The organism is Chelatococcus caeni (genome assembly GCF_014196925.1).
Taxonomy (GTDB): Bacteria; Pseudomonadota; Alphaproteobacteria; order Rhizobiales; family Beijerinckiaceae; genus Chelatococcus_A; species Chelatococcus_A caeni.
This window is the reverse complement of the sequence record NZ_JACIEN010000011.1, coordinates 1-54582: the sequence shown is the minus strand read 5'-3', so window position 1 is coordinate 54582 and position 54582 is coordinate 1. Positions and strand designations below refer to the sequence as shown.

At 65.4% G+C, this 54582-nt stretch carries 62 protein-coding genes, 1 tRNA gene and 1 pseudogene (1 of these 64 only partly in view); 21 read left to right on the top strand and 43 right to left on the bottom strand.

Going from position 1 to position 54582, the window contains the following annotated elements; all coding sequences use genetic code 11:
• The 3 genes from GGR16_RS25285 to GGR16_RS25275 all read right to left on the bottom strand — a co-directional run.
• On the bottom strand, positions 1–26 hold the 5' end (the start) of the coding sequence (locus GGR16_RS25285) for a LysE family translocator (RefSeq protein WP_019401062.1). The gene continues 625 nt to the left of window position 1, outside the view; only the first 26 of its 651 coding nucleotides appear in the window; its start codon is at positions 24–26; its stop codon lies beyond the left edge, outside the window.
• A gap of 408 nt (positions 27–434) precedes the next feature.
• Positions 435–971: an inorganic diphosphatase gene (gene ppa, locus GGR16_RS25280; RefSeq protein ID WP_019401061.1), complete on the bottom strand. Its 537-nt coding sequence runs from the start codon at positions 969–971 to the stop codon at positions 435–437.
• Between the two features lie 125 nt (positions 972–1096).
• Positions 1097–1603 (bottom strand): GNAT family N-acetyltransferase, encoded by a 507-nt coding sequence (locus tag GGR16_RS25275; protein ID WP_019401060.1) that lies wholly within the window; start codon positions 1601–1603, stop codon positions 1097–1099.
• A 197-nt stretch (positions 1604–1800) separates the two neighbouring features.
• On the opposite strand from GGR16_RS25275, the gene GGR16_RS25270 reads away from it, so the two are divergent.
• Positions 1801–2523, top strand: coding sequence for a protein tyrosine phosphatase family protein (locus tag GGR16_RS25270; RefSeq protein WP_019401059.1), 723 nt, complete (start codon positions 1801–1803; stop codon positions 2521–2523).
• Between the two features lie 11 nt (positions 2524–2534).
• Here the strand turns inward: GGR16_RS25270 and GGR16_RS25265 are convergent, their stop codons facing one another.
• The 17 genes from GGR16_RS25265 to GGR16_RS25185 all read right to left on the bottom strand — a co-directional run bounded on the left by GGR16_RS25265 (position 2535) and on the right by GGR16_RS25185 (position 18033).
• Positions 2535–4319 carry an ABC transporter ATP-binding protein gene (locus GGR16_RS25265; protein ID WP_183318888.1) on the bottom strand — a complete coding sequence of 595 codons (1785 nt, stop codon included), beginning with the start codon at positions 4317–4319 and terminating at the stop codon, positions 2535–2537.
• Between the two features lie 64 nt (positions 4320–4383).
• Positions 4384–5049: a phosphatase PAP2 family protein gene (locus GGR16_RS25260; protein WP_019401057.1), complete on the bottom strand. Its 666-nt coding sequence runs from the start codon at positions 5047–5049 to the stop codon at positions 4384–4386.
• Between the two features lie 18 nt (positions 5050–5067).
• The gene (locus GGR16_RS25255; RefSeq protein WP_019401056.1) at positions 5068–5586 is read right to left on the bottom strand and encodes an RNA pyrophosphohydrolase; all 519 of its coding nucleotides are present in this window, start codon (positions 5584–5586) and stop codon (positions 5068–5070) included.
• A 2-nt stretch (positions 5587–5588) separates the two neighbouring features.
• A complete protein-coding gene (locus tag GGR16_RS25250) occupies positions 5589–6662 on the bottom strand; it encodes a divergent polysaccharide deacetylase family protein (protein WP_019401055.1) in 1074 nt (357 codons plus the stop codon).
• 130 nt (positions 6663–6792) lie between these two features.
• Positions 6793–8112: a S41 family peptidase gene (locus GGR16_RS25245; protein WP_026014938.1), complete on the bottom strand. Its 1320-nt coding sequence runs from the start codon at positions 8110–8112 to the stop codon at positions 6793–6795.
• Entirely contained in the window at positions 8112–9536 is a 1425-nt protein-coding gene (locus tag GGR16_RS25240; RefSeq protein ID WP_183318886.1) for a murein hydrolase activator EnvC family protein, read from the bottom strand. Before GGR16_RS25240 ends, GGR16_RS25245 begins: the two co-directional genes overlap by 1 nt.
• Positions 9537–9554: 18 nt before the next feature.
• A complete protein-coding gene (rlmH, locus tag GGR16_RS25235; RefSeq protein WP_019401052.1) occupies positions 9555–10034 on the bottom strand; it encodes a 23S rRNA (pseudouridine(1915)-N(3))-methyltransferase RlmH in 480 nt (159 codons plus the stop codon).
• A gap of 7 nt (positions 10035–10041) precedes the next feature.
• Positions 10042–10461, bottom strand: coding sequence for a ribosome silencing factor (gene rsfS, locus GGR16_RS25230; protein WP_082312502.1), 420 nt, complete (start codon positions 10459–10461; stop codon positions 10042–10044).
• An 82-nt stretch (positions 10462–10543) separates the two neighbouring features.
• A complete protein-coding gene (locus GGR16_RS25225) occupies positions 10544–11191 on the bottom strand; it encodes a nicotinate-nucleotide adenylyltransferase (RefSeq protein WP_019401050.1) in 648 nt (215 codons plus the stop codon).
• The gene (locus GGR16_RS25220) at positions 11191–12483 is read right to left on the bottom strand and encodes a glutamate-5-semialdehyde dehydrogenase (protein ID WP_183318884.1); all 1293 of its coding nucleotides are present in this window, start codon (positions 12481–12483) and stop codon (positions 11191–11193) included. The genes GGR16_RS25225 and GGR16_RS25220 overlap by 1 nt, the downstream gene beginning before the upstream one ends.
• Before the next feature lie 118 nt (positions 12484–12601).
• Positions 12602–13765, bottom strand: coding sequence for a glutamate 5-kinase (gene proB, locus GGR16_RS25215; RefSeq protein ID WP_019401048.1), 1164 nt, complete (start codon positions 13763–13765; stop codon positions 12602–12604).
• On the bottom strand, positions 13753–14823 hold the full coding sequence (gene obgE, locus GGR16_RS25210) for a GTPase ObgE (RefSeq protein ID WP_183318881.1): 1071 nt from the start codon (positions 14821–14823) through the stop codon (positions 13753–13755). The genes proB and obgE overlap by 13 nt, the downstream gene beginning before the upstream one ends.
• A gap of 122 nt (positions 14824–14945) precedes the next feature.
• Positions 14946–15485, bottom strand: coding sequence for a GNAT family N-acetyltransferase (locus GGR16_RS25205; RefSeq protein ID WP_157672216.1), 540 nt, complete (start codon positions 15483–15485; stop codon positions 14946–14948).
• Positions 15485–16165 (bottom strand): GNAT family N-acetyltransferase, encoded by a 681-nt coding sequence (locus tag GGR16_RS25200; RefSeq protein WP_183318879.1) that lies wholly within the window; start codon positions 16163–16165, stop codon positions 15485–15487. The genes GGR16_RS25205 and GGR16_RS25200 overlap by 1 nt, the downstream gene beginning before the upstream one ends.
• Positions 16166–16340: 175 nt before the next feature.
• On the bottom strand, positions 16341–16607 hold the full coding sequence (gene rpmA, locus GGR16_RS25195) for a 50S ribosomal protein L27 (RefSeq protein WP_019401044.1): 267 nt from the start codon (positions 16605–16607) through the stop codon (positions 16341–16343).
• Positions 16608–16659: 52 nt separating this feature from the next.
• Positions 16660–17313: a 50S ribosomal protein L21 gene (locus GGR16_RS25190; protein WP_019401043.1), complete on the bottom strand. Its 654-nt coding sequence runs from the start codon at positions 17311–17313 to the stop codon at positions 16660–16662.
• Positions 17314–17571: 258 nt separating this feature from the next.
• Positions 17572–18033 (bottom strand): GNAT family N-acetyltransferase, encoded by a 462-nt coding sequence (locus GGR16_RS25185; protein WP_183318878.1) that lies wholly within the window; start codon positions 18031–18033, stop codon positions 17572–17574.
• 160 nt (positions 18034–18193) lie between these two features.
• On the opposite strand from GGR16_RS25185, the gene GGR16_RS25180 reads away from it, so the two are divergent.
• A tRNA-Ser gene (locus GGR16_RS25180) sits at positions 18194–18283 on the top strand.
• A gap of 228 nt (positions 18284–18511) precedes the next feature.
• Positions 18512–19027 (top strand): hypothetical protein, encoded by a 516-nt coding sequence (locus tag GGR16_RS25175; protein ID WP_183318876.1) that lies wholly within the window; start codon positions 18512–18514, stop codon positions 19025–19027.
• Positions 19028–19203: 176 nt separating this feature from the next.
• Here the strand turns inward: GGR16_RS25175 and GGR16_RS25170 are convergent, their stop codons facing one another.
• Genes GGR16_RS25170 through GGR16_RS25155 form a run of 4 tightly spaced genes read right to left on the bottom strand, consistent with a single transcriptional unit; the run spans position 19204 to position 20631 of the window.
• Positions 19204–19458: a hypothetical protein gene (locus GGR16_RS25170; RefSeq protein ID WP_183318874.1), complete on the bottom strand. Its 255-nt coding sequence runs from the start codon at positions 19456–19458 to the stop codon at positions 19204–19206.
• On the bottom strand, positions 19455–20147 hold the full coding sequence (locus GGR16_RS25165; RefSeq protein ID WP_183318873.1) for a hypothetical protein: 693 nt from the start codon (positions 20145–20147) through the stop codon (positions 19455–19457). Before GGR16_RS25165 ends, GGR16_RS25170 begins: the two co-directional genes overlap by 4 nt.
• Positions 20144–20377 (bottom strand): hypothetical protein, encoded by a 234-nt coding sequence (locus tag GGR16_RS25160; RefSeq protein ID WP_183318871.1) that lies wholly within the window; start codon positions 20375–20377, stop codon positions 20144–20146. Before GGR16_RS25160 ends, GGR16_RS25165 begins: the two co-directional genes overlap by 4 nt.
• A 5-nt stretch (positions 20378–20382) precedes the next feature.
• Positions 20383–20631 (bottom strand): hypothetical protein, encoded by a 249-nt coding sequence (locus tag GGR16_RS25155; protein WP_183318869.1) that lies wholly within the window; start codon positions 20629–20631, stop codon positions 20383–20385.
• A 244-nt stretch (positions 20632–20875) separates the two neighbouring features.
• On the opposite strand from GGR16_RS25155, the gene GGR16_RS25150 reads away from it, so the two are divergent.
• The gene (locus GGR16_RS25150) at positions 20876–21451 is read left to right on the top strand and encodes a hypothetical protein (protein WP_183318867.1); all 576 of its coding nucleotides are present in this window, start codon (positions 20876–20878) and stop codon (positions 21449–21451) included.
• A gap of 234 nt (positions 21452–21685) precedes the next feature.
• Here GGR16_RS25150 and GGR16_RS25145 read toward each other — a convergent pair whose 3' ends face one another.
• The 11 genes from GGR16_RS25145 to traA all read right to left on the bottom strand — a co-directional run bounded on the left by GGR16_RS25145 (position 21686) and on the right by traA (position 32066).
• On the bottom strand, positions 21686–22333 hold the full coding sequence (locus tag GGR16_RS25145) for a hypothetical protein (RefSeq protein WP_183318865.1): 648 nt from the start codon (positions 22331–22333) through the stop codon (positions 21686–21688).
• Between the two features lie 133 nt (positions 22334–22466).
• Positions 22467–23882, bottom strand: coding sequence for an AAA family ATPase (locus tag GGR16_RS25140; RefSeq protein WP_183318863.1), 1416 nt, complete (start codon positions 23880–23882; stop codon positions 22467–22469).
• A 103-nt stretch (positions 23883–23985) separates the two neighbouring features.
• On the bottom strand, positions 23986–24225 hold the full coding sequence (locus tag GGR16_RS25135; protein ID WP_183318861.1) for a helix-turn-helix transcriptional regulator: 240 nt from the start codon (positions 24223–24225) through the stop codon (positions 23986–23988).
• 89 nt (positions 24226–24314) lie between these two features.
• The gene (locus GGR16_RS25130) at positions 24315–24755 is read right to left on the bottom strand and encodes a hypothetical protein (protein ID WP_183318859.1); all 441 of its coding nucleotides are present in this window, start codon (positions 24753–24755) and stop codon (positions 24315–24317) included.
• Entirely contained in the window at positions 24755–26029 is a 1275-nt protein-coding gene (locus GGR16_RS25125) for a tyrosine-type recombinase/integrase (protein WP_183318857.1), read from the bottom strand. The genes GGR16_RS25130 and GGR16_RS25125 overlap by 1 nt, the downstream gene beginning before the upstream one ends.
• Positions 26030–26112: 83 nt before the next feature.
• A complete protein-coding gene (locus tag GGR16_RS25120; protein ID WP_183318855.1) occupies positions 26113–27792 on the bottom strand; it encodes a recombinase family protein in 1680 nt (559 codons plus the stop codon).
• Positions 27789–28250 (bottom strand): type II toxin-antitoxin system VapC family toxin, encoded by a 462-nt coding sequence (locus GGR16_RS25115; protein WP_183318853.1) that lies wholly within the window; start codon positions 28248–28250, stop codon positions 27789–27791. The genes GGR16_RS25120 and GGR16_RS25115 overlap by 4 nt, the downstream gene beginning before the upstream one ends.
• A complete protein-coding gene (locus GGR16_RS25110) occupies positions 28247–28495 on the bottom strand; it encodes a type II toxin-antitoxin system Phd/YefM family antitoxin (RefSeq protein WP_054308812.1) in 249 nt (82 codons plus the stop codon). Before GGR16_RS25110 ends, GGR16_RS25115 begins: the two co-directional genes overlap by 4 nt.
• A gap of 86 nt (positions 28496–28581) precedes the next feature.
• On the bottom strand, positions 28582–28827 hold the full coding sequence (locus GGR16_RS25105; RefSeq protein ID WP_183318911.1) for a hypothetical protein: 246 nt from the start codon (positions 28825–28827) through the stop codon (positions 28582–28584).
• Complete coding sequence (locus tag GGR16_RS25100; protein ID WP_159602163.1) at positions 28817–29035, bottom strand: helix-turn-helix transcriptional regulator; 219 nt, start codon at positions 29033–29035, stop codon at positions 28817–28819. Before GGR16_RS25100 ends, GGR16_RS25105 begins: the two co-directional genes overlap by 11 nt.
• A gap of 130 nt (positions 29036–29165) precedes the next feature.
• Entirely contained in the window at positions 29166–32066 is a 2901-nt protein-coding gene (traA, locus tag GGR16_RS25095) for a Ti-type conjugative transfer relaxase TraA (RefSeq protein WP_183318851.1), read from the bottom strand.
• Positions 32067–32236: 170 nt separating this feature from the next.
• Between traA and GGR16_RS25090 the strand changes: the two genes are divergently transcribed.
• The 7 genes and pseudogenes from GGR16_RS25090 (at position 32237) to GGR16_RS26620 (ending at position 37742) form a co-directional block, all read left to right on the top strand.
• Positions 32237–32563, top strand: coding sequence for a conjugal transfer protein TraD (locus GGR16_RS25090; RefSeq protein ID WP_210289713.1), 327 nt, complete (start codon positions 32237–32239; stop codon positions 32561–32563).
• 1 nt (position 32564) lies between these two features.
• Positions 32565–32810 carry a conjugal transfer protein TraD gene (locus GGR16_RS25085; protein ID WP_183318849.1) on the top strand — a complete coding sequence of 82 codons (246 nt, stop codon included), beginning with the start codon at positions 32565–32567 and terminating at the stop codon, positions 32808–32810.
• A gap of 295 nt (positions 32811–33105) precedes the next feature.
• Positions 33106–33303 (top strand): annotated as a pseudogene (locus GGR16_RS25080) (IS481 family transposase); the annotation flags it as partial.
• Positions 33295–34365, top strand: a complete 1071-nt coding sequence (locus GGR16_RS25075) for an AI-2E family transporter (protein WP_183318905.1) — start codon at positions 33295–33297, stop codon at positions 34363–34365. The pseudogene GGR16_RS25080 and the gene GGR16_RS25075, both read left to right, overlap by 9 nt.
• Before the next feature lie 13 nt (positions 34366–34378).
• Positions 34379–34513, top strand: a complete 135-nt coding sequence (locus GGR16_RS26470) for a hypothetical protein (protein ID WP_281380670.1) — start codon at positions 34379–34381, stop codon at positions 34511–34513.
• An 83-nt stretch (positions 34514–34596) separates the two neighbouring features.
• Positions 34597–37407: a cation-translocating P-type ATPase gene (locus GGR16_RS25070; RefSeq protein WP_183318902.1), complete on the top strand. Its 2811-nt coding sequence runs from the start codon at positions 34597–34599 to the stop codon at positions 37405–37407.
• 74 nt (positions 37408–37481) lie between these two features.
• A complete protein-coding gene (locus GGR16_RS26620; protein ID WP_183318848.1) occupies positions 37482–37742 on the top strand; it encodes a transposase in 261 nt (86 codons plus the stop codon).
• A 234-nt stretch (positions 37743–37976) separates the two neighbouring features.
• On the opposite strand, the gene GGR16_RS25060 is transcribed toward GGR16_RS26620, so the two are convergent.
• On the bottom strand, positions 37977–38306 hold the full coding sequence (locus GGR16_RS25060) for a phasin family protein (protein ID WP_183318846.1): 330 nt from the start codon (positions 38304–38306) through the stop codon (positions 37977–37979).
• A 153-nt stretch (positions 38307–38459) separates the two neighbouring features.
• Between GGR16_RS25060 and GGR16_RS25055 the strand changes: the two genes are divergently transcribed.
• The 5 genes from GGR16_RS25055 (at position 38460) to GGR16_RS25040 (ending at position 44691) form a co-directional block, all read left to right on the top strand.
• Positions 38460–39068 (top strand): TetR/AcrR family transcriptional regulator, encoded by a 609-nt coding sequence (locus tag GGR16_RS25055; protein WP_183318844.1) that lies wholly within the window; start codon positions 38460–38462, stop codon positions 39066–39068.
• The gene (locus tag GGR16_RS25050; protein ID WP_183318842.1) at positions 39065–40864 is read left to right on the top strand and encodes a PHA/PHB synthase family protein; all 1800 of its coding nucleotides are present in this window, start codon (positions 39065–39067) and stop codon (positions 40862–40864) included. The genes GGR16_RS25055 and GGR16_RS25050 overlap by 4 nt, the downstream gene beginning before the upstream one ends.
• Positions 40864–40992 (top strand): hypothetical protein, encoded by a 129-nt coding sequence (locus tag GGR16_RS26465; RefSeq protein ID WP_281380669.1) that lies wholly within the window; start codon positions 40864–40866, stop codon positions 40990–40992. Before GGR16_RS25050 ends, GGR16_RS26465 begins: the two co-directional genes overlap by 1 nt.
• Before the next feature lie 102 nt (positions 40993–41094).
• A complete protein-coding gene (phaZ, locus tag GGR16_RS25045) occupies positions 41095–42231 on the top strand; it encodes a polyhydroxyalkanoate depolymerase (protein WP_343059957.1) in 1137 nt (378 codons plus the stop codon).
• A gap of 183 nt (positions 42232–42414) precedes the next feature.
• Positions 42415–44691, top strand: a complete 2277-nt coding sequence (locus GGR16_RS25040; RefSeq protein WP_343059955.1) for an FAD-dependent oxidoreductase — start codon at positions 42415–42417, stop codon at positions 44689–44691.
• 67 nt (positions 44692–44758) lie between these two features.
• On the opposite strand, the gene GGR16_RS25035 is transcribed toward GGR16_RS25040, so the two are convergent.
• Both GGR16_RS25035 and GGR16_RS25030 read right to left on the bottom strand, forming a co-directional pair.
• Complete coding sequence (locus tag GGR16_RS25035) at positions 44759–44941, bottom strand: PadR family transcriptional regulator (RefSeq protein WP_210289712.1); 183 nt, start codon at positions 44939–44941, stop codon at positions 44759–44761.
• Between the two features lie 279 nt (positions 44942–45220).
• A complete protein-coding gene (locus tag GGR16_RS25030; RefSeq protein ID WP_183318838.1) occupies positions 45221–45667 on the bottom strand; it encodes a universal stress protein in 447 nt (148 codons plus the stop codon).
• Between the two features lie 131 nt (positions 45668–45798).
• On the opposite strand from GGR16_RS25030, the gene GGR16_RS25025 reads away from it, so the two are divergent.
• The 3 genes from GGR16_RS25025 to GGR16_RS25015 are packed head-to-tail and all read left to right on the top strand — an operon-like array spanning position 45799 to position 49099.
• The gene (locus GGR16_RS25025; RefSeq protein ID WP_210289711.1) at positions 45799–46281 is read left to right on the top strand and encodes a MarR family transcriptional regulator; all 483 of its coding nucleotides are present in this window, start codon (positions 45799–45801) and stop codon (positions 46279–46281) included.
• 3 nt (positions 46282–46284) lie between these two features.
• Positions 46285–47475, top strand: coding sequence for an HlyD family secretion protein (locus GGR16_RS25020; RefSeq protein WP_183318836.1), 1191 nt, complete (start codon positions 46285–46287; stop codon positions 47473–47475).
• On the top strand, positions 47468–49099 hold the full coding sequence (locus GGR16_RS25015; protein WP_183318834.1) for a DHA2 family efflux MFS transporter permease subunit: 1632 nt from the start codon (positions 47468–47470) through the stop codon (positions 49097–49099). The genes GGR16_RS25020 and GGR16_RS25015 overlap by 8 nt, the downstream gene beginning before the upstream one ends.
• A 234-nt stretch (positions 49100–49333) precedes the next feature.
• On the opposite strand, the gene GGR16_RS25010 is transcribed toward GGR16_RS25015, so the two are convergent.
• Positions 49334–49732 carry a DUF1801 domain-containing protein gene (locus GGR16_RS25010; RefSeq protein ID WP_183318831.1) on the bottom strand — a complete coding sequence of 133 codons (399 nt, stop codon included), beginning with the start codon at positions 49730–49732 and terminating at the stop codon, positions 49334–49336.
• Positions 49733–49959: 227 nt separating this feature from the next.
• On the opposite strand from GGR16_RS25010, the gene GGR16_RS25005 reads away from it, so the two are divergent.
• Together GGR16_RS25005 and GGR16_RS25000 are read left to right on the top strand one after the other, a co-directional pair.
• Positions 49960–50322 (top strand): ArsR/SmtB family transcription factor, encoded by a 363-nt coding sequence (locus GGR16_RS25005; protein WP_246373319.1) that lies wholly within the window; start codon positions 49960–49962, stop codon positions 50320–50322.
• A complete protein-coding gene (locus tag GGR16_RS25000; RefSeq protein WP_026014934.1) occupies positions 50319–50810 on the top strand; it encodes an SRPBCC family protein in 492 nt (163 codons plus the stop codon). The genes GGR16_RS25005 and GGR16_RS25000 overlap by 4 nt, the downstream gene beginning before the upstream one ends.
• 60 nt (positions 50811–50870) lie before the next feature.
• Here the strand turns inward: GGR16_RS25000 and GGR16_RS24995 are convergent, their stop codons facing one another.
• The 4 genes from GGR16_RS24995 to GGR16_RS24980 all read right to left on the bottom strand — a co-directional run.
• Complete coding sequence (locus tag GGR16_RS24995; protein WP_183318830.1) at positions 50871–51506, bottom strand: DUF1326 domain-containing protein; 636 nt, start codon at positions 51504–51506, stop codon at positions 50871–50873.
• 152 nt (positions 51507–51658) lie between these two features.
• Positions 51659–52426, bottom strand: a complete 768-nt coding sequence (locus GGR16_RS24990; protein ID WP_019401037.1) for a slipin family protein — start codon at positions 52424–52426, stop codon at positions 51659–51661.
• Complete coding sequence (locus tag GGR16_RS24985; protein ID WP_425486604.1) at positions 52423–53793, bottom strand: NfeD family protein; 1371 nt, start codon at positions 53791–53793, stop codon at positions 52423–52425. The genes GGR16_RS24990 and GGR16_RS24985 overlap by 4 nt, the downstream gene beginning before the upstream one ends.
• 435 nt (positions 53794–54228) lie before the next feature.
• Positions 54229–54582, bottom strand: a 354-nt coding sequence (locus GGR16_RS24980) for a DNA translocase FtsK (RefSeq protein ID WP_281380668.1), incomplete at its 5' end; no start/stop codon positions are given.

Below are 54582 nucleotides of genomic sequence, written 5' to 3'. Positions count from 1 at the left end.
GCGGCGCCGGGGATGACGATGTCCATTCCGCACGTCCTCGTGAAGGATTTTCGTCATCAAGCCCGCGGCGGGGCGAAGCTGTCAATCGGGTTTTGTGGGTTTCAGATGGTGTGCCAGGGCCCCTCACCCTGACCCTCTCCCCGCTTGCGGGAAGAGGGAACATCGCGCGCTTCAAGGCGACCTTGAGCCGAGGACGGCAGCCTCTGCCGGGAGCCTCCCTCTCCCTGCCTGTGGGGAAGAGGGGTGGAGTGAGGGGCTAAGAAGAACGCGGGTAAACAAGATCGGGCAGGCGGCCAGGATCACCCCTGCTCACAATGCCGGCGATAAGCGGGCATGACGGCTGGGAAGCGCATCCCGCCGTCATGGCCGGGCTTGTCCCGGCCATCCACGTCCCGCAACCGGGTGCCCCCGCACAGCGTGGATCTACCAGGGCCTCAGCCCTTGGCGCCCTTGGCGCGGTCGATGCCTTCCTGGATGAGGCGGCGGGCTTCCTCGGCGTCCCCCCAGCGCACCACCTTCACCCACTTGCCGGGCTCGAGGTCCTTGTAGTGCTCGAAGAAGTGCTCGATCTGCTTGAGCGTGATCTCGGGCAGGTCCGTGTAGCTCTCGCAGCGGTCGTAGCGCTTGGTGAGCTTGTGCGAGGGCACGGCGATGATCTTCTCGTCCTGGCCCGCCTCGTCCTCCATGATGAGGACGCCGACCGGGCGGCACGACATCACGGCGCCGGGAATGATGGCGCGCGTGTTGGCGATGAGCACGTCGCAGGGGTCGCCGTCGTCGGAGAGCGTGTGGGGAATGAAGCCGTAGTTCCCCGGGTAGCGCATGGCGGTGTAGAGGAAGCGGTCGACGACCAGCGTGCCGGCCTCCTTGTCGAGCTCGTACTTGATCGGCTCGCCGCCGATCGGCACCTCGATGACGACATTGACGTCGTGGGGCGGATTCTTGCCGATCGCAATCGCGTCGAGACGCATCGGTATGTCACTCCTGAGGGCAGAATGGTGCGCCGCACCCTTGCGGCCGCCCCTCTAGTAAGCGCCCGAGCCCGGCTTCGCAAGCCGGGCGTGCTCGTGCGAGGACGTGTCAGCAGGAACGAGGATCAGGCGAAGGTGTAGGCCACCTTGGCGCAGGGCCGCCCACCGAAGAGGGCCTTGGCCTCCGCCGCGACGCGCCCGCCGAGGCGCTCGTAGAAGCGGCAGGCACGCTCGTTGTCGCTGAGCGCCCAGACGACGAGGCCGCGGCGGCCCTCCGCCGCCAGCTCCTGCCGGGCCGCGGCGAACAGGCGTGTGCCGAGGCCGATGCCCTGCATCACGGGGTCGATATAGAGCTCGTCGATCTCGCCGCCCTGCGGCAGGTTGAGGCTGCGCGTCGGCCCGTAGATGGCATAGCCCGCCAGCTTGCCGCCGAAATCGACGACGCTGATGCGGCGCGGCCGCGTCACCGCATTGCGCCACCAGCGCGGCCCGCGGCGGGCAACCATCTGCTCGAGGACGACGCCGGGCAGGACGCCCCGGTAAGCTTCCTTCCAGGCCGCATCATGCACGGCCGCCAGTTCCACCGCATCGGTGGGGCGTGCCGGTCGCAGGCTGATGACGAGCTCGCTCATGACAACCAAAATACGCGCGCTTCGCCCCCCCTTACAAGGCCCACACGCCTTGTTGAACAGGCTTTGTGTATCTACATCGGTGAGATTGCAGGCCTCGACCGGGGCTGCTATGCCCCCGCGGGATGTAAAGCCTGCGCGCCCAAGGCAGGCCCATGGCGGGCAGGGCCGCAGGCCGCGTGCATGTGTCGAGAGGACGCTTGATCAACCGTTTCCGAAAGCCGGAGGAGCGCTATCGGCGCCGCATGGCGCGCATCGCCCGCTGGGACCGGCCCGTCGCCGACGGGCTCGACCGCTGGCGCGCCTGGGTCAACATGGTCTTCGTCGACCACGGCATCTTCCGCCTCGCCTATCTCAACAGCCATCGCGTGACCGAGCGCTTCTGGCGCGCCGCCCAGCCGGCGCCGCACCAGATCCGGGCGGCAGCGCGGGCCGGCGTGCGCACCATCGTCAATCTGCGCGGCGGGCGCGAATACGGCTCCTGGCCGCTCGAGCGCGAGGCCTGCGAACAGCTCGGCATCCGGCTCACCGATTTCGTCGTGCGCTCACGCGGCGCGCCCGACCGTGCCACGATTCTCGCGGCCAAGGACTTCTTCGAGACGCTGGACTATCCGGTGCTGGTGCATTGCAAGTCGGGCGCCGACCGGGCCGGCTTCATGGCGGCGCTCTACCTCATCATCCACGAGAAGCGGCCGGTGGCGGAGGCGATGCGGCAGCTCTCGCTGCGCTTCGGCCATTTCCGCTTCGCCAAGACCGGCATTCTCGACGCTTTCTTCGAGACCTACCGGCGCGAGGGCGAGCCCAGGGGGCAGGATTTCCTGACCTGGGTTGCCGAGAGCTACGATCCCGAGCGGCTGGAGCGCGAGTTCAAGCCCGGCTTCTTCTCCGACATCGTCGTCGACCGCATCATGCGGCGCGAGTGAGATAACCTGGGCTATTTGGCCGCCTGCACGGGCGTGACGTCGTCGGCGAGCTGCAGGCGGTAGAGCTTGGCATAGATGCCGTCGCGGGCGACGAGCTCGTCGTGCCGCCCGGTCTCGGCGACGCGCCCCCCGTCCATCACCACGATGAGATCGGCGTCGCGCACCGTCGACAGGCGATGGGCGATGACGATGGTGGTGCGCCCGCGCATGAGCCGGGCGAGCGCCTCCTGCACGGCCTTCTCCGACTCGGTGTCGAGCGCGCTCGTCGCTTCGTCGAGGAGGAGGATGGGCGCATCCTTCAGGATGGCGCGGGCAAGGGCGATGCGCTGACGCTCGCCGCCCGACAAACGCGCGCCGGCGCTGCCGACGCGCGTCTCGTAGCCTTCCGGCAGCCGGGCGATGAAGTCGTGCGCGGCCGCCGCCTTCGCCGCCGCCTCGATGGCCGCGTCGTCGGCGCCGGGGCGGCCGAAGGCGATGTTGGCGCGCACGGTGTCGTCGAACAGCACCACCTCCTGGCTGACGACGGCGATGTTGGTGCGCAGGCTGGCGAGCGTCGCCGCGCGCACGTCCATGCCGTCGATGGTGACGCGCCCCTGCGTGACGTCATAGAGGCGCGGCACCAGCGACATCAGGGTCGACTTGCCCGAGCCGGAGCGGCCGACGAGGGCTGTCGTGCGGCCGGCCGGCAGGGCAAGGTCGACGCCCTCGAGCGCCGGCACGTCCGAGCGGTAGTGGAAGTGCACGTTCTCGAAACGCACGAGGCCGGAGGAGACGGCGAGCGGCCGGGCGCCGGGCCGGTCGAGGATGGTCGGCTTCTCGTCCATCACCGCGAAATAGCGCTTCAGCGCCGCCATGGCCTCTTGGACGATGGCGTTGAGATTGCCGATGGCGCGGATGGGTTGCGCCGCCATCAGCAAGGCGGCGACAAAGCCGGTGAAGTCGCCGACCGTGCTCTCGCCGCGCATGATGCGCCAGCCGATCAGCACCAGCACCCCCGCCACGGCGACGCCGCCGCCGATCTCGAGCAGCGGGTCGAGCTTGGCGCGGGCGTTGGCCGCCTTCATCTTGAGCGCGCGCACGGTTTCGAAGGCGTCCGCCGCGCGCTGCTTCAGATAGCCCTCGAGCGAGAAGACCTTGGCGACGCGCACGCCGGCGAGGCTCTCCGAGACGTGGCTCGCCATGGCGCCGATCTCTTCCTGCGTCGAGGTGGCGACGCGGCGCAGCTTGCGGCCGATGCGCGAGATCGGCAGCGAGGCGAAGGGCGCGACCACGGCGGCGGCGAGCGTCAGCCACGGGTCGATCCACAGCATGGAGATGACGAGGGCGATCACCATGCCGAGGTCGCTGAGGAAGACGGTGAAGACGCGCGTCAGCGCCTCCTTGATGAAGGCGAAGTCGGTGGTGAAGCGCTGGGTCAGTGCCGCCGGGCTCTCGCGCCCGAGCTGGGCGATGTCGGCATCGATGAGATGGGCATAGAGCGCGCTCTGCATGTCGGCCTCGACGCGCGTCACCACCTTGTTGGTGAGCACCGCGCGCGCCCACAACGCGCCGCCGCGGATCGCCGTCAGCACGATGACGAGGATGGGCCCGAAGAGAAGGGCCTCCTCGTTCTTCTGCTCGAAGGCGTTGAAGGCCTCCTTGATGAGCAGCGGATAGGCCCCGGTCGCCGCCGAGACGACAGCGATGAGGAGGAGGACGAGCGCGAGCGTTCCCCAGTGCGGCCGCACCCATTCGCACCACAGGCGCATGAGGGTGGGCAGGGTGTCTCTCGTCACGAGGGGTGGGCGCTTGCGCATGGGCTGGCTCATGGCCTGAGCCGCTAGCACGGGGCGCAGCCCCGCACAACGGGTGGCAGACCGGTCAGGCCGTCGCGGGCCGGGGACCGAGGAACCTGAGGCAGGTGAGCGCCCAGGCGATGCCGGCGCTCCAGCCCGCCAGCACGTCCGAGGGCCAGTGCACGCCGAGGAAGACCCGGCTGAGCCCGACCACGACGATCATGGTGACCGCCGCGGCAAGCACGAAGCGGCGCGCCGCGGGGCTTGACTGGCCGGCCGCCGCCAGCGCCCCGATGACGAGGAAGAGCGTCGCCGTCAGCATGGCATGCGCGCTGGGGAAGCTCGGTGTGTAGACCGTCACCTCGTGATTGACGAGGTCCGGCCTGGCCCGGGCGATGACGTGCTTGAGGGCGGTGTTGAGGATGACGCCGCCGACGAAGGCGACGGCGATCACCCCCGCCTCCCGGCGGGCCCCGTCCGCGATGCAGTAGGCGATGGCGGTGAGGGCGAGGAGCACCAGCACCGTGATGCTGCCGAGCGCCGTCGCATCGCGCGCCGCGACGATGAGCCACCACGGCCCGACGGGATTGCCCTCGCCATCGCGCAGGGCGAGCAGGATGCTGCGGTCGAAGGCCCCGACTGTCCCGGCGCCGAGGCTCACGGCGAGCAGGACGAAGGGCAGGGCGGCAAGGCAGATCGCGGGCCAGCCCGCCCGCCACGGAAGAGCACCGGATGCGTGCGTGTACGCCATGGGAACGCCGGCCACCGTCTATCCCGCCAGTTTGGCGGCAACCGGGCCGAAGGCTGATACCACCTGCTCGTAGACGCCCCGTTTGAAGGGGATGACGAGGTCGGGCAGCCGCTCCAGGCGCTCCCAGCGCCAGCTGTCGAACTCGGCCTTGTGGCCGCCGCCGGGATTGGCGACGTTGATCTCGCTTTCGTCCCCGTCGAAGCGGAAGGCGAACCAGCGCTGCTTCTGGCCGCGGTAGCGGCCCTTCCAGGCTTTGCCCATGAAGGCGCCGGGCAGGTCGTAGGTGAACCAGTCGGGTGCCTCGGCCATAAGCGAGATCGAGCGGATGTTGGTCTCCTCGTAGAGCTCGCGCATGGCCGCCTCCTGCGGCGCTTCACCGTCGTCGATCCCGCCCTGGGGCATCTGCCAGGCATGGTCGGGGCTCACCTTCTCGGTGTTGCCGTTGACCGGCCGCCGGCCGATGAAGACGAGACCCTGCGCATTGAACAGCGTGATGCCGACGCAGGGGCGATAGGGCAGATGTTCGAAACCCGACATGCTCAGCCTTTGGGATTTGCGATGAGGGAGGTCGCCGGCACGAGGAGGACGCCACGGCGCTCGAGGCTCGCCGTCCAGCGCGCCAGCTGGCGCAGGAGGGAAGGAGATCCCTCGGCGAGGATGATGGCCCGGCCGTTGCGCTGCGCCAGCCGCTCGGCACGCGCGAAGGCCTGCTCGACCGCCTCGGCCGCCATCGTCTGCGTCAGCGTGACGTCAGCTCCGCCTGCCGAGGCCAGCATGAGGAGGCCGCGCTGCTCGGCTTCGTGCGCGAGCGGGCCGAGCCGGTCCGCACCGGCCGCGGTGAGGATGCCGGCATAGCCGGCAAAGCGCGCCATAGCGGCGGTCAGCTCGGCGCCCGGGATCTCCGCGGGAAGCGACAGGAGCACTTCGTGCCCGTTCTGCCGCGCGGCGGCTGCGGCCTCCGGCAGCGCGGTGCCGGAGGCGACGAGTGCCAGCGTCACGTCGGCGGGCAGCGTCTCGATGGCCTGCTGGGTCGTCGCCGCGGAAAGCCCGAGCCCGTCGACCACGACGGCGATGCGGGCCGGCGCCATGGCGGCATGCGGGGGTGCCGGCCGCGCATAGACCTCGGCCGCCCGGCTGCCGTCGTCGCCGATGCGCGGCAAGGGGCCGGCCGGTGTCTCGACGGTGACGCGCGGATCGGGCGCAGGCGCAAGGCCGGGCTCGCTGCCGTCGGGCACGGTAATGATGATGGCGCCGGGCACGTTGCCGGCCGGCCGGACGACGGCGACGCCGGCGTTCTGCTCGACCTCGGACGCCGCGGTGCGGTTGCCGGCGGGCGGGCCGGGATCGCTCGGCGTCGGCTCGGCTGCCTCCCGCGGCGCCACGTGGGCCGGTGCGGCGGGCGCTGTCGCAACCGGCGTCTCGGCGGGGCGGAAGGGAGAGCGCGAGATCAGCGTCTCAGTCAGGAAATGCCCGCCGAACAGCAGGACGGCGGCAATCGCGACACCCCAGACGAGGCCGAAGCGCAGCAGGCGATCCCGGCCCGATGGTGCCGGTGGACGGCCGCCGTCGCATCCGAGCGGCTTGTCGAGATCCTTCAGCGTGGCCTGGGGCAAGATCGGCGTCTCCGACCGGGAGGTCCCGCGCGGGGCCTTCGACAGGGCTACGAATCAGACGGCCCACACCGCATTCTTTCAAGAATACGGGTGGGCCGTCGAGATGGCGCGGCCGGCAGGGCCGCGTCTGTCAGTTCGGGACGGCGGACTTCTCGGCGGTGGTCGCCGCGTCCTTGCGCGCACCCTTCAGCAGCTCGAGCGCCGCCTTGAGCTGCGTATCCTTCTCCGGGTCGGTCGGGACATAGGCCGACGAGCCGGAGGCTTCCTCCTCGCCGTTCTTCAGGTGGCCGCGCAGGCCCGCCTCGCCCTTGGTCTCGTCCTTGCCCTTGAGATCATCGGGCACGTCCTGCAGCACCTCGCGGTCCGGCTCGATGCCCTTGGCCTGGATCGAGCGGCCGGACGGCGTGTAGTAGCGCGCCGTGGTCAGGCGCAGGGCGCCGTTGCCGCCGAGCGGGATGATGGTCTGCACGGAGCCCTTGCCGAAGGACCGGGTGCCGAGCACCGTCGCACGCTTGTGGTCCTGCAGCGCGCCCGCGACGATCTCCGATGCCGAGGCCGAGCCGCCGTTGATGAGCACGACCACGGGCTTGCCCTTGGTCAGGTCGCCGGCCTTGGCGTTGAAGCGTTGCGTCTCATCGCTGTTGCGGCCGCGGGTGGAGACGATCTCGCCCCGGTCGAGGAAGGCGTCGGAGACGAGGATGGCCTGGTCGAGCAGGCCGCCCGGGTTGTTGCGCAGGTCGAGCACGTAGCCCTTGAGCTTGTCCCCCGGCAGATCCGTCGCGATCTTCTCGACGGCGGTCTTGAGGTTGTCGAAGGTCTGCTCGTTGAACTGCGTGACCCGGATGTAGCCGATGTCGTCCTCGGTCCGCGAGCGGACGGCGCGGATGCGGATGGTGTCGCGCGTCAGCGAGACCTCCACCGGGTCGTTCTGTCCCTTGCGCCGGATGGTCAGCTTCACGCTGGTGTTGACCGGGCCGCGCATCTTGTCGACGGCCTGGTTGAGGGTGAGGCCCTGCACCTGCTCGCCGTCGATATGCGTGATGAGGTCGTTGGCGAGGACGCCAGCCCGCGCGGCCGGCGTTTCGTCGATGGGGCTGACGACCTTCACGAGGCCGTCCTCCATCGTCACCTCGATGCCGAGGCCGCCGAACTCGCCGCGCGTCTGCACCTGCATGTCGCGGTAGCTCTTGGCGTCCATGTAGCTCGAGTGAGGATCGAGCGACGTCAGCATGCCGTTGATGGCCGACTCGACGAGCTTCGATTCGTCCGGCACGTCGACATAGTCGCCGCGGATCTTCTCGAACACGTCGCCGAACAGGTTGAGCTGGCGGTAGGTTTCGGCCGAAGCCGCCACCGCGCGGGTCGTCGTGAACAGGGGCGACTGGGTGACGACGACCGCCGCACCCGCCCCCATGAGGGCGCCCACCATCAGAAGAGAAATCTTACGCATCATCCGCGAACCTTTTCGCCCTGCGATTTCGCCCACCAGGGACCTGGGTCGATCGACCCGCCATCTTTCCGGAATTCCACGTAGAGCACGGGACCGTTCGTACCGGCAAATGCCGTCGAGAGTGGAGTCGCCGTCTCGCCCATGGCGGCGACCGGCTCTCCGGCGAGCACGAACTGTCCGAGCGCCACGGTGATCCGCTCCATGCCCGCCAGCAAGATATAGTACCCGCCGCCGGCGTTGATGATCAAGAGTTGGCCGAAGGATCGGAACGGGCCGGCAAATGCCACCCAGCCGTCCGAGGGGGCAGACACGACGGCGCCGTTGCGCGTCGCGATCGACATGCCCTTCGTGGTGCCGCCGAAGCCGTCCGGCGCGCCGAAACGGCGCAATGTGCTGCCGTTGACCGGCATCGGCAGCAGTCCTCTGGCTTCTGCGAAGGGAATTTTGGGTGCAAGACGCGCCGGATCGCCAAAGGGCGCGGCGGCGAGACGCTCCCGCATTTCCCGCGCCTGGGCCTCCGCGGCCTGCCTTGCTTCCTCGGCTGCACGCTGGGCGGCGGCGATCTCGCTCTCCATTTTTTGAATGAGATCGCCCAACGATTGCGCCCGCGCGGCGAGCTCGCTGGTCTTCCGGCTCTCGTCGGCCTCGGTTCGCTCCGCCTTCGCGAGGTCCTCCTGCCGGGCGGCGACGAGCGCGGCGAGGCGCTCGCGCTCGCCGGCGAGGGTGGCGAGGTCGCGCACCAGTGCCTCGCGGTCGCTGGCGATCGCGTCCTTCAGCCGCACGAGTTCGCCGAGATCGGTGGCGAGCGCCTCCGTCTCACCGCGCAGCTCGGGCAGGACGGCACCGAGAAGGATGGAGGAGCGCACCGCCTCGAGCATGTCGTCCGGGCTCGCCAGCACCGCCGGCGGCGGCCGGCGCCCCATGCGCTGCAGCGCCGCCAGCACCTCGACGATGACCTCGCGGCGGTTCTCCAGCGACTTGCGGATCGCCGATTCGCTGGCATTGAGCGTGGCGAGCCGCTGCTCGATGGCGCTCGCGCGCGCTTCCGCCGCCTGGGTGCGCTCGGTCGTCTCGATCAGCGCGGCGTTGAGCTTGGCGCGGTCGGCGCGCAGCGCCTCCACTTCCTCACGGATCCGGTTGCGTGCTTCCTCGCTCAGGCGCAGCTGTTCCTGCAGCTTTTCAAGCTCCTGCTCCCGCACCGTCCGCTGCTCTTCGGTCTGCGCGGCCCGATCGAGCGCGCGCTGCGCCTCAGGCGGGATCTGCGGCGCCTGTGCAGAAGGCTGCTGCGTGCCTTGCTGCGCGCCCTGCGGCGCATCTTGCGCGAGGAGCGGCGCCGCGAGGCCCGGCAGCAGCGCCAGCGCAGCCGCGATTCGGGCCGCACCTGATGCTGTCCGGCTCAGTCGTCTCGATGGGCGCAGCGGCATCCTTCCTCCGGCAGCCGGTCATTCACGATGATAGGGATGACCGGCAAGGATGGTCATAGCGCGGTAGAGCTGTTCTGCAACAAGCACGCGTACCAACTGGTGCGGCAGGGTCATGGCGCCGAAGGAGAGGACGAGGCGCGCCCGCTCCCGCACCTCGGGCGCGAGGCCGTCAGCGCCCCCGATCACGAAGGCGAGAGACGCCGCGCCCTCGTCGCGCCAGCCGGCGAGCGTCCGCGCGAAACCCTGGCTGTCGAGGGTCTTGCCGCGCTCGTCGAAGGCGACGGCCATGCTGTCGCCGATGCGCTGCAGCAGCGCAACGCCTTCCTCCCGGCGCCGGTCCTCCTCGCGGCGGGCGCGGCTTTCCGGCACTTCGGCCACGTCGAGCGCAGAAAAGCCGAGCGCACGCGCGCCCGCTGCGATGCGCTCCTGGTAGCGCTCGATCAGCGCCCGCTCCGGCCCGGCCTTCAGACGGCCGACGGCCGCGATCGCGAGACGCATGGGACGCTCAGCCGGCGATACGCTCGTGCGGCCGGTCGGCGCCCCACATCTTCTCGAGGTTGTAGAAGCCGCGCACCTCGGGCCTGAACACGTGAACGATCAGATCGCCGGCGTCGATCAGCACCCAGTCGCAAGCCGGCACGCCCTCGACCCGCAAGGGGCCGGTGCCTGCCGCCTTCAGGGCCTCCTGCAGCCTGTCGGCGATGGCGCCGACATGGCGATGCGAGCGGCCGGAGGTGATGATCATCGTATCGGCGATCGAGGTTTTGCCGGCGAGGTCGATTTCGACCGTCTCCTCGGCTTTCATTTCCTCGAGACAATGACGGGCGAGCGCCACGAGGTCGCCGTCGTGCCTTTCCGCGGCAGTTGGGGCCGATGAGCCGACCGCCGGGGGAGGGGAAGTATGTTCCGCCTCACCATGGGGCATGAGATTCAGTGCCTGATCCTCTTCAATGAATGGCGCAAACCGGGCGCCACGTTTCTTAAGATAATCGTCATTGGCTCGCGCTTCAACGCCGCTGCGCAGCCGCCGGCCCGGTGCGGCCCGTCTGCGCGCGCAAGAAGGTCGAGGACAGCGGCGAGCGCGGCCCGTGCAGGAAGACCCAGGCGGGGGGCTCGCGCTGCATAAGCGCGGCCGCCCTGTGCTCGGGCAGGCGGAAGGGCGCGAGCGCCATCGCCGCCCGCGCGCGGCAGGCCTTCAGCGTCGCGCCCGGCCGGTCCACCACTGCGATGGGGACGAGCGCCGCGATGTCGCGCCAGTGCTGCCAGCGATGGAAGCCGGCGAGATTGTCCGCCCCCATCAGCCAGACGAAGCGGGTGCCGGGGCAGCGGCGCACCAGATAGGCAAGGGTGTCGTAGGTGTAGCGCGTGCCGATGCCCGCCTCGAAGCCGGTGACATCGATGCGCGGGTGGTCGGCGATGCGGCGCGCCGCCGCGATGCGCTCGGCGAGCGGCGGCAGGGCGGCGTTGTCCTTCAGCGGATTGCCGGGCGTGACGATCCACCACACCCGGTCGAGGCCGAGCCGCTTGAGCGCCGTCAGGCTCGCCAGCCGGTGTCCTGCATGCGGCGGGTTGAACGTGCCGCCGAAGAGGCCGATGCGCATGCCCGGCCCGTGACGGGGCAGCGGGGGCGGCCCGGCGAAGCGCTGGTCGGGCATCAAGGCCGGGTCTGTCCGCTGCCGTGCACGCGATAGTTGAAGGAGGTCAGCTGCTCGACGCCGACGGGGCCGCGGGCATGCATGCGCCCGGTGGCGATGCCGATCTCGGCGCCGAAGCCGAATTCGCCGCCGTCGGCGAATTGCGTCGAGGCATTGTGCATGACGATGGCGGAATCGACCTCGGCGAGGAAGCGCGCGGCAGCCGCCGCATCCTCGGTGAGGATCGATTCCGTGTGATGCGAGCCATAGGTGTCGATATGGGCCATGGCGTCGTCGAGCCCGTCCACCACGCGCACGGCGATGATGGCGTCGAGATATTCCGTGCGCCAGTCCTCCTCGCTCGCGGGCGTGACGCGCGCATCGACCGCCTGCGTCGCCGCGTCGCCCCGCACGGCGCAGCCGGCGTCGAGGAGCATGGTGACGAGGGGCGCGAGATGCGTCGCCGCGCAGGCGCGGTCGACGAGCAGCGTCTCGGCCGCCCCGCAGATGCCGGTGCGCCGCATCTTGGCATTGAGCACGATGGTCTTCGCCATGGCGAGGTCGGCCGCGGCATGGACATAGACGTGGCAGATGCCGTCGAGATGGGCGAAGACCGGCACGCGCGCCTCGGCCTGCACGCGCGCGACGAGGCTCTTGCCGCCGCGCGGCACGATAACGTCGATATTGCCGCCGAGGCCGCCGAGCATGAGGCCCACGGCCTCGCGCTCGCGCGTCGGCACGAGCTGCACGGCCTCCGCCGGCAGGCCGGCCGCGGCGATGCCGCGGGCCATGGCGGCGGCGATGGCCGAGGCCGAGCGGAAGCTGTCGGAGCCGGTGCGCAGGATCGCGGCATTGCCCGCCTTGAGGCACAGCGCCCCGGCATCGGCGGTCACATTCGGCCGGCTCTCGAAGATGACGCCGACGACGCCGAGGGGCGTCGCCACACGCTCGATGACGAGGCCGTTCGGCCGCGTGAAGGTGGCGAGCGTGCGCCCGACCGGGTCGGGCAGGGCGGCCACGGCCTCCACCGCCGCGGCGATGGCCTCGACACGGCCTTCGTCCAGGGCGAGCCTGTCGATGTAGGAGGCCGCCTGGCCGTTGCGGCGCGCCTCCGCCACGTCCTCGGCATTGGCGGCGAGGATCGCGGCCTTGTCGGCGCGCAGGGCCGCTGCGGCCTCGTTGAGGGCGCGGGTCTTCGTCTCCTCTGGGGCGATGGCGAGGGCACGGGCCGCTATGCGCGCCCGGCGTCCGATGTCGTGCATGAGTGCGGCGATATCGTCGCTGCCGCTGATCACCTTGAGGCTCTCGCTCATCGTCCCCATTCCCGTTCGCCGGCCATCATAGCGGCCGGCCGTCGGCCAAACACCCGAAACCTGCGCCCCTCATTCCCTCCCTCTTGCGGAGGAGGGCAGGGCGCAGCTTTCGTCCATCTCATCCGCCCGCCAGCGTCATGTCGTCCCGGTGCACCATCTCGGCCCGGCCCGGATGGCCGAGGATCTGTTCGATGTCGCGCGAGGCGCGCCCGGCGATGCGCTGGGCGTCCTCCACGTCATAGGCCACGAGCCCGCGGCCGATCTCGCCGCCGGCCTCGTCGCGGATGATGACGGCATCGCCGCGCGCGAAATGGCCCTCGACGCGCCGGACGCCGGCCGGCAGCAGGCTGGCGCCGGAGCGCAGTGCCCGCGCCGCACCTTCGTCGACGACGAGCGCGCCCTTGGCCTCCAGCGTGCCGGCAATCCACTTCTTGCGCGCCGTGACCGGGTTCGACGGCGTCAGGAACCAGGTGCAGCGCGCGCCCTCGGCGATGGCGCGCAGCGGGTTCTTCACCCGTCCGTCGGCGATCACCATGTGCGTGCCGCCGGCGGTGGCGATCTTGCCCGCCTCGACCTTGGTGCGCATGCCGCCGCGCGACAGTTCCGAGGCGGCGCCACCGGCCATCGCCTCGATGTCGCGCGTGATGCGCGCGACGACCGGGATGAGCTTCGCGTCGGGGTCGCTCCCCGGCGGGGCGGTATAGAGCCCGTCGATGTCCGAGAGGAGCACGAGCAGGTCGGCGCCGGCCATGGTGGCGACGCGCGCGGCCAGCCGGTCGTTGTCGCCGTAGCGGATCTCGCTCGTCGCCACGGTGTCGTTCTCGTTGATGACGGGCACGGCCCGCATCTCGAGGAGCCGCGCCGTCGTGGCGCGGGCGTTGAGATAGCGCCGCCGCTCCTCGGTGTCGGCGAGGGTGACGAGGATCTGCCCGGCGGTGATGCCGTGATGGGCGAGCACCTCGGCCCAGGTGCGCGACAGGGCGATCTGGCCCACGGCCGCCGCCGCCTGGCTTTCCTCGAGCTTCAGCGGGCCCGACGGCAGGCCGAGCACCGTGCGCCCGAGCGCGATGGCACCCGAGGAGACGACGAGCACGTCGGCGCCGCGCCCGTGCAGTTCGGCGATGTCCTCGGCAAGCGCCGCGAGCCAGGCGTGCTTCAGCCGCCCGCGCGCCCTGTCGACGAGGAGGGACGAACCCACCTTGACCACGACGCGGCGGAACCTGTCGATCGTCGGGACGGCGGCCGCCGTGGCGGCCTCGGCGGTGGTGCTCAGGGATGCCAAGAGCTCTCTCCCTCGCCGGCCCCTTCCCTGTTTGTCGCCGCCTCGCGGCCGTCGTCCTTCTCCTCGTCGCGCGCGGCGTCGATCTCGGCGAGCAGCGCCCGCAGCGCCGTCTCCACCCCTTCGCCCGAGGCGGCGGAGAGCACGAGCGGCGTGCGGCCCGCCGCGCGCTTGAGGCGGGCGAGCTGCTGCTTGCGCGTCTCGGGATCAAGCGCGTCCGCCTTCGACAGCACTACGATCTCCGGCTTCTCGGCCAGGCCGTGGCCATAGGCCTCGAGCTCCCGGCGCACGACCTTGTAGGCCTTGCCGGCGTGCTCGCTGGTGCCCTCGACGAGGTGCAGCAGCACGCGGCAGCGCTCGACATGGCCGAGGAAGCGGTCACCGAGGCCGTGGCCTTCGTGCGCCCCCTCGATGAGGCCGGGAATGTCGGCGAGCACGAATTCGCGCGCGTCGACGCGCACGACGCCGAGCCCCGGGTGGAGGGTGGTGAAGGGGTAGTCGGCGATCTTCGGCTTCGCCGCGCTTACCGTGGCAAGGAAGGTCGACTTGCCGGCGTTCGGCAGGCCGACGAGCCCGGCATCGGCGATGAGCTTCAGCCTCAGCCAGATCCACATCTCGGCGCCTTCCTGGCCCGGATTGGCCCGGCGCGGCGCCTGGTTGGTGGAGGTCTTGAAATAGGCGTTGCCGAAGCCGCCGTTGCCGCCGCGCGCCAGCACGACGCGCTGGCCGATCTCGGTGAGGTCAGCGATCAGCGTCTCGTTGTCCTCGGCGAAGATCTGCGTGCCCTGCGGCACCTTCAGCACCACGTCGGTGCCCTTGGCGCCGGTGCGGTTCTTGCCCATGCCGTGCACGCCGGGCCGGGCCTTGAAATGCTGCTGGTAGCGGTAGTCGATGAGCGTGTTGAGCCCTTCGACGCATTCGACGATAACGTCGCCGCCGCGCCCGCCGTCACCCCCGTCCGGGCCGCCGAACTCGATGAATTTCTCGCGGCGGAAGGAGACGCACCCCGCGCCCCCGTCGCCCGAGCGGACGTAGATCTTGGCCTGGTCGAGAAATTTCATGGCACCACACGGCTCCCGCATCCATGGCGGGGAGCGGTTTTCCTACAGGAGACGAACGCCCGCGGCAACGCATGCGCGTCGCCGCGGGCAGGCATCGATGGGTGAAGCCGCGTCTTTCGCGCTCACGCCGCCATCTGCTGACCGGTCCAGCGGGCCCGGCCGAGGATGGTGTCGTAGTGCGGCAGCATCCGGCCGTGCGCCCTGGCGGGCATCAGCCCTTCGCCGACGACGACGAAGCCGAGCTTCTGCTGCACCTTGAGCGAGGCCTCGTTGCCGGCGAACAGGCCGGAGGAGATGTGCACCGCCCGGCTGTCGGCGAAATAGGCGTCCACCACGGCGCCCGCCGCTTCCGGCATCAGGCCCTGGCCCCAATGCTCCTCCCCCAGCCAGTAGCCGAGGTTCATGGCGCCGTTGCGCGGGGCGATGCCGACGAGCCCGATCGGCTCGTCCGCCTTCGTCACCGTGTAGAGCGCGGCGCGGCCGGCGGCCCGGTCCTCGGCGCTCTTTTCGATGTGGGCGGCGATGTCGTCCGCAGACACCGGCCATGGCACCTGCGACAGCCAGCGCACGACCGGCCAGGTCATCTGCCGGTGCAGGGCCGGCACGTCTTCGCGGCGCGGGACCCGCAGGGACAGGCGTTCGGTACTGAGCGTATCCGGCATCATGGCTCTCCTCCGGACAGGGCGGGGGAAGGTTCTGCACCTGACACGAGGCAGGCTGCATCAGCTGTGCGCTCGCGCACAGCAAGGCCGACGAAAAGCGGGTTGGTCCAGCCCTTGAGGCTCTCCCAGATGCGCCGCTCGAGCCTGAGGTGGTCGACCGGGAACACGCCGCCGCGCGCGGGGAACGGCAGCAGGCCCGCCCCGTCGGCGTGGAAGCCGCACTTCTCGAGGACCCGCCGCGAGGCCGGGTTGACGACGCGCACGCTCGCGACGATGGCGCGTGCCTCGCTGTGCGTGAAGGCCGTGTCGACGAGCGCCCTGACCGCCTCCGTGGCGAAGCCGCAGCCCCAGAAGGGCGTGCCCAGCCAGTAGCCGATTTCCGGCTCGCCGGCAGCCGACCGGCGCAGGCTGATGGCGCCCATCAGCTCGCATCTCCTGCCGCGCGGCGCGAGGGCGAGCGTCAGCGCCTTGCCGTCGGCATTGGCGCGACGGGCCTCGTAGATGAAGCCTTCGGCCGTGCCGGGCGGATAGGGATGGGGGATTTGCGCCGTCATCTCCGCGACGGCTTTGTCACCCGCGAGGCGCTCGACAGCTCGGGCGTCGGCGAGACGCGGCCAGCGCAGCTCGAGCCGGGCGGTCTCGATCACGAAGGCGTCGTCGATGATCTCGCGGGTAAACATAGTCTCGCTCCGATCCTTGTGGCCCGTGCCGCCTCCCGCGGCCGGTGCCAGAAACGACGAAGGGGAGATGGCATCCCATCTCCCCTGTCGCATGGATCGGAAGCATTCATCTGGAGCTTCGATCCGCCGGTTCGTGGGATGCCGGCGGTAGCTCCTTCGTCTCAGCTGCCGCCGTTTACTCTGCCGCCTCGATGGCGGGTACAACCGACACGTAAGCTCGGCCGAGTTTCGTGCCGAAAGCCACGCGACCTTCCGTGAGCGCAAAGAGGGTATGGTCCTTGCCCATGCCGACGTTCACGCCCGGGTGGACGCGCGTGCCGCGTTGGCGCACGATGATGTTGCCGGCAACGACGGACTGACCGCCGAACTTCTTCACGCCGAGACGGCGGCCGTCGGAATCGCGGCCGTTACGCGAAGAGCCGCCTGCCTTTTTGTGTGCCATGTTCGTTACTCCCGAATACTGTCAGAGGGTGGCAGCGTTGCCGCGCCGCGCCTCAGAGATCCTCACCCGACTTCAGCTCGGCCTGATCGACCTTGGCGCGCGGGGGCTTGCCGGCGAGGAGCTCCTTCGCCTGCTCGATCCACTCGTCGCGCGCGATGCGGCCGCGCAGGTTGAGCTCTTCGTCGTACTTCGCGACGTCCGCCTCGCTCCAGGCGGCGATCTGCTCCCAGGAGGTGACGCCGGCGGCGCGCAGCTTCTTCTCGATCGTCGGGCCGACGCCCGCGATCAGCGAGAGGTTGCTGCTGTCGCGCGCCTCGGCGGCGGCCGGGGCAGCGGTTTCCTTGGCGGCCTTCGCCGGCTTGGCGGCGGCCTTCTTGCCCGACGGCTTGGCGCCGCCGGTCAGAATCTCGGTGATGCGCACGACCGACAGGTCGTGCCGGTAGCCGCGCTTGCGCTTCGAATTCTGGCGGCGACGCTTCTTGAAGGCGATGACCTTGGGGCCGCGCGCCTGCTCGACGAGCTCGCCCGCGACGAGGGCACCGGCAACCGACGGCGCACCCACTTCCACCTTGTCACCGTCGACGAGCATCAGCACACTGTCGAAGGTCACGACATCGCCCGCCTCGGCGACGAGCCTGTCGATCTTGATCACGTCGTTGGCGGCAACCTTGTACTGCTTGCCGCCGGTCTTGATGACTGCGAACATCTTTTGTCCTCGTGTTCGTCTCCCGGCTCTCGGCGGAAAACCGCCCGGCCGGCTTCTTGTCAGCCTGTTCCGGCTTGTTACGCACGCCCCGTCACGACCGCCGCCGCTTCGTCGTGCGAAGGGCGACACCGAAAGAGAGGCGCGCGACTCGAAAAAGCGCGGACCTGCCGCGCCAGAGCGTTTCGATACATGCCAGGGCCGCATCTGTCAACGAAAACGGCCGCCCGGCGGCATATTTTCGGGGCGGGGCGGAGCGCTTCAGAACAGCTTGCGGTAGACGAGGAACCCGGAGCGTTCCGCGATCCTGTCGTAGAGTTGCATCGCGGTCGTGTTCGTCTCGTGGGTCTGCCAATAGACGCGCGGCGCGCCGGCCTGGCGGGCGCACTCATAGACACTCGCGATGAGGGCGCGGCCCACCCCCTTGCCGCGCGCCGCCGCATCCGTGAACAGGTCCTGCAGATAGCAGCTCGGCGCGATCGCCGTCGTGCTGCGATGGAAGAGATAATGGGCGAGCCCGAGGAGCCGCCCGCCGTCTTCGGCGACGATGGCGTGCACCGGCTCATAGGCATCGAAGAAGCGCATCCACGTGGTGCGCGTGACCTCGGGCGCGAGGGCGGTCTCGCCGGAACGTCCGTAGAAGGCGTTGTAACCGTCCCACAGGGGACGCCACCGGTCGTAATCGTCCGCCGTGACGGGGCGGATGCGGATGGAATCGGGCACGGGAAGAAACCCTCGATGGTCGGGCGGTCACCATGCCGCGGGCGCCGGCTCCTGTCACGAATTCCGGCGCCGCCGGCCTAAAACGGGCCGCAGGGATCTTTATTCACAGGGACGGCTTGATCTTCGCCCGGTTGCGCGTATATGAACGGCCCGCCATCAAGGAGAGGTGGCAGAGTGGTTGAATGCACCGCACTCGAAATGCGGCATAGGCGCAAGTCTATCGGGGGTTCGAATCCCTCCCTCTCCGCCATTGCACATTGATTTTATTTAGTTTTTTCGAATTTTGAGAAAGCTACTAACGATCTACTACAGCAAATCGGGCGGTAGGATCGGGGCTTTTTGCCCACACTTGGCGGCTCACGCAGCCGGTGCGATCACGCGGGCGTGAACGACGGGAATGGCTCGCAAGGGGCGCATGAAGCCTGTATCCTTCGCCGAAAGTGCGGGCTGAACAAGATAGCGGGCTTAACGACACGCGATGAACCCTACGCAAAATTTGGACAGCCCTACGGATCGTGTCAAAGCTCTATCGGTCGCCGAACTTCTGGTCCTTCATGCGCAGATTGGCGAGGAACTACGCGACAGGGGCGTTGTGCGCAGCGCCAATAATCCGACTGGCGACCTTGCCGAATATCTGTTTTGCCACGCCTTCGGATGGCAGCAAGCGCCAAACTCCGAACGTGGATACGATGCAACCGGGGCGGATGGCACGCGGTATCAAATCAAGGGACGGCGCATTCATCGGCGCAACAAGTCCCGCCAGCTTTCCGCGATTCGTGACATAAACGGCGGACACTTCGACGTGCTGGCGGGCGTTCTTTTCGATGACGACTTCAACGTGATGAAGGCGGCGTTGATCCCGATTGCATTCGTGATCGAACGATCCACCTTCATAGCTCATACCAACAGCAACAAGTTCATGCTGCGGGATGACGTTTGGAACGCCCCCGGCGTCCGTGACGTAACTGCCGAAATTGCAGCGGCCATGCCTTAACAATCATCCGACCTGAAAATGCGGGGAACGCCCCTTCGGCGTATTCGAGCATAAAAAGCCCGCCAGCTTTGCGGGCTGGCGGGCAAGGAACGGCGTGCCCGATCATGGGCAGGAACGACACGCCGCTATCGGCCGGGCGAGGCAGTGCCAACCACAACGCCCCGGCCAATCTCAAATCATTCCTTCCATCCCAAACGGTGCGCCGGAACTGTTCGCCCGTGGTTGTGTGTGGGCATGGTGCCGGGAAGGCCATTCGCTTCGTCAATGCGGCGGGAAACTTCGTCGGGTTCCTCGCGGAACAAGCGTTCGCTTCCATCCTTGAACGTGACGAAGCTGCCGCCTTCCGTGGCGCGATCAACAAAGCGGATGCGGGCAGCATTCACGGTAACGCTGTTGCCGTCTTCGTCGGTCAGTGTGATTGGGGGCATCATGCGGCCCCCAATTCGACGCGACTGTTGGCTTGGTCCGCAATCGCGGGCGTGTAGAACGCGGCGTTGATTTCGCGAGTGGTCTTGTCGTAGCGCGAGGCGACGGCTTCGATTTCGACGCCTTCGTTCACCAAGGCAAAGGCTTCGGGAACGAAGTGTTCGGTCATATCAAGCCGCAGTTTGGCTTGAAGGTCTGGCGCAAGCCCGGTCAAATAGTGCGGGCTATGATAGATGACCGACGCAAGTATCTGGTCTTCCTTCGCCAGCGACAGCACCTTGCCCAATCCGGTTTCGGATTTGACTTGCTCGCGAAGCCAAGTGCGGACTTCGCTTTCAATATGGCTATAGCCGGGCTGCGGTGCGAAGAAGTGATCCGCCTTCGCCTGCCCATCGCTTTGCAGGATCGCAGCGCGGGCTTTCAGGGCTTCGGCCGTGTCGCCGATAGCTTTGATGGTCCGTTGCGCCAGTTCCTTCGCCGCAGCGTGCTTCGCGACTTCGGTTCGGGTTGCGTCCTTCGCAAGAGCAACGACGCTTTCGGCATTGGCGCGAACCCGAACATGCAGCGACGTGAGTTCGTGCGCTACGGAGGGGAACCGCTTCGGATCGCCAAAGCGCGCCTTCAATCCGGCTTCGACGCGAAGCATGGTCAGCGTATTTGCGGCCTTTTCGGAGTTCACAAGGTATTGGCTCACGGCAGCGCCCTTTCTTTCTCTCTGGCTTCGCTCACAAGTTTGATTTGCTGTTCGCGCAACGCTTCTTCCCATTGCGCATCCTCGCCCCAAGTCGGAACGATCATCACGCCTACGCCGCTTGGTATCTTCGACAACATTCGGCCGGACAGTTGGTCAACGAACACGACGCGGTTCGCCGTCGTTGCCTTCGCCGTCCTGTCTTCAAGCTTCTTCAAGCGGAATGCGAGCATTCGGGTCATATCCGCCCTTCCAATGCTTCAAGCCGCTTTTCGAGTTCGCCGCCTTCAATGAGACGGCCGATAAGCATGAGGATGTTCGCCAATCGCGCGGCGTCCTGAACGTCCAACGTTTCGGAGCGAGCCATGCGATAGAGCTTCGCCATTTCTCTACGAACATCGGCAATGGTATCGAGCTTCGCACGCACGCGACGTTCGCCGGGGGGAGCGTCGTTTTCTTCGACAGTTGTGATGCTTGCGCGTGCCATTGAGTGCCAAAATCAGCCAATTAAACCGTGTTTATTGACCGATAAGACTGCACAAGAACTTCCGTCAATCGCCAATTTTAAGCAAAGACAAATATAGATTCATGTAGATCGAAGTATTTTTCTTGCGGTATGCGAAACATGATCTTGAGCGCGGAAGCGGCCGTTATGCCCACACTTCGGCGTGGCTTGACGAACCGTTAGCTGACGGCAAAACTTGCGGGAAAGTTCGATGGGGCGACGACGGATGGATGCAATCCTTGAATATTTGAAAACGAATCCCGCAGTTACAGCCGCAATAATCGCGTTTATTGGCGTGATCGTCAGCGCCTTCGTTGCAAACATGGTGTCGAAGCGATCAACGTTCATAACGGCCGTGACGGCTGAACGCTCAAAATGGATCGACAAACTTCGCAGCAACATCGCTGATTTACTTGGCGTTTGTGGAGCAATACACATGGCAATGCCCGACATAAAGAGCGACAAGGCTTTGGAGAGGCGTCAAACTGCGGATCGGCTCATTGCCCTTATCACCTTGCAGTTAAATCCGAACGACAAGAGCGGCATCGACCAGAACTTGATAAAGCTTCTTCCAGAGCTAGTGAAAAGTTCGGAGAAAGACGACAATAGCTATCGCGTGTTCGAAGAACGCTTCGTCCGCCACGCCCAATTTCTTCTGAAAGAGGAATGGGAAAAGGTGAAGTCCGAAGCGAAGGGCACAACGTTGGCTTGGCTCACGGGTTCGGGCTGTAAGCGGTGGAAGCGTGCGAAGGCATATCAAGAATTTTGTTCGGCGGAGAAGCAGTCCGCCAACTTAAACTGATTTCACTATGAAAATTCGCTCAAAGTCCGATCTACTAACTTCCTACTTCCATTGTGCGCTACGGTGCGAGAATTCGCTGAATCCTTCGAAGCACTCGAATACTTTGCTTGTCAGGCGATAGACGAATGAAGACATAGGGCCGTAGAGCCTCTAGGAAGGCCGTAGAAGCCCCTTCCGCCTCGTCGGGTAGTCCGGCCTATCCCGCAGCGGCCTTGCCCCGTGGCGGGCTGGATTTCAGGGCGTGGCGGGGCTGTTGCTGCGGGCACCGGCCTTCAAGGCGATTGCGAGCGGCGAAGGCGTGACCGTGGCGCGAGGCGACAGCGTGATTTGCGGCTCCCATGTGTCCGGCGGCAAGATCGCAAGTCCGACGCGATACAGCGCCATGACTTCGCGATGCTTGTGGAAGCTGCGGCCATAGGCTTCGCTATCCGCTTGCTTGACGTATTCGAGTTCATCAAGGAATCGGCCGAAAGTCCGCATCGGATGTTCAACGATTTGCACGGCCGGTTCGGCAAGGTCCGTGTAGTAGCTCGCAGGGAACAGTTCGTTCCGTTCTTCGCGAAGGCGATGAAGCACGATCCGGCGAAGCGATCCCATGTCGTGCATGAAGGCTTCGACAATCCCATTCTCATAGGCTTCGGGATGCGTATGCGTGCGATACATGCCGTGATATTCGAGCCGGTCTTTGACAGCACGACGCAAGCCCGCCTCCACAATGCCCACATGGGTAGCCTCTAGCCGAAGGTCGCGGGATACGGCGATGATCGAATTCGCAACGCGCCAAAGAAACAACGCCGTTTTGTCGTTGCCAAATCCCGACAATAATGCGTCTTCAAGTTTCGTCGTCATCTTTACGAAGTCGTTCTTCCAATCCTTGTTCATTGGTTCGTTCCTTTGCTGCAATCACAACTACGTCGTTGGCGAGCGGGACATTTCTATTTTTCAAATCGCCGTCGTTTCGTGCAGCGGGACATAGGGTATATATCGTAGATATATATAACCCCTATATGTCCCGTTACTGCACCGGGACATGTCCCGGTTTTGTCCCGTATGTCCCGCCCCCTGAAAACAGCCCTTCGGCCGTTGTTTCGTTGCCAACTGCGGCGGGGTTCGTGAATGTTTCGCAGACCTTATTAAGCTCGCCTTCGACCGATATACGTCTTGCGTTGGCAAGATCATTTCGCACACGCTGAAAGGCTTTCTTCCTCGCATCTTGGCTATCTGCGGGCATAGTCCGATAGAAGGCTTCCCGCCAATGGTCCGTGTGAACGCCGATTAGCTTGCCCGAAAAATCGCGCTGGCCGTGATCCTTCGCGGCCTGCCAAAAAGCGTCCATGCCGCGTTGCTGACTACGGGGCAGCGGTTTCATCTGGATTGTGGGCAACGAATTGTCGGGAACGGCGACACAAGACGTAATCGCATCGCCGTCTTCGTCTTCGCCAATTTCAACGACGCTCAAGCGGAAGCGGTGTTCGTCGCCGTCTACGCCGTCCCTGGCTTTGTCGGTCTTCCAAGTTCGAACTTCGTTGTCACGTTCGACCAAGATACCGGCGTCCAACGCGGCGAACAGGCTCGAATGACCGCGAAGCCCTTTCGCGCCGTCCTTGCCAGTATGGGCAACAAGAACAACAAGACCGCCGATCAACCGTTGAAGCATCTTCGCGCCTTCGATTACTGCGCCCATGTCCTTGCCGCTGTTTTCGTCAATGTCCGGCGCGGCGCGGTTCAGCGTGTCGATAAAGACGACGCAACCCTTCGGGCACATGGCGGCAAGGTCCGTCACGTTCTGCGCATCGGTTAAACGGAAGGGTTGCAGCAAGAAGCCCAATCCATTCGGCATTGCGCGGCCGTTGTGGCGCTGCCATGCCTCTACGCGACCACGGTAGCCGTCTTCGCCTTCAAGTCCGATATAGAGAACGTCGGCGTGCTTCGTAGCGTGGTCGAAGACCGGCGAACCTTCGGCGATAGCTGCGGCAAAGGCCAACGACAAAAACGACTTACCCGAACCCGAAGGGCCGTAGATCGCGGCAACACCTTCGGCGGGCAACACGCTCTTGATGCGCCAGCGCAACGGGGGCCGGACTTGCACGGCTGCGGCGGACAGCACGACGAAGGGTTGTTTCTTGGCGGCTTCGGCAGCTAGATCGTCTAGCAGGGCTTGCAGGGTATCCGGGTCATGCCGCGCCCGATCCCATTCCCTTTCCGCCTTGATCCGTCCATAGGGCTTCGCCCATTCAAGATATGCTTTGCGGTAGCCTTCGGGGCCGCGCTTGAGCGACCGCGCGACCGCTCGCACTGCATGTTCGTTGTCCGGTTTGATATGTGCGAGAACTTCCACCAACCGCGCTTGCCGTTTTTCGTCCGGCGACGGCCCTTCAAACCCAAAATCCGGCGCTGGCATCACTCCCGAATTGGCCGAAAAATTTGTCATTCACCTTGCGCCCCGTGAGTATATTGTTAGTAGGTTTCATTCGGCCGTGAAATTCGTTGAATATTCAACTTGGTACGGCGGATGATACGTCCGCCTTGACCCTTCAAACGCGACGTTGGCGGGCAGCAACGAGTTCGGCGACAAGCACTTTAATTTGGTCGGGCGTCTTACCGGCGATACGGGCGTTGATGACGGCCGTAACTTCGTCCATCGGCCAAGCGGCGAACTTCGCGCCAAGCTTCACCGGGCGAGGGAAAAGACCATCGGCCATGTGGGCATAGAGCGTCGGCCGCTTGGCACCGTAGGCGGACAACACGTCGGGAAGGCGAATGAGTGTAGACATGAATAGACCCCTTAGCGTCTTGATGATGCTAGGAGGCTAAGGCCGCGCGCCGTGCAAAAACTAATGGAATTCTTGCACCCCTTATCAGGCTATTTGCCTTCGAAATCTCGCGGCCGAACGCGGATGTTTCCCACATGCTTGTGAGCTTCTTTAAGTTCGCCGCGAGCGTCTTGAATGCGGGATTTGGCCGTGTTCTTCGCTACGCCGTAAGCTTCGGCAATTGCGGATCGAAGTCCGGTTTCTTCTTCCTTGTCGCCGTGAACTACGACGGCCAATGCAACGTCGCCCTTGTGAATTGGCTTCCGTGGCGCGCCTGTCACGACGCCCAATCCAAGACCTTCTTTAAGGGCGTTTACCTGTTCGCCCCGTTCAGCCTTCGCCACTCTTTCAAACGCTACGGCAAGATACGTCGCCAGCTTCGCCGGAAGGGCTTCGCCACGGCGCAGATATTCCGCCGCAACCGCTAGAAGCTTGGGGGCGGCTTCCGGGTCTATCCCGGCAGTATCAAGAAGGCGTTGAAGGTCGGCCATCAAACCGCCTCGCGAAACGCGATGACATTGTTCGGACGCTCGCCCCGGCAAGCCGCGCCCCATGCCACCATAAGAGCGCGACGGCGCTCAAGCATGTCACTACGACGATAGGCGCGTTCGACTTCGCTGCCCACAGTATGCGCGAGCGCGATTTCGGCCATGTCGCGGGCAACGCCCGTTTCCGCCGCCCAATCGCGGAAGGTGCTGCGCAGGCCGTGCGGGACCGCAGGACGGCCGGAACGCGGGTCAACCCATCCCTTGCGGTCCTGCGCCGTTTCGGCTTCCTGCATCCGCCGCATGACGGCCGACAGCGACATATCAGACAGCGCGCCGCCCCGCGCGGCCGGGAACACATAGGGGCTTCCTTCAACCCGTGGCAGCGCCTTCAACAGCGCCAAGGCGTCGGGCGTCAGCGGAACGCGATGTTCGCGCTTGGCCTTCATCCGATTGGCCGGGATGGTCCACAATCCCGATTCCATGTCGAATTCGTCCCAAGTCGCGCCGCGAACTTCGCCCGACCGTGACGCGCACAAGGTCAAGAATTCGAGCGCCCGCGCCGACATGCCTTCGCGCTTGCGCAGTTCGGCGAACCATCCGGGTAAGTCCGACAAGGACAGCGCCGGTTGATTGTCCTTCGCAGCAACGGCGCTTGGCTTCGGCAACAGTTCCTTCAAATTGCCCGTCCAACGGGCCGGGTTATCGCCAGTGCGAAAGCCTGCGACCGTTGCCCAAGATAAGACAGCTTCGATACGGCCGCGAAGGCGCGAAGCGGTTTCGGTCTTTTCGGCCCAAATCGGTTCCAAGACGCGAAGCACGTCCGGCATGGCAATGTGGGCAACGTTCATCTTGCCCAAGACAGGCGCGGCATAGGTATCAAGCGTGCTTCGCCATTGCTTGCGGTGCTTTTCGTTCCTGAACTCGCCGTCCTTCTTGGCGAGATATTTATCAATGGCGTCGTTGAACGAGATCGTATTCGCGGCGTCGATAGCGGCTTTCAATCGGGCGGCGTTTCGTTCCTCGATAGGGTCTTTGCCTTCGGCTACGACCTTGCGCAAATCGGCAGCTTTCGCCCTTGCTTCGGCCAAGCTCAAGGTATGGATCGGCCCAATGCCCATGCCGCGTGTCCGGCCGTTGAGCGTGAACTTGAAAACCCATGATTTCGTGCTGTCGAACCGGCTGACTTGGAGATACAGCCCGCCGCCGTCGCTGTAATGCCCCGGTTCCGTTTTGGTTCTGACTTCGGCCGCTGAAAGCCGATGGATACCCCTTGCCATGCCTTGCCCCTACTCACGTTCTACTAACAAAAATTGGCAGAATGTGAGAGACAAATCAAGAGTCGTACAGAAAAATTATGCTCCTAAGTCATTGAGATAGAAGGGCTATGATAGACACTCTTGGAATGATGGAGACAAGGCGATGGCGGCCTCCCTCTCCGCCACTTCAGTCCCTGAGTGGGCACTGAGTTTACGCCGTTTTTTCCGATAAGCGCCTGTAGCAGCCGGGACTTCGATCCCATAATACGAACCTCGCCGTCCGCGACCTCGACCCGCTGCGCCAGTGCGCGAAGATGGTCGCGGCGGTAACCACCGCCTTCGAGGCGGAGGCGCTGGCGAGCGGCTTTGGCGAAGGTGCGGACCATTTGCGTCGTGATGGCCTTGGCGCCGGAGTTGTCGAGCATGGCCTGGGCGCGCTCGGCGTCGGCCTTCGCTTGGTCCCTGATAGCCTTGAGACCCTCGATCCGATCCTTGAGCGCCGGATCGTCGATGTCGGCCACGCCCGCCTCGATGGCGTCGTAGAGGCGTTTCAGGCGCAGTTCCGATTCGGCAGCGCGCTTGTTCAATTCGGCGATATGCTCGCGGCGGCGCTCGGATTGCTCTTGCCTGCGGTCAAGCACACTGGCGAGGATGGTTTCAAGCCGCTCGGGCTGGAGAAGCTCACCTTCAAGATGGCTGGCGACAAGATCGTCCAACTTGTCCATAGGCACGGCCATGCCCTCACAGGCGGTCGGACCCTGCCGGGCTTTCATCGAGCAAGCATAGTAGCGGTAACGCCCGCCCTTGCCGGTACGGATGGTCATGGCCCCGCCGCACTTGGCGCAATGGATCAGGCCGGTCAGCATGGTCGGGCCGCTAATGACGGCGGATGGCATGACCTTGGGGTTGCGGGCCTTGAGCAATGCCTGCACCGCGTCGAACGTCTCGCGGTCGATGATCGGCGGGACCGGAACCGTCACGATCTCGCTGACGGGTTTCAGCTCCTTGGTCTTGCTGCGCTTGTTGAACTCATGCTCGCCCATATAGGTGCGGCGCGTCAGGATGCGATGAACCTGCCCGATGCCCCAGCGCCCGCCGTCGCGGGTGAAGATGCGGCGGCTGTTGAGATAGGAGACGATGTTCTTGACGCCCATCTGGCCGGTCGTGCCGTCGCCTTCCAGCGCCAGGCGATAGATCAGCCGCACCGTGTCGGCGTGGAGCGGGTCGATTTCCAACTTCTTCTTGGTCTTGGCTCCGCGCTGCTCGGCCGCGACGACACGGTATCCGATAGGAGGAAGCGAGCCGTTCCAGAAGCCTTGGCGGGCGTTCTCCTTCAAGGCCCGCATGACGTGCTTGGCGTTTTCCTTGGACTGGTATTCGTCAAACAGCGCCATGATCTGCCGCATCATCTGATGCACCGGATCGTCACCGATCTCCTGCGTGATCGACAGCAGCTTGACGCCGTTCTTCGCCAGCTTCCTGACGTAGAACTCCATATCAAAGGCGTCGCGGAAGAAGCGGCTGAACGAGTGGACGATCACCACGTCGAACGGCGCGGGCTTGGACGTGCCCGCCTCGATCATGCGCTGGAACTCTGGCCGGCGGTCGTTGGTCGCCGAAGCGCCCGGCTCCACGTAGGTTTCGACAAGCTGATAGCCGCGTGAGGCGCAATAGGCTTCGCCCTGCCGCTTCTGGTCAGGGATCGAGACATCATGCTCGGCCTGTCGCGCCGTCGAGACGCGCAGGTAGAGGGCGGCGCGCAGGGGGATTGTGGAAGCGGTCATGCCTGGTCTCCTTCGGCAGCCACCTCGTCAGGCAACAACACGGCGACACCGAATGGCAGGAAATGCTTCGTGTTGCGGGTCACGATGACGAGTTCATGCGCCGCGGCGATGCCGGCGATCACGGCATCGGCCATGCCGGGGTCGTGACCGGCCGCAAGCGCCTTCGCTTCCAGCCGCCCGCCGATTGCGGCGGCCTGCGCGTCGAAGCCAATGATCTTGTCATCGTATGTGGATACAAGGCCACTGAGCCATGCTTTCAGGCTCGCGGCCTTCGCCGTTGCCCCCTTGTGATCAAGGAGCGCGATTCCCTTCTCGATCTCATGAATGGAGACAACCGACAGGAATAACCGGCCGTCGCCGTCCATGCGATCCAGCCAGGTGAGGAAGTCAGCGGATGCTTCCGACTTCGACGGCGCCAGCATGGAGACGACGTTGGTGTCGAGAAGAAAACCGCTCAAAGCTCGACATCCCGCGATGGCTTGCGGTTGCGCGTGAATTCTCCGCCTGGGAACGTCCTGAGATAGCTGACAAGGCCCGCCCGTTTGCGTTCGAGCGCCTTGCGCGCGATCTCCGCCGCCTCGACCGAAACCAAAGCCGCGACGGGTTTGCCATGACGGGTGATGGTCACGATCTCTCCTTTGACAGCCTCATCAACAAGGCTGGAAAATCCAGCCTTGGCGTCTCTGAGGTTGATGGTCAGCATGTTGCGCCCTCCATATGTAGCCATATGTGACTACATGTAATCTATTGAAGGGCGGATTTCAACGCCGATTTCAAATCTCCGAGGTGTCAGCCCTCGGGGCCGAACAGGTCATCGAACAGGTCTCCGAACCATTGCTCGAACACCTCGATCTCGGCCTCTGTGACCGGAACGGGATGGGGCCAGTCGTCGGTGACGGTCCAGTTGGACAGGTCATGTTTGGGCGGTCTGCCGGGGAACGGCCACGGATAGCCCAACAGCGTCTCAAGCTGCTCCGTTGCCGTGGGCGGCCTGACGCGCCGGGAGCGGGACCGCGCGCCGCGATCAGACGCCATCGAGGTCGCGCCCGCTTCCGGGCCGCCACGCTACGGGATTGGCGACCCATCGGTTAATGTCGGATTCCTTCCAGCCCGCGCCGTTGACGCTGATCTTGATCTGGGGCGGGAACGTGCCCTCGGCGATCTTGCGATAGATGGTGGACCGGGATAGGCCGGTCCGGGCGAGGACGGTTTTCAGGCGGACGATACGGTCTGATGCGAGCATGGCTGCGCTGCCTCCTGCTGGCTATTTCTGACGATTGCAGAGACCAGACAGAGGGGCGATTTGTTGTTGTGCAATAGATATTTGGGCTTCGTAGTAGTGTGGCGAAGAGACGGCGAAAAATAGGATGGTTCTACAGTCCGAGACCCCGCCCCCGACCAAGCCCGAAAGTGAGGGTGAGGTCGCGACCGACGCCCATCCCCGAATCGAATGAGATGCCGAGTTCCCGCTTGCGGCCCGCCAGAAGGGATTCCATCTGCGGGTCGCGTTCGAGGCTGTGGGCCATGTTCCCCATCTCCGCCCGCGCGGCCCTGTGACCGGCATAGTCGCCCGCCGCATACCGTTCGTCGCTGGCCCTGTGGAGATTTTGCCAGCGTTCCACGAAACGGTCGGCGCGCAGGCTGGGATCGGTGCGCAACTCGGTTTCCAGTTGCAGGGCGCGGATTGCGCGCCGGGCATCGCCGGATGCCGCCTCCGCCGCAAGCTCCGGGTTTTTCTTGTAGGCGGCTTCGGCGTCGTGCGAGCCGTAGGGGCGCACCTCCTCGAACCGCTGGCGCGCCTCCTGCAATTCCCTGATCTGATCGGGGCTGGCTTTGCCGGCTTGATCCTGCGCCGCGAAGATCGCATCCACGGCGCGCGCATGACGGACGAGCGCCCGGCCACGGGCGCGGCGCAACGCCGCCTCCGGGTCTTCCTCCACCTTCCTTTCCGGCCCCTGTCCGCCCTCGGCGGGCAGGCGCAGCCCGTCGAAGATGCCGCGCACCTTTTCCGGCACGACCTTGCGCACGATCTCGAAGACGCGGGCGCGGAAGGTGATCCCGCGCCGCTCGGCATAGTCGCGGGCAGGTTCGTAATCGCTCGCCATGTCCTTGGCCCGGTCGCGCGACAGGGTGCGGGCAAGCCGGTCCTGGCTGGCGAAGTCGTCGCGCCCATAGTGCAACTCCATGCCGTCGCGATGCCGCGACAGGGCAACATAGCTGCCGTGGGCGTCGAGGCCCGGCGTCGCCAGAACATGGGTGCGGTCCACGGTCATGCCCTGCGCCTTGTGGATGGTCGCGGCATAGCCGTGGTCGATGCGGTCGTAATCCTTAAGGTCAAACGAGATGCTGCGCCCGTCGTCGGTGCGCACGGACATGGATCGTTCGTTGACCTGCTCGACGGTCCCGAGCGTGCCGTTCTTCACGCCAAGGCCGCGCTCGTTTTGCAGGAACATGACGCGATCCCCGTTGGCGAAGCTGCGCGCGCCGCGTTCGACCGTCAGGCGCACGTCATCGCCCAAATCGCCGGCTTCCCGCATCCGCTCGCGCGCGGCCTCGTTGAGCGCGCGCACCTCGTCGTTGGTGTGGGTGAGGATGATGCGGCTCTTGTCGGGCGACGCCTGCCGGTCGCGGTCCCAGCGGTCGATCAAATCGTCGCGCGCCTGCTCGCGTGTCGGGGCGGCGTGAACCATGCCATGTGTGTCATAGGCATGGATCGCGTCGCCCGTCCGGCCGGTCGCCAGGTCGCGTGTGGCGTCGCGCTGCCAGTTCTCCCGCTGGCGGCGCACCTCGCCGATCTCCGCGCCGCCGTGGCGTTCGTGAATGGAGCGGAACGCCGCGCCCGCCTCGATGGATTGCAACTGCTGCGGATCGCCGACCAGCACGACCTTGGCGCCGGCCTCGGCGGCATGGGACAGCACGCGCTCCAACTGGCGCGTGCCGACCATCCCCGCCTCGTCGATGACAAGCACATCGCGGAAAGTGAGCATGTCGCGGCCCTGTCCCCAGCCATGCTCCATGCTGGCGATGGTGCGTGACGTTATGCCCGATCCGCTCTCCAGGTTCTCGGCGGCGATGCCGGACAGCGCCACGCCCCGGACCTCGTAGCCCGCCGCCTCCCAAGCCTCGCGCGCCACGCCGAGCATCGCGCTCTTCCCCGTCCCGGCATAGCCGACGACGACGCCCAGACCGCGCCCGTCCGTGACGTGCGCCAGCGCGTCAGCCTGCTCGCCGGACAGGACAAGGCCGCGCGCTTCCGCGCGCGCCAACGCGGTTTCGCGATTCCTGTCATTCACCTCATGGCGCTCCCGCTCGGCCATCATCTCGGCGGCGCGGTGCAGGTGCCGTTCGGCCTCGATCATGTCGCGGGTGGTGAACCGATCTTCGCCGCGTCCGTCCTTGCCGAGTTCGACCAGATCGGGCGCGTTGCGCATCGCGGCCATCACTTCGTTGAACTGGTCGATCCCGTCGCTGTGCCGGTGCGCGAACATCGCCATGTCGCGCCGCGTGAAGGTCGATTGCTGGTGCGTGATCGCGTCCAGCGCGGCGGAAGGATCGGCGATGATCCGCGCGCCGTTCTCGCGGGCAATGCGGCGATGATCCTGGGCGCGGTCGGCATCAAGTCCGGCGGCTTCCATGCGCTGCGCGGTCGCGCCGATCTGGCTTTGCGGCTCCAGCCCGATGCCCTGCACCTCAAGGCTGCGGTGGTCGATCCGCGCGTCTATGTCGAGTTCCGCCAGCCGCTCGTTGACGTGATCGGCCCAGCGTTCGCGCCAACGCTCGACCAGCTCCGTGCGGTTCCAGTCCCGCACCTTCGGGCCAAAACCGTTTTCGTCCACCGAGCGCATGGTGAGCATGACATGGGCGTGGGGCTTGGGCTGGCCGTCCGCGCCCACATCCCAATGCACATTGAGGTCGGCAATCATGCCCCGATCCACAAACTCGGACTGCACGAAGTCGTGGGCCAGTTCGATGCCCTGGGCCTGTGTCATCTCGCGCGGAAGGGCGAACTCCACCTCGCGGCAAAGCTGGGCGTCCTTCCTCTTCTCGAACGCCTCGACATCATTCCATAGCCGCTCGCGGTCGGACCATGCCTCCGGCGCGTTCTCCGGCAACATGACCTCGGAATGGACGACGCCCGGCTTGTTGGAGAAATCGTGGTCACGGTCCAGCCGGTCATCGCGCAGCCGCGAGGCCGAGCGATAGGCGGCGGCAGCGACCGCGCTGCGGCCCGCCGCACGTCCGATGACCTGAACGGAGAAATGGTAGATCGCCATGGCGACCAACCAGATACTGCCCTCAAGCGCACGTCGGAACGACGTATAAGCGCGCCCTCGAAACTATTTTCTCGGGACTGCTCGTGCCGTTCCAGACCGTCTCGGCAACATTACTGCATCACGCGCACCGCTCAATTACGCTTCCTTCATCACCACAGATGGAGGACATGATGCGCAAGCCACGGGATTTCGACACAGAACTGAAATCGCTCGGAGACAAGGCGCGAGACCTGAAAGCCCGCAAGGTGCAGCAGCTTGGCGAGTTGGTCATCTCGACCGGCGCCGACGCCCTCAACGCCGACGAACTCGCGGGCGCGCTGATCGTGCTGGCCGAAACCAAGGATGCCGGAAAGAGGGAGGCATGGGCCAAGCGCGGGGCCGCATTCTTTCAGGGCCGGACGCGGCGATCTGCGCCATCGACTGACCGCAACAGTGGCGGCGCTGCGACGCAATCGGGCGGCGTGCAACCGTCATCGGGCGGCGCAGGCACGTCATGACATGCGCACCTGGCAGGTCGAACGCCGCAAGCGCACGCGGCATCTGATCGAACTCGGCGGCCTCGTCGTCAAAGCTGGGATCGTGGACCTCACCGGCGACGACCGCGCCTTGATCTACGGTGCGCTGCTCTGGATGGCCGACAAGCTCAAAAACGAGCAGGGTGAACACGCACGGGCGCTCTGGACCGCGAAAGGGAAGCAGGCATTCGAGGCGGAACGGGCGACAGATACCCCCACCATTTCATAGGAAACTCCGCAGGATCGGGCTGCCCGCCATCGCGCGGCTTGCCGCAAAGACGGTTCATGCGTTGAGACCGTAGTCCGTTGAGGCGAGGTCGCTCGCCCTACACTGCGCCTTCGAGGGACTGCTCGGAGAGGCCCGAGTGGATCCTCACCGCAGGAGGACGAGTCATGGAGCATTGTAGCGAGGATATTCGTCGGCATCGGTGTATCGGTGTATCGAACTTGCGGAACGCCATAGCCGTGGCGGCTGGCGAGGTTCGCTTCGTGGGGGAGGTGGACGCCTCCGAGGACCGAACCATCAAGAAGCCACCGTCCAGCGGTTCTACTATGATGATCACCGCCAGCTACAAAACGATCCAATCGACTTCATCGCCGCATATAACTTCGCCCGAAGGCTCAAGACGCTCAAAGGCCTCACACCCTACGAATACATCTATAAGCTCTGGAAATCCGAACCAAGACGCTTCAGACTCGACCCGATCCATCAAATGCCGGGAAAACACCTAGTGCCCAAGGCGACGATCCAGGCGCTCAGCTTTCTCGCAGTCGTCATTGCGGTGACGGCGGCCTTCGTCTGGCTTCTGCTTCCCTATTATGGCGCCGTTCTCTGGGCTGTCATCCTGGCGATCCTGTTCAATCCGCTGCACAGGAGACTTGAGACCTGGCTGGGCGGGCACCGGAATCTTGCGGCGGCGGTCAGCGTCCTGGCCTGCATCTGCATCGTCGTCATTCCCGGTGCAGCGATACTGGCCTCCTTGGCCCAGGAGGCGGCCAGCCTTTACAATAGAATCAACACGCGCCAATTCGATCTCCCAACGTTACTTGGGCAAATCCAAAGCGCGCTTCCGCCCTTTGTCGAGAGAGCGCTCTCCACATTAAACCTGGGCGACTTCGTAGAAATCCGGGCCAGGCTGACTTCCTTTTTTATGCAGTTAAGCCAGGATGTCGCCACGCGAGCGTTCAGCATCGGGCAGAACACGGCGCAGTTCTTCGTCAGCCTCGGAGTAATGCTCTACCTGCTCTTTTTCCTGTTTCGCGACGGAAGGCAATTGGCGGGCATGATGCGGAACGCGAGCCCGCTCAGTGGCCGCTACACGGATCACATTTTCGGAAAATTCACGTCCGTTGTAACAGCGACGGTCAAGGGCAACGTCATCATAGCGGCGATCCAGGGCGGGATTGGCGGGATTGCATTCTGGATGCTTGGCATTGAGGCGGCGCTCCTGTGGGGAGTGCTCATGGCCTTCCTGTCGCTCCTTCCTGCAATCGGCGCTGCGCTCGTATGGACCCCCGCAGCCATATATTATCTGGTCACGGCCAACTATTTGAAAGGCGCGATCCTTTTGGCGGTCGGGGTGCTGGTTATCAGCACGATCGACAATCTCCTGCGGCCGGTCTTGGTCGGAAGAGGAACGCGCCTGCCGGACTATGTCGTTCTCATATCGACGGTTGGCGGCCTTTCGTTGATCGGCATGAATGGCTTCGTCATCGGTCCCCTGATCGCGGCGTTGTTTGTTGCCGTCTGGTCGCTGTTCACCGAGGAGCAGCTGCATTCCTGAATCCGACGTGCCAATGGATATGAAGGATGCAATCCTTCTGGAAATTGCCAGGGAACTGGCCACGCCCGGCAACGGCCTCGCGTTCTTCGTCCCCGTCGCGACTGTAGCCGGCTTTGTCCATCTCGTCGAAGAGCACCTTCGTGATTGAAGCGGTATGGCCGGCTTGGCATAGATCGCGGCGCCAAGAGAAGTCCCGTATTGCAATCCATCGCGGATGCGTATCGTTGCGGCATGCCCGTCACATCCGCCGACCCGATCATCGATGAGCCGTACCGGCAGACTGCCGAAGAGGTCGTCGCCGCCTTGAAGACGCAGCCGCAGTCCGGCCTCAGCTTGACAGAGGCGGCGCGGCGCCTGGAGCACTATGGCCGCAACGAGCTGGACGCGGTGCCTCCGCGTCCGCAGTGGCTGAAGTTCCTCGACCAGTTCACCGACGTGCTGGTGCTTCTGCTGCTCGCCGCGGCGATGATCTCCGCCGTGATCTGGCTGCAGGAGCGCGACACGACGCTGCCCTACGAAGCGCTGGCGATCTTCGCCATCGTGATTCTCAACGCTCTGATGGGCTATATCCAGGAAGCCCGGGCGGAACGGGCCGCTGCGGCCCTGCGGCAGATGTCCGCCACCCATTCGAGCGTCATCCGCGACGGCGACAGGCGGAGCATTCCGGCGGCGGAACTCGTGCCCGGAGACATCGTTTTCATTGCGGAAGGCGACACCATTCCCGCCGATGCGCGGCTGATCGAATCCACCTCCCTGCAGACGGTGGAGGCCGCGCTCACCGGCGAGAGCCTGCCGGTTTCGAAGCACGTCGCGCCCATCACCGGCACGCCGGAGCTCGGCGACCAGCACAATATGGTCTTCAGTGGGACCACGGCGGTCTACGGACATGGCCGCGCCGTCGTTACCGCAACCAGAATGCGGACCGCCATGGGGCGTATCGCCGGTATGCTGGAAAAGGCCCCGGACGAGATCACGCCGCTGCAGCGGGAGCTCGACCGCGTCGGCAAGGCATTGGCGGTCACCGTTGTCCTTATCGCACTCGTGATGATCGGCACCATCTTCCTTGTCAGCGATATCAGCGGCTTCTCCGAAATATTCGACGTGCTGATTCTCGGCGTCGCCCTCGCCGTCGCCGCGGTGCCGGAAGGGCTGCCGGCGGTGGTGACCGCCGTGCTGTCGCTCGGCATGCAGCGCATGGCGAAGAACAAGGCCATCATTCGCCGCCTCGCCGCGGTGGAAACGCTTGGCTCGGCGACCATCATCGCCTCCGACAAGACCGGCACGCTGACCCGGAACGAGATGACGGTGCGCCGGGTCGTAACGGCGAGCGGCAGCGCGAACCTGTCCGGGACCGGATATGCGCCGCACGGCGACATACAGCTCATTGGGCCGCAATCGCCCGGCGAGCCCTTGCAGTTGGAGCTTACGCGCGCGCTGACGGCGGCTGAGCGGGCCAATAACGCGGTGCTGCAGGAGCGCGACGGCAATTGGTCCATTCAAGGGGACCCGACGGAGGGCGCCCTGATCGTTGCGGCGCGCAAGGCCGGCCTGCTTGCCGAGGCCCTCGATGCACGCTTCGCAAGGGTCGGCGAGGTGCCGTTTTCCTCCGAACGCAAATTGATGAGCACGGTCCACACCGATGCCGAGCGGCCCGAGCGTCTGATCATGGTGACCAAGGGCGCGCCGGATATTCTGCTCGCGCATTGCGCCGATGAACTTGTCGGCCGGGACGCCGTCGTGCTCACCGATGCGCGCCGGGCCGAGATCATGGCGAGCAACGACGCGCTCGCCCAGGAGGCGCTGCGCACGCTTGGCGTTGCCTTCCGCCTGCTGCCGGCCGACCATTCCGACCGTGACGCCTTCGAGGAGGATGTGGAGCACGATCTCGTCTTCATCGGCCTGATCGGCATGATCGACCCGCCGCGCCAGGAAGCGCGCGAGGCGGTCGCGCGGGCGCAGGCCGCGGGCATCCGCTCCATCATGATCACCGGCGATCATCCCGTGACCGCGGGGATCATCGCCGCCGAGCTTGGCATCACCTCGGGAGGTCGCGCCGTCACCGGCGCAGAGCTCGCGGCCATGACCGAGGCGGAACTGGACCGAGCCGTTCAGGAGGTCTGCGTTTATGCGCGCGTCAATCCCGAGCACAAGCTGCGGATCGTCAAAGCGCTGCAGCGCGCGGGGGAGACGGTGGCCATGACGGGCGACGGCGTCAACGATGCCCCCGCGCTTAAGGCCGCCGATATCGGCGTGGCCATGGGGATCACCGGCACCGACGTTTCCAAGGAAGCGGCCGACATGGTGTTGGCGGACGACAATTTCGCCACCATCGTCGCCGCCGTTGCGGAGGGGCGGGCGATCTTCTCCAACATCAGGAAGTTTCTGCACTACCTGCTGTCGTCGAATATCGGCGAGGTCATGACGATGTTCTTCGGCATTCTCCTCGCCGACGTGATCGGGCTGACCGGCGCCGCGACCGGCGGCGTCGTGCTCCCGCTATTGGCGACGCAGATCCTGTGGATCAACCTCGTCACCGACGGCGCGCCGGCGCTGGCGCTCGGCGTCGACCCCGCGGATGAGGATGTGATGCGCCGGCCGCCGCGCCCGCGCGGCGAAGGCGTAATCACGGGGCAGATGTGGGGCGGCATTTTCCTGATCGGCATGATCATGGCGGTCGGCACGCTGTTCGTGCTCGACGCCGCGCTGCCGGGAGGAATGATCGAAGGCTCGGGCACGCTGGCCTATGGCCAGACCATGGCCTTCACGACGCTGGTGCTGTTCCAGCTCTTCAACATCTTCAATGCGCGCTCTGACGATCGCAGCGCATTCCATGGCCTCTTCACCAACCGCTGGCTCTGGGGTGCGGTCGCGCTTTCGCTGCTGCTGCACGCTTTCGTGGTTTACACGCCCTTCCTGCAGGAAGCGTTCTCGACCGTCAGCTTGAGCGCCGGAGACTGGCTGTTCTGCGTGGCGGTGTCGAGTTCGGCGCTGTGGCCGCGCGAGTTGAGCAAAGTCGTGGTGCGCGGGATCGGTAAGGAGTAAGCGTTGCCCTGCGGCCCTTCTTGTGTGGGCGCGTTGAGGGCTGAGAGGAGTGCCGTCGCGGAGGCGAAACGACGATGGCGAGAGAAGTGGCTGGCACTGGTGCCAGAATCGGTGCTGGTACCGTAGCGTCGGAGCGGCCGGAGATTGTCACGCGCGGCGAGCGGCGTCGGAGCTTCAGCGCGGAGGAGAAGGTCCGGCTGGTGGCGGAGACGGTCCAGCCTGGCGAGACGGTGACGGCGGTGTCGCGTCGTCACGGCATCTGTACCAGCCTGCTGCATCGCTGGCGGCGGACGGCACGCGGCGAGGTGCCGAGCCGACGCGCTGCGAGGGCGTAGCTGCTGCCGGTGCGCGTGGTGGCACCGGATGCGGCGCCAGCGCCGTCCACGTCACCACCCTTGGCTGACCGTCGCACACCCACCCCGATCGAGGTGGTGCTGCGAGCTGCGCAAAGGATATACGCCAGTCGTCAAACATTGCGATTTCGTTCGCGGCGACGGCGTAGGCGTGAGCGATAGCGCTCACAAACAGGAGCGTCCGCCGCCGGGGAGCGAACGCACTGATGCAGACATTTATCTGGTTGGTTCAGTCGATGTGATGCTACGAACGCCGTCGAATATCTTTGTGCCGTCGTTCCACAGGCGCGATACTGACTGCTGTGCAAATGCCGCGTTCAGCTTCAATGCTTCCGCGGGATCAGTGCACTGAGAGAGCTGCTTCAGATAGGCGGCTTGATCCTGCAGCCTGTCTGCGGCTAGGCCCAGAACCTTCCCCCATCCGTCGGCGTAAATCTTTGCCGGCGCGTCGCTCCAGAGTTTTACCCAGTCTGTATTGCCCAGAGACGCGAATAGGGGATTGGATGCGGCCGTTTGGCTTTTCGGCGGTGTCGTTTCGGTCGCCATGACGAGGTAATCCTTTCAAGAAAAGTGGTTGACACCATTATTCTATTATCAAGGCGCCGGTCGTCATTGATTTATCGCAACGCGCGTTGACCAAAAATATGATATCGTGGTGTAGTTTAAAAACGCAACCGAAATCTAAATCTGGAGTTCCTCATGGCCCGATCCACCGCCCGTGCCGCAGCAGCCACGCGCGAGCAGATCCTCGAGGCGGCGATCCTGCGGTTCGCGCGGCAGTCCTATGAAGACACGTCCCTCAGGGCCATCGCGGCCGATGTCGGTGTCGATGTCGCCCATGTGCACCGCTCCTTCGGCTCGAAGGAACTGCTCTTCGCCGAGGCTGTCCGGGCAACGAGACGCCCGGAACGTTTCCTTGGGACCTCGCCGGGTCTTCTTGCCACCAAACTCTCAACCGAGCTCCTCTCGCATAAGGCACTACGCCACGACGACGAGGTCGGGGCGTTCGATATCGTCATGCGCTCGCTGAGCAGCCGTGAAGCCTCCAGGATCCTGCACGACAGCGCTCTGACCGATTTCATCGAGCCAATTTCAAAGATGACCTATCCGTCCTCCGCACGGCGCGCCGCGATGATCGCCGCCGTGCTCCTGGGGATCGGTGTCCTCAGGGAGGTCCTCACGGTCGAGCCGCTGCTCGATACCGAGGATGGTGAGGTCCAGCAGCTCACCGTCCAACTGCTCAAGGTTCTGATCGGCGCCCGTCCCTATGATGTGGCCGCGCGCGCGGCCGAGGGAGACGACCGATGACAGCAGCAGCCTCCGCCCCCAAGCCTTTGACGGCGGTCGCCGCGAGCGGCGAAGAGAGCGTCGGCAGCGAGGGGTTTCGCGCTATCGACCGCATGAGCGACGTGGTCGTCGCCCAGGTCACGGCCGGCTTTTCCCCGGCCTCCCTCGCGCTCGCCTTTTTCGACTGGTCAATTCATCTGGCGGCGGCCCCGGGCAAGCGCGCTGAGCTCGTCAACAAGGCGGAGCGCAAGACAAGCCGCCTTCTGGGCTACCTCGCCGCGGCCAGCACCCATTCCGATACGCCGCCGTGCATCGAGCCGCTGCCAGGGGATTATCGGTTTGCGGCGGAGGGCTGGAAGAAGCAGCCCTACGCCGCCTTCGCCCAGGCGTTCCTGCTCAATCAGCAATGGTGGCATAACGTGACCCACGAGGTGCCCGGCGTCACACCGCACCACGAGCACGTCGTCTCCTTCGTCACCCGCCAGCTACTCGACATGTTCTCACCCTCGAACCATCCGCTCACCAATCCTGAGGTTGTCGCCAAGGCGTTCGAAACCGGCGGTGCGAATTTCATCCAGGGCTGGCGCAACTTCGTCGAGGACGCCACCCGCACGGCCACCAACCAGCCGCCGGTTGGAACCGACGGCTTCATTCCCGGCAAGGATGTTGCCGTCACGCCCGGCAAGGTCGTCTACCGCAACCACCTGATCGAGTTGATCCAGTACGCCCCGACGACCGACAAAGTCCGGGCGGAGCCAGTCCTGATCGTCCCGGCCTGGATCATGAAGTACTACATCCTCGATCTATCCCCGGGGAATTCGCTGGTCCGCTACTTGGTGGAGAATGGCCACACCGTCTTCTGCGTCTCCTGGCGCAATCCGGACGCCGCCGACCGCGACCTCACCATGGACGACTACAGGCGCATGGGCGTCATGGCCGCCCTCGACGCCGTCAACGCCATCGTTCCCGATCGGAAGATCCACGCCACCGGTTACTGCCTCGGCGGGACGTTGCTGACGATCGCCGCCGCCGCCATGGGACGGGCGGGCGACGACCGGCTCGCCTCGGTGACTCTGCTCGCTGCCCAGATCGATTTCACCGAGCCCGGCGAACTCGCGCTTTTCATCGACCACAGCCAGATGCATTTCCTCAACAGCATGATGTGGAACAGGGGCTATCTGTCCGCCGATCAGATGGCCGGGGCCTTCCAGCTCTTGCGCACCAACGACCTCATCTGGTCGCGTCACGTGCGCGAGTATCTGATGGGTGAGCGTGCGCCCATGATCGATCTCATGGCTTGGAACGCGGATTCCACCCGCATGCCCTATCGGATGCATTCCGAATACCTGCGCCGCCTCTATCTCGACAACGAGCTGGTAGCCGGCCGCTTCATGGTCGACGGCCGTCCCGCTGTTCCCCAGAACATCCGTGCGCCCATGTTCGTCGTGGGCACCGAGCACGACCATGTCGCGCCGTGGCGGTCTGTCTATAAGGTCCACCAGCTCACCGACACCGACGTCACCTTCGTCCTGACGAGCGGCGGCCACAATGCCGGCATCGTCAGCGAGCCCGGCCATCCCCGGCGGCGCTTCCGTGTCGCCACGAAGCGCGTCGCCGACTTCGATCTCGGTCCAGAGGAATGGCTGCTCGCGGCGGAGCGGAAGGACGGCTCCTGGTGGATTGAATGGACGCGGTGGCTCGGCGCCCACTCTTCTCCGGAAACCGTGCCGCCTCCCAGCATGGGCGCTTCAGACGAGGGCTATCCGGCGCTCGAGGACGCGCCGGGCAGTTACGTCTTGCCGGCGATGAGGGTGTGATGACCCAGGATTTCCTCACCAATCACACCCTCGATGCGCTGCAGCCTGGGGATGCAGCGTCTCCGGTGCGCGCCGCCGAATGCAACGACGTCGACCGGTTCGAGGCGGTATCGGGAGATGTGATGTGAAGCGGGTGCTGGGCTGCCGATTCCCGGCGATCGGAAGTGAGCATCCAATATACGGGCAACTGTGGGAGGATTTGAGATTGACCTATACGGGGGCGCCTTCCAGTGCCGCATAAGAAGTACCCTGCGGAAGAGGAACAAGCCCCACGCTCGGGTCGCCCTCCGGCGCACATCGGTGGTCTCGCATCGCAAAACGACTTACCGCCCGGCCCAAGCATCGGTATCGACCATATGGTGATCGATGGAAAGCCAGTAAGCATACGAGAGCAGGGCGTGATCGAAAAGCCATTTGGCCGCCTTCTGCATTTCGAGGCGGATCTGACCGGACGAAGGCCTCCGATACTCGTCGTCGCGCCTCTCTCGGGCATGAGGGCGGAAATCCTCTACGACATGATCCTTGGAATGCTGCCCCGCCACGACGTCTATTGTCTTGCCTGGAAAGACGCTGCCGACGTTTCCGCCCGAGACGGTCCGTTCGGCCTCGAAGACAACATCACCTATGTCGTCGAGATGATCCGGTATCTCGGCGGCGCGACCCATGTGATCGGACTTTGCCAGTCCGCCCTGCCGGCGCTGGCGGCGGCGGCGATCCTCGCGGAGGACCCGGTGCGGCCCGCGACGCTGACGCTGCTGGGCGGCAAGCTCGACACGCGCATCAGCCCGACCCGCATCGATCTTCTGACACGCGGTCTGCCTCTGGCATGGTTCAAGAATTATGTCATCGCTACTGTCCCCGCCTCCCGGCGAGGGCATGGCCGACGCGTCTATACGGGAAGCACTGAGTTGATGATGCTTTCGACCTACCTCTTCCGTCATTGCGCGAGTGGTGGCGAGCTTCTCGCCAAGTTTCTTCACGACGACGGCAGCGATGCCTTGGGCCATCCGTTCTTCAGGCTTTTCTTCTCGATTGACGATGTGCCGGCGGAATTCTTCCTGGATACGGTTGCCCGGGTGTTCCACCAGGCCGCCCTGGCAGAAGGCCGGTTGGCGTGGCGGGGCACGAAGATCGCTCCTGAACGCATCACGAAGACCGCGCTACTGACCATCGAAGGCGGGATGGACGACATTTCGGGACCGGGTCAAACGCAGATCGCCCATGATCTCTGTGCGGGGATACCCTCCGAACGGCGCGGCCATTTGCTCTGCACGCACGCGGGCCATGTCGGGCTGTTCTTCGGCTGCCGCTGGCGAAAGGAGGTTCTTCCGCATATTAGCCGCTTCATTCGGGAGAATGGAAATTGAGTCCGTTGGCCACGCACGTGCTGCACGAGATTTCAGACCCGCCGCCACGGGAAGGATATGCTTTCCGGGCCAGGAAGGTCGCCCCGGCACGTGTTCCGTTCCGGCGCGACTCGGCAATGTTGAAGGGCTCAAATTATGATGCCGGGGTTCGAGCCGGAGCAAGGGGTGTCGACGGACACTGCGGTGTCCGTCGACAACTTGCATCCCCCGCCGCGACATATCGATTTCCTGCTGGTCGGAGGTGGCGTCGCCAGCGCCGTCGCGGCCGAGACGTTGCGGGCGGAAGGGGCTGCCGGCTCGATTCTGATCCTGTCGCAGGAGGATCTGCCGCCATACCACCGGCCGCCCCTGTCCAAGCGGATGCTACTCGACGACGGCGCCGGGCAGCAGATCTTCGTTCACCCCGAAAGCTTCTATCGCGAAAAGGCGATCGATCTGCAACTCAACGCCCGGGTGGCATCCGTCGATCCGGAAAGCCACACGATAACGACCGCAATGGGCGAGCGGATCCACTATGGCCAGCTCCTGATCGCGACCGGCGCGACACCGAAGCCTCTTCTCATCCCAGGCGCAGATCTCGCCGGAATCCATGTCCTGCGGCAGAGAGCCGACGCCGAGATGGTTCGTCGGGCCGCCGCCCAAGCCAGGCGTGCCGTGGTGCTCGGGGGCAGCTTTCTTGGTATGGAAATCGCCATGTCGCTGGTCGAACTCGGCCTCGATGTCACCATCATCGAATTCAGTGACCGGGTGCTTCCACATCTCGAATCCGCGGACGTCTCCGCCTACTTCCAGCGATATGTCGAAAATCGTGGAGTCTCGGTGCTGCTGAACGACACGGCGGTTGCGCTCCGTGGCCAGGACCGCGTTCAGGAACTCGAGACGAAATCCGGGCAGCGGATACCCTGCGAGCTCGTGGTCGTCAGCATCGGCGTCGTGCCGGCCACCGCGTTTTTGCATGACAGCAACATCGCCCTAGAGGAGGGACGCGTCGTGGTGGACGCGCTGCTTAGGACGAGCGCGCCGGATGTCTTCGCGGCCGGCGATGTCACCACGTTCTATGACCCGGTCTTCGCGCGGCACCGCCACATCGAACATTGGGACAATGCGGTGAAGCAGGGACGTCTTGCCGCTAGGAACATGGTGGGACGCCGGCTGCCCTATGACGAGGTTTCCTATTTCTTCTGCGAGATCGGCGATATTGGCTTCAACATGCTCGGCTGGCCCACGGAGGCGGAGGAACGGATCGGTCGCGGCGCGATCGAAACCCGATCCTTCGCGCTGTTTTATCTTAAGGGCGACGTGCCGCGTGCGCTGTTCTCGATAGGCAGGCCCGTCGATGAAACCCGGCTCGCCGAAGGCCTGATCCGCCATCGGGTGAATGTACGCGCGATCAAGGACCGGCTCAGTGATCCGGCCTTTCCCCTGGAGCATATTCCTGCGGGGACGGCACTGGTCCTTCAGGGCGGAGGTGCTCTCGGCGCCTTCGAGTGCGGTGTCGTCAAGGCCCTCGAAGAGGAGGAGATTTTCCCGGACATCGTCGCCGGCGTTTCGATCGGCGCGTTCAACGGCGCGATCATCGCCAGCAACCCGCGTCATGCGACGCCGGCGCTTGAAGCATTCTGGGCCGAATTGGCCGTCGCGACCGTGGAGCTGCCATTCGCCTGCGGTGAGCGAGCGGCGGCAGCGTTACAGGTCCTGACATTCGGGGTGCCGCGGTTCTTTCGACCCCGCTGGATGCAGCCGTTCAGCTCGCTCACCGAATTCCCAGTAAACTGGACAAGCTATTACGACACCGCGCCGGTGAAGGAGCTTCTTGCGAAGTACGTGGATTTCGCGGCGCTCAAGACGAGCCCGGTACGCTTGCTCATCAGCGCTGTCAATGTCACCACGGCGGAGCTCGAAGTCTTCGACAGCTATGTCGACGATCTCACCCCCGAGCATGTCCTGGCGAGCGGCAGCCTGCCGCCGGGGTTCCCCTGGACGGTCGTCGACGGCAATGCCTATTGGGACGGTGGCATCGTCAGCAACTCACCGCTTGATCTTCTCGTCGACCGCTGCGGTCCGGACGGCAAGCGGGTTTTCATCGTCGATCTGTTCTCGGGCAGAAGTCCGCTTCCGACCAACATGATGGAGGTGCTGCTCCGGCGCGACGAGATCGTCTATTCCGAACGGACAAGAAGCGACCTGCGTCATCGCGAAACGATCGGCGCCTATCGCAAGCTCATCGATCATCTTCTCACCCATCTCGATCCGGCGGAAACCGCCAGGATCAAACATTTGCCGGCATATGTTCAGCTCATGGGCGATGGTGCTGCGACGACCGTCACGCGGTTCGTGCGGCAAGGACAAGACCGGGAACCTGCTTCTCTCGACTATGATTTCTCGTACAAGTCCATTCAGGCGCATCAAGCGGAAGGTTACGCGGCAGCCAGGAAGGTAATTTGCGGTGGCTCACCTTGAGGGAACTCGGACGGGCTTCAACGGCTGATGCAGGGCACCTCGACCAAAGCCTTTTCTCGCGCTTCCATCAGAGAGTATACCTTGCGGGGTGGGCCTCCCGTCGCCTTTCGATCAGCCCCTCGCGCCAAAGGCGATCGAGCGCCGGATAGATGGCCCCGAAGCTTGCCTCGGTGAAGTAGCTGAGCGGCCCTTCCGCAGCGCGTTTGCGGATCTCGTAACCTGTCGCCTCTCCAAAGGACAGGATGGCCAAAACATAGCGTCTTGACGTTCATGTCATCAAAAAAGACGGCACTCTGCCGGCCATTCATTCGCGCCGGCAATTCCCGGGGCAACTCGCCCCAACCCGGTCTGCGCAAGCGGCAGCTTGCCGGCTCCGGCAGGGCACATTGGCACACTCCAACGGGCAACCGATCCAGCTCCCGGAAAACCGCGACGCGGCGGCGGGCGGCCCATCTCCGCGCCACTCTTGCGCGCTCTTCGCCGCTGCCGCGTGGACCTTTGGACGCTGCTGGTTTTGATCTTGTTCCGATTATCGCGCGGGCCTCGTGCCCGCGACGGCCACCAGCAGGCTGCATGGCGCATGAGCGAGCAGCGAAGCGCCGACGGAGCCGCGCCACCACCGGGCCAGCGCACTCTGTTCGCGGTGACCGACCACGATCAGATCCGCGCCGACTTCGTGCGCCATTCGGCCGATCTCCTCGGCGGGGTTGCCCGTGCCGAGGCGTGTTTGGACGGACAGGCCCGCCCGCCGCAGTTCTTCCGCGCCCGCCGCCAGCACGCGGCGCACCTCCTGATATTCACGCTCCGGCAAGTCTGAGGGTGCCGCCGCTTCAGCGAGCGCGACACCCAGCTCATGGGCGACGACGGCGAAGAGATAGACACGAGCCTGGCAAAGCGAGGCCAGCTCGGCCCCCTGATCCAGCGCCTCATGGCCTTGCTGGCTGCCGTCATAGGCCAGGAGGATCGTCCGGTACATCGTGGTTCTCCTTCAATGAGCGCCGTAAATGCCTTTCCCGGGCCAGACTGCGACAGAGCTTTGTCTCTATCTCTGGACATTCGATAGATAGCTACCTATTGCTATAACAAAAGAACCATTCAGGCAATGAAATGAAGCTGCCTCTCAACGATCAGGAACGATTCGGCCTCCACCTCGGGCTGGTCGCCCGGCTGTGGCGCGCCGAGATCGACCGGCGGCTGGCCGCCTTCGGCCTCACCGAATCCCGCTGGTTGACACTGCTGCATCTTTCTCGGCTGGCCGAAGCGGCAACCCAGCGTGAATTGGCTGAGGCGGTCGGGGTGCGGGGGCCGACCCTGGTGCGCACGCTGGACCGGCTTGAAGCCGAGGGGCTGATCGAGCGCCGGACAGAAGCCGCCGACCGCCGCACCAAATCGGTTCACCTGCGCGCGGAGGCCATTCCCGTTCTGGAACGCATCGAAACGACCGCGGCGGCAGTGCGTGCGGAAATCTTCTCCGACATATCCCATGCCGAGGTGACGACCTGTTTGAGGGTCTTCGAGAAGATCGCCGGCAAGCTGGGTGGCGCGGAAACGACGATGCAGCTTACGCACCAAATCCCGATGGACAGGTGAGCCGTGGACCAGCTTGTGAGCCGCCTGGAGCGCCAGAGCGACGATCCGGAAACCGATCTGCGCATAGCCCCCGACAAGGAGACGGAGGCTGCGTCAGAGGCGGTTTCACCGCCTGGCCGCGCCCGGCCATGGCGACTATATGGCGCGATCCTGGCGGGGCTGATCGTTCTCGGGACCGGTGGCTGGTGGCTGTATCAGCAGTTCACCCACGTCTTCGTCACGGATGCCCGCGTTGCAGCCGACATCGTTGCCGTGAGCAGCCGGGTTCCCGGCTGGGTCACCGCCGTTGAGGTCATTGCGGGCGATTCCGTTCGCAAAGGCGACATACTGGTCCGGATCGACGACCGGGAAAGCCGCCTGCTCGTTCAGGAACTTGATGCGCAACTCATGGGAATCGCCCGCCGCCGGGAGGAAATCGAAGCCCGCATCGTACTCACCGGCCGTCAGACCGAAAGTCGTATTACCGCCAAACAGGCAGCGGTAAGGGCTGCGGAGGCCGCGTTGGCAGCAGCGACGGCACAACGCGATCTTGCCAGACAGGACAATGATCGGGCTGAGAAGCTGGCGCCGAGCGGCGCCATCACCCGCGCGCGCCTGGACCAGACGCGGGCGGCGCTGGAGACTGCAAAACAACAGGTGTTGAGCGCCCAGGCGGACCTGGAGAACGCCCGCGCTGCCGTTGCCGAGGCCGAAGCCGCACGCGAGGAGCTCACGGTGCTCCAACGCCAGTTGGCCGAGCTCGGTCCGGAAGAACAGCGGCTGCGCGCGCAACGGCAGCGCGCGGCGCTCGATCTCGAAGACCGCACCATCGTCATGCCGTTCGACGGCGTTGTGGACCAGACCTTCGTGGATGAGGGCGAATACGTCACCCCCGGCCAGCGCCTGCTGATGGTGCATGATCCCGAGCGCATACGCGTCGAGGCGAACGTCAAGGAGACCGACATCCGCTTCTTCCAGCCCGGAAAGACCGTGACAATCACCGTCGATGCCCTGCCGGCGCAGCGCTTCGAGGGTAAAGTCACCCGCGTCGGGCAGGCTGCGACCAGCGAGTTCGCGCTGCTGCCCAACCCAAATCCGAGCGGCAACTTCACCAAGATCACCCAACGCCTGCCTGTTCGCATCGCCGTTAAGCAGGCGGGCGGCGCACTCAAGCCGGGCATGATGGTGGAGCTGGAGGCCAGGACCGGTGACTAGCGCGCCGCACCCGGACAGCATCGAGGGGCTGTTCGCCCGCTTCGGCCCCGCCTATCGCTGGCTGGTGACGGCGACGGTCATGATGGGTACGATCGCCACCATCCTGACCGCGACGATCGTCAATGTAGCCCTGCCCGACATCATGGGCGCCTTCGGCATGGGCCAGGACAAGGCGCAGCTCCTGTCTACAGGCTTCCTTGCCGCGATGACCGGAACCATGCTGCTCAACGCCTGGATGGTCGAGACGCTCGGCCAGCGCGCGACCTTCATGCTGGCGGTGGTGGTCTTCATCGTCGCCTCCGTCATGGGCGGGCTGGCCCCTGCGGAAGGCATGCTGATCCTGGCCCGCGTCCTCCAAGGCGGCGCGGCCGGCATCCTTCAGCCGCTCGCCATGCAGGTGATCTTCCAGGTCTTCCCGCCGGAAAAACGCGGCTCGGCCATGGGCATCTACGGCATCGGCGTGGTGCTGGCCCCGGCGCTCGGCCCCACGCTGGGCGGCATCATGGTCGATAGCTTCAGTTGGCGGTATGTGTTTTTCATGGCCGTGCCGTTCTGTCTCATCGGCCTGTTCCTTGCCACCCTCTTCATGCCGGGACGGACAACTTCGGGATCGCCGCGCAAATTCGACTGGATCGGCTTCGGACTGATGACCGTGTTCCTCGTGACCTTGCTCAACGGCCTGTCAAACGGGCAACGTGACGGATGGTTCTCCGATTCCATCCTGCGCGACTTCGCCGTCGCCTTTATCTCGGGCATCGGCTTCATCGTCTGGGAACTGCACACGCCCGCGCCCATGCTCAATCTCAAGCTCTTCACGAACCGGGTCTATGCGGGCGCGTCCGTGGTGGCCTTCATCTTCGGGGCGGGAATCTACGGTTCGACCTTCTTGATTCCGCTGTTCGCGCAGACGATCCAGGGCTATACGCCGACCCGCTCCGGCCTGCTGCTGATGCCGGCGGGGCTCATCCTGGCGCTCGTCTTCCCGATAGCCGGGCGTCTCACCGACAAGACGCCGGCCTATGTCACGGTCATGTTCGGCTTGGTGGTCTTCGCGCTGTCGTCGTTCCTGATGACCGGCGTCGATACCGATACGCCCTTCTGGCTGTTTGCCTGGTGGATCATGCTGGGCCGGATCGGGCTCGGCTTCATCATGCCGAGTCTGAACGCCGGCGCCCTCAAGGCGCTGCCGATGACGCTGCTCGGCCAGGGCTCCGGGGCGATCAACTTCGTGCGCCAACTCGGCGGCGCCTTCGGCGTCAACCTGCTTTCAATTGCCCTGGAACGACGCTCGCAGCTTTACGTCGACAGCTTCACGGCGGCGCAGCACGCGGGCAACAGCGCGACGACCGGCTTGTTGCGCGATGTGACCGGCTTGCTCGCGCAGGCCGGCGTGCCGGAAGCGATACGCCAGGCCGGGGCGATGAACTATCTCGGCCGCATGATCTACACCCAGGGCAATATGCTGGGATATCGCGACAGCTTCTTTATCGTCGGCGCGATCTTCCTGGCCGCGCTTCTTCCGACGCTGATGATGCGCCGGAGGTCCAAGCCTCCGGCGCTACAGGCAAGTGACGCCATGCGTCACCCGCCATCGTCGCAGAACGCGATCCAGCAGGGTCGGTGACGCACGTCATAGTGCTATGGCGTAAACGTAGTGATCATCGCTATCGGGCGTGGCCCGCCAGATCGCCGCTTGCTCGCGCGGCGTGAAATCCGGGTCGGTGGCTCCACAGCCGCCGTGTTGTCGCTCAGACAACCGTACATGGTTCGGCCAGTCCGCTTTCCCTGAGCGGCGCCGGACGGCGCGCTTTTCGTGCGCCGGCTCCTCCATCCTGGAATGCCTCGGACCCGCGTTCGCTCAGCCCCGAGGGCGGGACGTGTTCAGCGCCACGGCCGCGCGCACGAGGGCTTTCAGAGCCTCCTCGTCGATCGCCTGACCCTCGCGGAAATCGATGGCGCGACGGGTATTGCCGTCGAGGCTGGCGTTGAAGAGGCTCGCCGGGTCGTCGAGCGCGGCTCCCCTCGCGAAGGTCATCTTGACGACGCTCTTGTAGGTCTCGCCGGTGCAGATCATGCCGTCGTGATACCAGACGGGGACGCCGCGCCATTTCCAGTCCTCGGTCACGTCGGGGTCGGCCTGCCTGATCAGGGCGCGGAGCCGGGAGAGCGTGTCGCCCCGCCAGTCACCGAGTTCCCTGATCCTCTCGTCGATGAGCTGGGAAGGGGACTTTTCATCCCCGGGTTGTCCTGTCGCCATGGCAGTCCTTCTTGTTCCGCGCTCTTTCGGGCGCTCCGGCGGGCGCCGGTCGGGACCTCACACCAATCCCCTTGCGGGTTCAAGAGGGGCAGCGGTCCGAGCGGGGGCTCCGTACGCCATGCGCCGGCCGGCAAATACTTAGGTATTGACCTAAGTTTTTCATCGTCCTATGAATGCCGCGTCGGCAGCGGCCGTTTGACGGTCGCGGCACCATTCCAGAGAGGGACATGACGCTACAGGAAGCCGGCCCCATGCCTCCCGCGGCCCAGGTGGACGGGATCTTCCGGGCCCTGTCCGATCCCACGCGGCGGCATGTGCTCGAACGGTTGAGCAGGAGCCCGGCCTCGGTCAGCGAGCTGGCGCAGCCCTACAAGATGGCGCTGCCGTCCTTTCTCGAGCATCTGCGGGTGCTCGAGGGCTGCGGCCTCGTCAGCTCGCGCAAGCAGGGGCGCGTGCGCACCTATCAGCTCGCTCCCGACCGTCTCAAGCTCGCCGAGGACTGGCTCGGCCGGCAGCGCACCATGTGGGAACGCCGGCTCGACCGGCTCGACAGCTATCTCATGGCGATGAAAGAGGAGGAAACCGAATGACATCACCTTTGGCGAGCAACCTGGCCAAGCCCGATCCCGAGCGGGATCTCGTCATCGAGCGCGAGATCGACGTGCCGGTCGCACTCGTTTGGAAGGCGTGGACCACGCCGGCGCACCTGCGCCAGTGGTTCGTCCCCAAGCCGTGGACCATCACCGCCTGCGAGATGGACCTCAGGCCCGGCGGCATCTTCAGCACCGTCATGCGCTCGCCGGAGGGGCAGGAGTTTCCCAACCTCGGCTGCTATCTCGACGTGGTGCCCGAGGAGCGCCTCATCTTCACCGACACGCTCCTGCCGGGCTTCCGGCCGTCGCCGAACCCGTTCTTCACGGCCGCGTTGCTGCTGGCGTCGAACGGCTCGGGCACGCGCTACACCGCCATCGCCCTCCATGGGGATGCCGAGGGACGCAAGAAGCACGAGCAAATGGGCTTCTACGACGGCTGGAACACGGTGGTCGACCAGATGGTCGACTTCATCAAGCGCCAGTAGGCCGGCCCCAGGCCCTCTGGCGGCCCTGCCCGGGCAGGCCCGCCGGCAGGGCCTCACGGGTCAGTGGGCGACGCCGCTCTCCGTCATGTGCAGCCGGGAGAAATGAGCGTGCCCGTCGTCGATCGCAAGCGGCACCGGCCCTTTCGTCCATGACGAGCCGCGGCCGACCTCACACACGTCATATTCGAAGCCCTGTGGCAGGTTGATGCGGGCGCGGTGTTCCTCGCCGGTGACCGGGTTGAGGATCGGATCGCCCCGCGACTCGACCCAGCCCGGGACGTTGACGCGGGCGGTGCGCGCGTCCGGGTCGATCTCGAAATCGATCGTGGTGAAGACCGGGTCGTGCACCTTGGCAAAGGTGGTCGAGAAGACCTGGAAGAAGGTGGCGCCCGGCTCGGTGTCGAGGCCGCTCATGATGCGCAGGAGCGCATCGCGCTGCTCAGGGGACGCACGCTCGTCGACGATCGGCACCACCTCGCCGCCGCCCTCGTGGATCGCCCCCGGCCATGACACGATCATGCCGATCCCGAGGCCGTCGAGCCGCGTCTCGCCATGGTGCCCCTCCTCGATGTCGACGAAGCCGACCGCATGGCAATTGCCGTGCGTGGGCCGCGCGTTGAACTGGCAGGGACAGCCGTAGTTGCAGTTGCACTGGATGAATTCGCGACCCTTGATGGTCCACTTCGTATCCGGCATGGCGTCCTCCCCATGGCTCGTCCCCGTGCACGCGGCTCGGATTGGGTCGCGATCGCAGGGCAATGCAGGTTACGCAAAGATGTCCGGACAATCTTAACTATAGCAGGAACGACCAGGCAGCAGAAGGCGCGGGGCGTTTCGCGTCCGCCCGATCAGCCGCGCTTCTCGGCCGGAGCCGTGAAGTGACGCAGGAAGTCGAGCGGGAAGGGGAAGACGATGGTGGAGTTGCGCTCGTCGGCGATGTCGTGCAGCGTCGTCAGATAGCGCAGCTGCATGGCCTCCGGCACGGTCGCCAGCATCGTCGCCGCCTCGACGAGCTTCTCGGCCGCCTGCTGCTCCGCCTCGGCGCTGATGATGCGGGCGCGGCGGTTTCGTTCCGCCTCGGCCTGGCGGGCGATGGCGCGCACCATGCTCTCGTCGATGTCGACGTGCTTGATCTCGACATTGGCCACCTTGATGCCCCAGGCGTCCGTCTGGCTGTCGAGGATTTCCTGGATGTCCTCGTTGAGCTTGTCGCGCTCGGCCAGCATCTCGTCGAGCTCGTGCTTGCCGAGGACGGAGCGCAGGGTCGTCTGCGCCAGCTGGCTGGTGGCCATGAGGAAATTCTCGACGGCGAGCACGGCCTTGTCCGCATCGACGACGCGGAAATAGATGACGGCGTTGACCTTCACCGACACGTTGTCGCGCGAGATGACGTCCTGGCTCGGCACGTCATGAACGATGGTGCGCAGGTCGACGCGCACGAGCTGCTGCACGAAGGGCACGAGCAGGATGAGGCCAGGCCCCCTGACGCCGGAGAAGCGGCCGAGCGTGAAGACCACCGCGCGCTCGTACTCGCGCATGATGTGGACCGCCAGCGACAGCAGGAAGCCGATGAGCAGGACGGCGACGAGATAGGGGGCGTAGTCGAACATGGTCATCTTCCTCGGTTCTCGGGCGCCGTCTCCGCTGCCGGTTCGACGACCAGGGTGAGCCGCTCGCGGGCGACGACCCGCACGCGCTGGCGCGGGGCGAGCACGACGTCGGCCCGGGCCGCCCAGCGCTCGCCCTGGACGTGCACCTGGCCGTGGCCGTCGCTCCAGGCCAGCACCTCTCCGGTCATGCCGATGAGGCCGGTATCGCCCGTCGCGACCCGGCGCCGGTGGGCGCGCACGGCTGCGGTCGCGGCGATGATCAGCGTTCCGGCGCTGACGGTGGCGGCCGCCATGACGATGGGCCAGGAAAGGGCGAAGCCCGGCACGTCCCTGTCGAAGACGAGGAGGGAGCCGAGGACGAAGGCGATGATGCCCCCTATGCCGAGGATGCCGAAGGAGGGCAGGAAGGCCTCCGCCGTCATCAGTGCCACCCCGAGCAGGATGAGGCCGACGCCGGCATAGTTGACCGGCAGCAGGTTGAGCGCGAAGGCCGCGATGAGGAGGCAAATGGCGCCGATGACGCCGGGCACGATGGCGCCCGGGCTCAGGAACTCGAAGACGATGCCGTAGATGCCGATGAGCAGCAGGACATAGGCAATGCTCGGATGGGTGATGGTGGCGAGGAGGCGCGTGCGCCAGTCGGGCTCGATGACCACCGGCCTCAGCCCCGCCGTGTCGAGCCGGTGCTCCGTGCTGCCGATGCGCACCGTGCGCCCGTCCGCCTGGGCGAGGAGGTCGGAGAGGTCGTTCGCGACGATGTCGACGACGCTGCGGGCGAGGGCCTGTCGCGCCGGCAGGCTGGCCGCCTGGCGCACGGCCTCCTCGGCCCAGTCGGCATTGCGGCCGCGCAGCTCTGCAAGCCCGCGGATGAAGGCGACGGCGTCGTTCACGGCCTTGGCCGTCATGGCGTCGGCCGGCGCGCTGGGCTGCTTGTCCTGCCCGGCGTCGTCCTTGTCCCGGTCGAGCGGCTGGCGCCCGCCGCCGAGTTGCACCGGTGTCGCCGCACCGAGATTGGTGCCGGGCGCCATCGCGGCGATGTGGCTGGCATAGAGGATGTAGGTGCCGGCGCTGGCGGCGCGGGCGCCGCTCGGGCTCACATAGGTGGCGATGGCGATGGGCGAGGCGATGATGTCGCGGATGATCTCGCGCATGGCGCTGTCGAGGCCGCCCGGCGTGTCCATGCGCAGGATGACGAGCCCGGCCTCGCGGCGCGTCGCTTCGGCAAGGCTGCGGCGCAGGTATTCGACCGTCGCCGGGCCGATGGCGCCCTCGATGTCGAGCACGATCGCCTCGCGCGATCCGGCCGCCTCCCGGGGCGTTTCGACGGTCTGGGCTGTGGCCGTAAAGGCGCAAAGGCCGAGGATGCCGGCCAGGAGAACGGCGAGGAAGCCGTTGGACGGAGGGCGATTGGGCAGCGGGCGCGTGCAATCCATCGGAGCGTGACGATCTGGCGCCCCGCATTATGGCCTGCCGGCCGGCATTTGTCTGCCCTCGGCCATATAGTCGGCGGTGGGCGGCAGGGTGAGGCGTCGAGGCACGACGCCTCCTCTCGTCCTCGCCGGGCTTCTCGTCGCAAGTCCGGCTCGCCCGACTTGCGGCATTTCTCAAGAGACGCGATGCGCGTGCGGCGTTGTTGTTGCCACCCGGGCCTTTGACCTTGCACAACTTTCCAGGTCGTGGATGCCCGCGACGAGCGCGGGCATGACGAGGGGGAGCCGGTGGGCTCCAACGGCCTCACGCTTTCGCGCCGCGACGGGACAGCCGTGGGCCGAGCGCGGGCATGACGGCAGGAAGGGCTGGCCGGAAGCTCAGTACTCCGCTTCGTCGCCCTCGCCATAGGTGTCGCGGCGGTCGCCGTCGATCAGGATCTCGCGTTTTCCGGCGTGGTTTGCGGGTCCGACGATGCCCTCGTTCTCCATGCGCTCCATGAGGGAGGCGGCGCGGTTGTAGCCGATCTGCAGGCGGCGCTGGATGTAGGAGGTCGAGGCCTTCTTGTCGCGCAGCACGATGGCCACCGCCTGGTCGTAGAGGTCTCCCCCCGGCGCGCCGAACGACGTGTTGTCGAAGACGGCGCCGTCGGCCTCCGGTGCCGCGCCCTCCTCGTCGGCGGTGACGGCGTCGAGATATTGCGGCCGCCCCTGCGCCTTCAGGTGCGCCACCAC

Bases quoted from the DNA above. Each gene is read 5' to 3' on its own strand.
- GGR16_RS25240 (WP_183318886.1), bottom strand. From the start codon at position 9,536: ATGCCGCTGCGCCCATCGAGACGACTGAGCCGGACAGCATCAGGTGCG.
- traA (WP_183318851.1), bottom strand. From the start codon at position 32,066: ATGGCGATCTACCATTTCTCCGTTCAGGTCATCGGACGTGCGGCGGGC.
- GGR16_RS25190 (WP_019401043.1), bottom strand. From the start codon at position 17,313: ATGTTCGCAGTCATCAAGACCGGCGGCAAGCAGTACAAGGTTGCCGCC.
- GGR16_RS25055 (WP_183318844.1), top strand. From the start codon at position 38,460: ATGGCCCGATCCACCGCCCGTGCCGCAGCAGCCACGCGCGAGCAGATC.
- GGR16_RS25220 (WP_183318884.1), bottom strand. From the start codon at position 12,483: ATGAGCGAGAGCCTCAAGGTGATCAGCGGCAGCGACGATATCGCCGCA.
- GGR16_RS25160 (WP_183318871.1), bottom strand. From the start codon at position 20,377: ATGCTCGCATTCCGCTTGAAGAAGCTTGAAGACAGGACGGCGAAGGCA.
- rlmH (WP_019401052.1), bottom strand. From the start codon at position 10,034: ATGCGTCTCGCGATCGCGGCCGTCGGCCGTCTGAAGGCCGGGCCGGAG.
- obgE (WP_183318881.1), bottom strand. From the start codon at position 14,823: ATGAAATTTCTCGACCAGGCCAAGATCTACGTCCGCTCGGGCGACGGG.
- GGR16_RS25140 (WP_183318863.1), bottom strand. From the start codon at position 23,882: ATGACAAATTTTTCGGCCAATTCGGGAGTGATGCCAGCGCCGGATTTT.
- GGR16_RS25025 (WP_210289711.1), top strand. From the start codon at position 45,799: ATGAAGCTGCCTCTCAACGATCAGGAACGATTCGGCCTCCACCTCGGG.
- GGR16_RS25175 (WP_183318876.1), top strand. From the start codon at position 18,512: ATGAACCCTACGCAAAATTTGGACAGCCCTACGGATCGTGTCAAAGCT.
- GGR16_RS25050 (WP_183318842.1), top strand. From the start codon at position 39,065: ATGACAGCAGCAGCCTCCGCCCCCAAGCCTTTGACGGCGGTCGCCGCG.
- GGR16_RS25090 (WP_210289713.1), top strand. From the start codon at position 32,237: ATGCGCAAGCCACGGGATTTCGACACAGAACTGAAATCGCTCGGAGAC.
- GGR16_RS25155 (WP_183318869.1), bottom strand. From the start codon at position 20,631: ATGGCACGCGCAAGCATCACAACTGTCGAAGAAAACGACGCTCCCCCC.
- GGR16_RS25135 (WP_183318861.1), bottom strand. From the start codon at position 24,225: ATGTCTACACTCATTCGCCTTCCCGACGTGTTGTCCGCCTACGGTGCC.
- GGR16_RS25075 (WP_183318905.1), top strand. From the start codon at position 33,295: ATGCCGGGAAAACACCTAGTGCCCAAGGCGACGATCCAGGCGCTCAGC.
- GGR16_RS25205 (WP_157672216.1), bottom strand. From the start codon at position 15,485: ATGCCGGATACGCTCAGTACCGAACGCCTGTCCCTGCGGGTCCCGCGC.
- GGR16_RS26470 (WP_281380670.1), top strand. From the start codon at position 34,379: ATGGATATGAAGGATGCAATCCTTCTGGAAATTGCCAGGGAACTGGCC.
- GGR16_RS25100 (WP_159602163.1), bottom strand. From the start codon at position 29,035: ATGCTCGCATCAGACCGTATCGTCCGCCTGAAAACCGTCCTCGCCCGG.
- GGR16_RS25085 (WP_183318849.1), top strand. From the start codon at position 32,565: ATGCGCACCTGGCAGGTCGAACGCCGCAAGCGCACGCGGCATCTGATC.
- GGR16_RS25105 (WP_183318911.1), bottom strand. From the start codon at position 28,827: ATGGCGTCTGATCGCGGCGCGCGGTCCCGCTCCCGGCGCGTCAGGCCG.
- GGR16_RS25120 (WP_183318855.1), bottom strand. From the start codon at position 27,792: ATGACCGCTTCCACAATCCCCCTGCGCGCCGCCCTCTACCTGCGCGTC.
- GGR16_RS25000 (WP_026014934.1), top strand. From the start codon at position 50,319: ATGACATCACCTTTGGCGAGCAACCTGGCCAAGCCCGATCCCGAGCGG.
- GGR16_RS25110 (WP_054308812.1), bottom strand. From the start codon at position 28,495: ATGCTGACCATCAACCTCAGAGACGCCAAGGCTGGATTTTCCAGCCTT.
- rsfS (WP_082312502.1), bottom strand. From the start codon at position 10,461: ATGCCCCATGGTGAGGCGGAACATACTTCCCCTCCCCCGGCGGTCGGC.
- GGR16_RS25125 (WP_183318857.1), bottom strand. From the start codon at position 26,029: ATGGCAAGGGGTATCCATCGGCTTTCAGCGGCCGAAGTCAGAACCAAA.
- GGR16_RS24995 (WP_183318830.1), bottom strand. From the start codon at position 51,506: ATGCCGGATACGAAGTGGACCATCAAGGGTCGCGAATTCATCCAGTGC.
- GGR16_RS25030 (WP_183318838.1), bottom strand. From the start codon at position 45,667: ATGTACCGGACGATCCTCCTGGCCTATGACGGCAGCCAGCAAGGCCAT.
- GGR16_RS25255 (WP_019401056.1), bottom strand. From the start codon at position 5,586: ATGTCGGGTTTCGAACATCTGCCCTATCGCCCCTGCGTCGGCATCACG.
- GGR16_RS25145 (WP_183318865.1), bottom strand. From the start codon at position 22,333: ATGAACAAGGATTGGAAGAACGACTTCGTAAAGATGACGACGAAACTT.
- GGR16_RS25005 (WP_246373319.1), top strand. From the start codon at position 49,960: ATGACGCTACAGGAAGCCGGCCCCATGCCTCCCGCGGCCCAGGTGGAC.
- GGR16_RS25010 (WP_183318831.1), bottom strand. From the start codon at position 49,732: ATGGCGACAGGACAACCCGGGGATGAAAAGTCCCCTTCCCAGCTCATC.
- GGR16_RS25130 (WP_183318859.1), bottom strand. From the start codon at position 24,755: ATGGCCGACCTTCAACGCCTTCTTGATACTGCCGGGATAGACCCGGAA.
- GGR16_RS25070 (WP_183318902.1), top strand. From the start codon at position 34,597: ATGCCCGTCACATCCGCCGACCCGATCATCGATGAGCCGTACCGGCAG.
- rpmA (WP_019401044.1), bottom strand. From the start codon at position 16,607: ATGGCACACAAAAAGGCAGGCGGCTCTTCGCGTAACGGCCGCGATTCC.
- GGR16_RS25060 (WP_183318846.1), bottom strand. From the start codon at position 38,306: ATGGCGACCGAAACGACACCGCCGAAAAGCCAAACGGCCGCATCCAAT.
- GGR16_RS24990 (WP_019401037.1), bottom strand. From the start codon at position 52,426: ATGACCATGTTCGACTACGCCCCCTATCTCGTCGCCGTCCTGCTCATC.
- GGR16_RS25260 (WP_019401057.1), bottom strand. From the start codon at position 5,049: ATGGCGTACACGCACGCATCCGGTGCTCTTCCGTGGCGGGCGGGCTGG.
- GGR16_RS25150 (WP_183318867.1), top strand. From the start codon at position 20,876: ATGGATGCAATCCTTGAATATTTGAAAACGAATCCCGCAGTTACAGCC.
- GGR16_RS25200 (WP_183318879.1), bottom strand. From the start codon at position 16,165: ATGTTTACCCGCGAGATCATCGACGACGCCTTCGTGATCGAGACCGCC.
- GGR16_RS25275 (WP_019401060.1), bottom strand. From the start codon at position 1,603: ATGAGCGAGCTCGTCATCAGCCTGCGACCGGCACGCCCCACCGATGCG.
- GGR16_RS25225 (WP_019401050.1), bottom strand. From the start codon at position 11,191: ATGCCCGACCAGCGCTTCGCCGGGCCGCCCCCGCTGCCCCGTCACGGG.
- GGR16_RS25265 (WP_183318888.1), bottom strand. From the start codon at position 4,319: ATGCGCAAGCGCCCACCCCTCGTGACGAGAGACACCCTGCCCACCCTC.
- GGR16_RS26465 (WP_281380669.1), top strand. From the start codon at position 40,864: ATGACCCAGGATTTCCTCACCAATCACACCCTCGATGCGCTGCAGCCT.
- GGR16_RS25170 (WP_183318874.1), bottom strand. From the start codon at position 19,458: ATGATGCCCCCAATCACACTGACCGACGAAGACGGCAACAGCGTTACC.
- ppa (WP_019401061.1), bottom strand. From the start codon at position 971: ATGCGTCTCGACGCGATTGCGATCGGCAAGAATCCGCCCCACGACGTC.
- GGR16_RS25245 (WP_026014938.1), bottom strand. From the start codon at position 8,112: ATGCGTAAGATTTCTCTTCTGATGGTGGGCGCCCTCATGGGGGCGGGT.
- GGR16_RS26620 (WP_183318848.1), top strand. From the start codon at position 37,482: ATGGCGAGAGAAGTGGCTGGCACTGGTGCCAGAATCGGTGCTGGTACC.